The organism is Enterobacter sp. BIDMC93 (assembly GCF_001037805.1).
GTDB classification, from domain to species: Bacteria; Pseudomonadota; Gammaproteobacteria; order Enterobacterales; family Enterobacteriaceae; genus Enterobacter; species Enterobacter hormaechei_C.
The window spans coordinates 965989-1023459 of record NZ_KQ089962.1; the positions used below are offsets into that span (position 1 = coordinate 965989).

A 57471-nucleotide genomic window follows, 5' to 3' on the forward strand; every position below is an offset into this window, starting at 1 on the left:
CCAGCTGCGCCATCAGCTCGCGGGTTTCACGGGCGATGAAGTCAAAGTAGTTGGTCACTTTGAACGGCAGGCCGTGGTAGTGATTTTTACGCAGCTTTTCGTCCTGGGTAGCAACGCCCGTTGCACAGTTGTTCAGGTGGCAAATACGCAGGTATTTACAGCCGAGCGCAACCATTGGGCCGGTACCAAAGCCGAAGCTTTCCGCTCCCAGAATCGCCGCTTTGATGATGTCGAGGCCGGTTTTCAGTCCGCCGTCCACCTGCAAACGGATCTTGTGACGCAGGCCGTTAGCGACCAGCGCCTGCTGGGTTTCCACCAGGCCGAGCTCCCACGGACAACCCGCGTATTTCACGGAGGAGAGCGGGCTTGCGCCGGTGCCGCCGTCGTAACCGGCGATGGTGATCAGATCCGCATAAGCTTTCGCCACACCGGTGGCAATGGTGCCAACGCCCGGTTCGGAAACCAGCTTCACGGAGATCATCGCTTTCGGGTTGACCTGTTTCAGGTCGAAAATCAGCTGCGCCAGATCCTCGATAGAGTAGATATCGTGGTGCGGCGGCGGGGAGATCAGCGTCACGCCCGGCACTGAATAGCGAAGCTTAGCGATGTATGGGGTGACTTTATCACCCGGCAGCTGACCGCCTTCACCCGGTTTCGCACCCTGCGCGACTTTAATCTGAATCACGTCGGCGTTAACCAGGTACGCAGGCGTTACGCCAAAGCGACCAGACGCCACCTGCTTAATACGGGACACTTTATTGGTGCCGTAGCGGGCCGGATCTTCACCGCCTTCCCCGGAGTTGGAGTTGCCGCCGATGCTGTTCATGGCTTCCGCCAGCGCTTCGTGCGCTTCCGGGCTCAGCGCGCCGATAGACATCGCCGCGGTGTCGAAACGTTTGAACAGCTCAGACGCGGGTTCAACCTCGTCAATGCTGACCGCTTCCTCACCCGGATTGAGGGCAATGAGATCGCGCAGCGTCGCTGCCGGACGGTTGTTCACCAGCTCTGCATACTGCTGATAATCGCTGTACTCGCCGCTCTGCACCGCCTGTTGCAGCGTGCGCACCACGTCCGGGTTATAAGCGTGATACTCACCCCCGTGGACATATTTCAGCAGGCCGCCCTGTTCCAGCGGCTTACGTGCCAGCCAGGCGCGTTTCGACAGGTTCACCAGATCCTGCTGGAAGTCAGCAAAACCGGCGCCGCCGATACGGCTGACCACGCCCTGGAAGCAGAGGTTGGCGACGTCGTCATGCAGGCCGACCGCTTCAAACAGCTTCGAGCAGCGGTAAGAGGCGATGGTCGAGATGCCCATTTTGGACATGATTTTGTACAGACCTTTGTTGATGCCGTTACGGTAGTTCAGCATCACGGCGCGGTAGTCTTTGTCGATCGCGCGGGTATCTACCAGGCGGGCCAGCGTTTCGTAGGCCAGATACGGGTAGATTGCCGTGGCGCCAAAGCCTAACAGCACCGCAAAGTGGTGCGGGTCGCGCGCGCTCGCGGTTTCAACGATGATGTTGGCATCGCAGCGCAGGCTCTTGTCCACCAGACGCGTCTGGATAGCCCCCACCGCCATGGGTGCAGGCACCGGCAGACGGTTTTTCGCGATGTTGCGGTCAGACAGCACCAGCAGAACGGTGCCGTTACGCACCATCTGCTCGGCTTTATCGCACAGCGCGTTCACCGTCTCTTCGAGGCTCGTTTCGGTCACGTCGAAGGTGATATCGAGCGTGTCGGCGCGATAGTGCTCCTCGGTCATGGTGGTGAGCTGTTTGAAATCGGAGTACAGCAGGATCGGTGATTTAAAGGTCAGACGGTGCGCCTGGCCTTCAGCTTCACAGAAGACGTTCATCTCACGGCCGATGCTGGTGGCCAGCGACATGACGTGGGCTTCGCGCAGCGGATCGATTGGCGGGTTAGTGACCTGCGCAAACTGCTGACGGAAGTAGTCATAAATAATGCGTGGCTGGCTGGAGAGCACGGCAAACGGGGTATCGTCACCCATTGAGCCGACCGCTTCCTGGCCGTTTTCACCGAGCACGCGGATAACCGAGTCCAGCTCTTCCGCGCTGTAGTTAAACTGCTTCTGGAAGCTCGCGAGGGTGTCATCGTCCAGCTCGCGGCTGCCCACTTCTTCGTCCGACAGATCTTCAAACGGCACCAGACGACGCACGTTTTTCTCCATCCACTCTTTGTACGGATGGCGGCTCTTCAGATCGTTGTCGGTTTCGGCGGAATGCAGAATACGCCCACCGCGGGTGTCGATCACCATCAGCTCGCCCGGTCCGACGCGGCCTTTCTCGACCACTTCGTCTGGCTGGTAATCCCAGATCCCGACTTCAGAGGCACAGGTGATGAGCTTGTCTTTGGTAATAACGTAGCGCGCCGGACGCAGACCATTACGGTCCAGGTTACAGGCGGCAAAACGACCGTCGGACATAACGATGCCCGCCGGGCCGTCCCACGGCTCCATGTGCATGGAGTTAAAGTCGAAGAACGCGCGCAGCTCAGGGTCCATATCCGGGTTGTTCTGCCAGGCCGGTGGCACGAGCAGACGCATGGCGCGCACGATGTCCATCCCGCCCGCCAGCAGCAGTTCCAGCATGTTATCCATGGAGCTGGAGTCCGAGCCGGTTTCGTTCACGAACGGCGCGGCATCGTGCAGGTCCGGGATCAGCGGCGTCTGGAATTTATAGGTACGGGCGCGGGCCCACTGGCGGTTGCCGGTGATGGTGTTGATCTCGCCGTTATGCGCCAGGTAGCGGAACGGCTGCGCCAGCGGCCAGCGTGGAACGGTGTTGGTGGAGAAGCGCTGGTGGAACAGGCAAATGGCCGATTCCAGACGCAGGTCCGCCAGGTCCAGGTAGAAGCGCGGCAGGTCAGCCGGCATACACAGACCTTTATAGATGTTCACAAGGTTAGAGAGGCTACAGACGTAGAACTCTTTATCATCCAGAAGACGTTTTTCAATGCGGCGGCGGGCGATAAACAGACGGCGTTCCATATCACGCGGACGCCAGCCCGCAGGCGCATTGACAAAAATCTGTTCAATACGAGGCAGCGAGGAGAGGGCGATTTCACCGAGCACCCCTTCGTTGGTTGGCACATCGCGCCAGCCGACGATCGACAGGGTTTCACGCTGAAGTTCTTCTTCAACGATGCGGCGTGAGGCGGCAGCTTTTTCAGGATCCTGATTCAGGAACAGCATACCGACAGCGTAGTTTTTGGCTAAACGCCAGCCGCGCTCTTCCGCTACGATACGGAAGAAACGATCCGGTTTTTGCAGCAGCAGGCCGCAACCGTCGCCGGTTTTACCATCGGCAAGGATGGCGCCACGGTGCTGCATACGGGCCAGTGCGTGAATAGCAGTACGCACTACCTTGTGGCTAGGTTCGCCTTCTATGTGGGCGATCAGGCCGAAACCACAGTTATCCTTCTCAAGGGATTTATCGTACAACATATCAGTGAACCTCCCCAGGCTCGTCGGGCTTCCCACTGAACTTTACCGTGGCGCACAGGCGCAGAAAGAGCATGGCGACGGGGTTAGCGTTTCATACGCGGACCTCGCATTCGCCCTCTTTTTCATCCTTTCGCGCAGGTAAACAAGTTTGAGGACTTGCTTCAGAGGGAATCTCAATTACTGCATAAATATGATGAGCAGGCCGCTCATCCAGAAAGCTTCCAGCGGATTTCCAACTTATCGGGAATTGGTACACAGGTCAAATGGCAATCTTATTTATACAAAAATGTGCTAAAGCGTAGTTATCTTTTTGTTTTTAATATGTATTTAACTATTTTTACAACCACTTAAAGCACCGGGGAGGTGCAGGGGAGTGTGATCTGACTCACTATATGAAAGCGGTATTATCGATGCAGCGTGCTGAAATGCAGATTTATAGCAGAATATTAATCTGGTGTTGCATTCAAACCCGCATAAAATCACTGTTTTTCAGTCCTGGCGCTATAAATGAAAAAAACCATCAGAACATAAGGAAAAGTAATTACGTACAGGGTGAATGAAATCTCGGTAATCGTGATTATTTATTCAAACAGATAAAGGCCGTCCAGGGCGATTGATCCAGGTCATCGCCGACAGAGGCTAAAAATGGCAGGCTTGTCCCCTTTCTTCGGGACGGTCTATCAGATTATGCAGTTACAGAAATTAGTCAATATGTTTGGTGGGGATCTTTTGCAGCGCTATGGGCAAAAGGTTCACAAACTGACGCTGCACGGCGGCTTTAGCTGCCCGAATCGCGATGGCACCATCGGGCGTGGTGGCTGCACTTTCTGTAACGTGGCCTCGTTTGCTGACGAGGCCCAGCAGCATAAATCTATCGCTGAACAGCTCGCCCATCAGGCGAGTCTGGTGAATCGCGCGAAGCAGTATCTGGCCTATTTCCAGGCCTACACCAGCACGTGGGCTGAGGTGCAGGTGCTGCGCTCGATGTATCAGCAGGCGGTTGCTCAAGCGAACATTGTCGGGCTGTGCGTGGGGACGCGTCCGGACTGCGTGCCGGAGGCCGTGCTGGATTTACTTAGTGAGTACAAAGAGAAGGGCTACGAGATCTGGCTGGAGCTGGGCTTGCAGACCGCGCATGACAAAACCCTGCACCGTATCAATCGCGGGCATGATTTCGCCTGCTACCAGCGCACCACGCGTCTCGCCCGTGAGCGTGGATTAAAAGTCTGCTCGCATCTGATTGTCGGCTTGCCAGGAGAAGGGCAGCAGCACGGGCTGGAAACGCTGGAAAAAGTCGTCGAGACCGGCGTGGATGGCATTAAGCTGCATCCGCTGCATATCGTGAAGGGCAGCATAATGGCGAAAGCCTGGGAAGCGGGGCGGTTAAGTGGTATCGAACTCGACGACTATACGGTGACGGCGGGGGAGATGATTCGCCACACGCCTCCGGAGATTGTTTACCACCGCATCTCGGCCAGCGCCCGCCGCCCAACGCTTCTGGCACCGCTCTGGTGTGAGAACCGCTGGATGGGGATGCTGGAAATCGACCGCTATCTACAGGAGAACGGCGTACAGGGGTCGGCGCTTGGCCGCCCGTGGGTTCCCCCGCTACCGGCGACGGCCGCCTAGCAGACTTCCCAGCATGCCGCGTACTATCTGGTTGGTAATCTGACGCGTCGCGCTTTTTGCCATGGTCTGAACCACGCCATCGCGTTTGCCGCCGCGTGGCCCGGTGCTACCGAACAGAATATCTTTCAGCCCGCCGAGAATGCCGTCGTCCACGGCAACAGATTGCCCTTTTGCGGCAGGGGCATCCTGCGATTCGGCAGTCGCCTGCACCCCTTTTTGCAGCATCTCGAACGCGGATTCGCGATCCACCTCGTCTTCATACTTCCCGTACACCGGGGAGTGATTAATCAGGCCGTTGCGTTCATCGTCCGTTACCGGCCCCATGCGCGAGCAGGGCGCAATCACCATCGCACGCTCGACAACTGTCGGGCTGCCTTTTGCATCGAGGAACGAAATCAGCGCTTCACCGGTACCCAGCGCCTGAATGGCGGTTTCGGTATCAAAGGCCGGATTGGCGCGCATGGTTTGCGCCGCGGCTTTCACCGCTTTCTGATCTTTCGGGGTAAAGGCGCGCAGGGCGTGCTGCACGCGGTTACCCAACTGCCCCAGTACGTTGTCCGGAATATCCGACGGGTTTTGCGACACAAACCAGACCCCGACGCCTTTGGAGCGGATCAGGCGGATAACCTGTTCAATTTTATCCAGCAGCACCTGCGGCGCGTCGTTAAACAACAGGTGCGCTTCGTCAAAGAAGAACACCAGTTTGGGTTTTTCCAGATCGCCTGCTTCCGGCAGTTGTTCGTACAGTTCAGAGAGCATCCACAGCAGGCTGGCGGCGTAAAGCTTCGGCATCTGGTAGAGCTTCTCTGCGCTCAGAATGTTGATGATCCCTTTGCCGCTGCTGTCGGTACGCATCCAGTCTTTGATATCCAGCATTGGCTCGCCGAAGAAGTGTTCGGCACCCTGTTGCTCCAGCGTCAGGAGCCCACGCTGAATGGCGCCCACCGAGGCGCTGCTGATATTGCCGTACTGGTTCTGGAAGGATTTGGCGTTATCGCCAATGTACTGGGTGATGGCGCGCAGATCTTTGAAGTCGAGCAGCAGTAGCCCCTGATCGTCGGCGATACGGAAGATAATGTTCAGTACCCCGGACTGCACGTCGTTGAGGTTAAGCAGACGGGCCAGCAGCAGCGGGCCGAGGTCGGAGACGGTGGCGCGCACCGGATGGCCTTTTTCGCCGAAGATATCCCAGGCCACCACCGGATTACCGTGCGGCGTCCAGTCGGTGATGCCGATATTTTTCAGGCGCTCGAGGAGTTTTTCTGACGCTGCACCTTCCTGAGCCACCCCGGTTAAATCGCCCTTCACGTCAGCCATAAAAACCGGCACGCCAGTCTCTGACAACGACTCAGCCAGCTTTTGCAGGGTGACGGTTTTTCCCGTCCCGGTCGCGCCGGTGATCAGTCCATGACGGTTCGCCATCGCGGGCAGTAAAAACAGCTCTTTTTCCAGCGTCCTGGCGATTAACAATGGTGTACTCATGATGCACGTCCTCTCGTAGTCCTGGGTGGAGTATAGGCAACCTGACGGCAAAATGTCTGCGTAAATTCCTCACTTTGCGGCGCATTATCCAGTGCGGACTATGCTTTTGCATACGGTAAACAAAATTTTGGGAAACTATGTCCAGATTCTTTTTTAACGACCGCAAACAGCTTGTCAACGATGCCATTGAAGGCATACTTCTCTCGGCGCCGCACGGTAATCTCGTCAAACTGGATATCGATCCGGCCATCCGCGTGGTGGCACGCGGCGACTGGGATAAAAGCCGCGTGGCGGTGATCTCCGGTGGCGGCTCCGGCCATGAACCGGCACATGCCGGGTTCGTCGGTAAAGGCATGCTTACCGCAGCGGTGTGTGGCGATCTGTTCGCTTCCCCAAGCGTCGATGCGGTCCTCAATGCCATTGTGGCGGTGACGGGCGATCGTGGCTGCCTGCTGATTGTGAAAAACTACACCGGTGACCGGCTTAACTTTGGCCTGGCGGCGGAAAAAGCCAAACGCTACGGCCTGAAGGTCGAGATGGTTATCGTGGCGGATGATATCGCCCTACCGGATAACAAGCAGCCGCGTGGTATCGCGGGAACGGCGCTGGTGCATAAGATTGCGGGATATGCGGCAGAACAGGGGAAATCGCTAAACGACGTGCGGGATATTGCGCAACAGGCCTGCGATAACCTCTGGAGCCTGGGGGTTGCGATGCAAACCTGTAACCTGCCGGGTAGCGATGATGAAGAAGGACGCATCAGGCAAGGCCACGTGGAGCTGGGGCTGGGGATTCACGGCGAGCCGGGGGCATCGGTGGTGGATACGCAGAACAGCAGGGCGATTATCGATACGCTGGTGACGCCGCTAAAAGCCCAGGCGGGTGACGGGCGCTTTGCGGTGCTGATCAACAACCTCGGCGGCGTGTCAGCGCTGGAGATGGCTCTGCTCACCAAAGAGCTGGCGCATTCGGCGTTGAAAGAGAACATTGCGTATCTGATTGGCCCGGCGCCGCTGGTGAGTGCGCTGGATATGAAAGGCTTTTCGCTAACGCTGTTAAAGCTCAACGATTTCTTCGAGAAGGCGATTCACGCCGAGGTCGAGACGCTGGGCTGGCAGAAGCCCGTCGCGTTCGCGCCCCTGCGTACCGTCCCCCATAGCGCCCTTCATGATCGCGTGGAATATACCCCGTCGGACAATCCGCAGGTGAGCGAGGCCGTCGCCTCGGTAACGAAAACATTGATCCAGCTGGAAAATCGCCTTAACGCGCTGGATGCCAAAGTAGGCGATGGCGATACGGGCTCCACCTTTGCACAAGGGGCGCGGGATATTGCGCAGCGACTTGAGGAGAACAACCTGCCCCTTAACGACGTGCCGACATTACTCCTGCTGGTGGGGGAGCGGCTGGCAACGGTGATGGGCGGATCGAGCGGCGTATTGATGTCGATCTTCTTCACGGCGGCAGGACAAAAGCTTCACGATGGACAGTCGCTACCTGAAGCATTGCTGAGCGGACTGGCGCAGATGAAGCAGTATGGCGGTGCAGATCTCGGCGATCGTACGCTGATCGATGCCCTGCAACCGGCGCTGGAGGCGTTACAGAAAGGCAATATTCAGGCGGCAGCGCAGGCCGCGCAGCAAGGGGCTGAAGCAACGGCGAAAATGGCGAAAGCCGGCGCGGGACGCTCGTCGTACGTGAATAAAGAGAATCTGGACGGGGTGATGGATCCGGGAGCGGTCGCGGTGGCGGAAGTGTTTAAGACCATGGTAGATGCAAAACGGTAACAACCGTTACCGTTTTTAGTGTTTGCGCCCTCTCCCTGTGGGAGAGGGTTGGGGTGAGGGCATCAGGCCGCACATTCCCCGGCAATCTCACATCAGAAATCCGCTTTCAACACCACGCGGTAGCGGGCTTTGCCGTCGCGCACGTGCTGGATCGCTTCGTTGATTTTTGACATCGGGTACAGCTCGGTGGTGGGTGCCACTTTTGTGCGTCCGGCAAACTTCATCAGCTTGCGTAACTCATATGGTGTGCCGGTAGCAGAGCCGGATATGCTGCGATCGCCGCCGATCAGGGTAAACGCCGGAACCGGCAGCGGCTTCATCACCGCACCCACGGTGTGGAAGTTACCGCCGTAGGCCAGGGCTTCAAAGTACGGCTGCCAGTCGAGATCGACGTTGACGGTGTTGATGATCAGGTCAAACTGGCCTGCCAGAGCGGTGAGCGCCTGGGGATCGCGACTGTTCACCACTTTATCCGCACCCATGGCCAGCACTTCCTGCTCTTTCGCCGGGTTAGAGCTGAACGCCGTGACTTCACAGCCCATCGCGTGCAGCAGCTTGATGGCGATATGGCCCAGACCGCCAATCCCGATCACGCCCACGCGGCTGGTGGCGGTGACGTGATGCATCAGCAGCGGTTTAAAGACGGTGATACCGCCACACAGCAGCGGACCGGCGGATTCGATATCAATGCTGTCCGGCAGCGGGATAACCCATTGCCAGTCGGCGCGCAGCTTATCGGCGAAACCGCCCTTGTTCAGGATGGTCGGCGTTGCGCCCTCAAGGCAGTTTATCTGGTTGCCGCTGATACAGGCGTCGCAGTGGCCGCAGCTGCGTGCCGTCCAGCCGATACCCACGCGCTGGCCCACTTTCAGCCCTTTGTCCTGCGCGGCGCTGCCGAGCGCCACGACGCGGCCAATGACTTCGTGCCCGGCCACCAGCGGATAGCTGGAAAAGCCCCATTCGTTATCGATCATCGAGAGATCTGAGTGGCAGATCCCGCAGTAATCAACCTGTACTTCGACGTCTTCCGCTTTTAGTTCGCCCGCATCGTACTCGTACAGCTCAAGTTCTGCACCCGCCTGCGGTGCGGCGTAGCTTTTTATCTTCGACATCGCATTTCCCCTGTTTTGGTGTGAACTGTGAGTGTAGAGCATTCAGTTTACAGACGCTTAACAGAAGACGGCAGGAACAAAACTTACAGACTTTTCAGCATCCTGACTTCGCAGTCCACGTGGCCCGTGCAGCCCAGTGGCGCATCGATATGCTCAAAGCCGAGATGTTCATACAGGCCAATGGCCTCTTTAAGGAAAGCGGTGGTTTCAAGGTAGCAACGTTTAAAGCCCTGTGAGCGTGCATGTTCCAGGGCAACCAGCGCCAGCTTTTTCGCCAGGCCTTGTCCGCGTATCGTTGGCAGGAAATACATTTTCTGGAGTTCACAGATATCCGGCTCGCTGCAAAGCAGTGGGGCAATGCCGCCGCCGCCCACGACCTGGCCGTCCTGCTCGATGACCCAGTAGGCATGGCCCGGCTGGCTGTACAGCTGAAAAAGTTCGTCCAGATTTGGGTCGGCCACGGTGTAGCCTTTGTCGGCGGTCAGGCCATATTCGGCAGAAACCGTGCGGATAACGGCGGCGATAGCCGGGTTGTCCTGCTCAGTGATCCGACGCATTGTCGTCGCGACGGGGGTAATCACGCTCATAGCATTACTCATGACAAAAATTGACACACAAATGCTGTTAATAGCACCGCAGAAAGGGGAGTGCAAGCGAGGAGTTTTCAGGAAGGATACCCCTTACGCCCTGAAGCGTAAGGGGTAAAAGCATTACAGCGCCGCAATAACCGCCTGCTGCTCGATCAGTTTGGTCTTCGCATCGGCGAAGGCAACCAGACGCTCACGCTCTTTGGCGATGACCGCTTCCGGCGCGCGGGCCACAAAGCCCTCGTTCGCCAGTTTGCTTTCGATTTTGCCAATTTCCACGTCGACTTTCGCCACTTCTTTCGCCAGACGCGCCAGCTCCGCATCTTTGTCGATCAGGCCCGCCATCGGGATCAGCAGCTCCGCGCCGTCGATGATTTTGGTCACGGAAACCGGACCTTTGTCATCGGCAGGCAGCACGGTGATGCTTTCCAGACGCGCCATGGTTTTCAGGAAGGTGTTGTTCTCGGTGACGCGACGAACGGCAGCTTCGCTGCAACCGCGCAGCAGCAGCTCCAGTGGTTTACCCGGAGCGATGTTCATTTCCGCGCGGATGTTACGTACCGCAACGATCGCCTGCTTCAGCCACTCGGTATCCGCAGACGCGGCTTCATCCACTTTCGCGGCGTCGAATGCCGGGAACGGCTGGAGCATGATGGTATCGGCATTAATACCGGCAATCACCTTCACGCGCTGCCAGATGGTTTCGGTGATGAACGGAATGATCGGGTGCGCAAGGCGCAGCAGACCTTCCAGAACGGTAATCAGCGTATTACGCGTGCCGCGCAGTTCCGCTTCAGAACCGCCGTTCATGACCGGCTTCGCCAGCTCCAGGTACCAGTCGCAGAACTGGTTCCAGGTGAATTCGTACAGGATGCCTGCCGCGATGTCGAAGCGGTAGCTGTCCAGCGCGTCGCGGAATGCTTTCACCGTCTGGTTAAATTCCGCCAGGATCCAGCGGTCTGCCAGAGACAGGGTCATTTCGCCGCCGTTAAAGCCGCAATCCTGATCTTCGGTGTTCATCAGCACGAAGCGGCTGGCGTTCCACAGCTTGTTACAGAAGTTACGGTAACCTTCCAGACGCTTCATATCCCAGTTGATGTCACGACCGGTGGAGGCCAGCGCCGCCAGGGTGAAGCGCAGGGCGTCGGTACCGTGAGATTCGATCCCGTTCGGGAACTGCTTCTCGGTACGCTTGCGGATTTTCTCTGCCAGCTGCGGCTGCATCATGTTGCCGGTACGTTTTTCCAGCAGCTCTTCCAGAGAGATACCGTCCACCATATCCAGCGGGTCGATAACGTTACCCTTGGATTTGGACATCTTCTGGCCTTCGTCGTCGCGGATCAGGCCGGTCATGTAGACGGTATGGAACGGAACCTGCGGCTTGCCGTCTTCGTCTTTGATGAAGTGCATGGTCATCATGATCATGCGGGCGATCCAGAAGAAGATGATGTCGAAGCCGGAGACCATCACGCTGGTTGGGTGGAACTGACGCAGCGCGTCGGTGTTTTCCGGCCAGCCGAGGGTGGAGAAGGTCCACAGCGCGGAGGAGAACCAGGTATCCAGCACGTCTTCGTCCTGGCGCAGGGCAACGTCAGCGCCCAGGTTGTTTTCCTGACGCACTTCCTCTTCGGTGCGGCCAACGTAGACATTGCCTTCGTTGTCGTACCATGCCGGGATACGGTGACCCCACCAAAGCTGACGGGAAATACACCAGTCCTGAATATCGCGCATCCAGGAGAAGTACATGTTTTCGTACTGCTTCGGCACGAACTGAATGCTGCCGTTCTCAACCGCTTCCACAGCCGGTTTCGCCAGCACGTCGGCACGCACGTACCACTGGTCGGTCAGCATTGGCTCGATAACCACGCCGCCACGGTCGCCGTACGGCACGGTCAGATCGTGAGGTTTAATCTCTTCCAGCAGGCCGAGTGCGTCAACGGCGGCTACGATGGCTTTACGCGCGGCAAAACGCTCCAGCTTCTGGAACTCAGCCGGGATGTCGCTGGAATAAACGTCGGATTCGTTGCCTTTGGTGTCATACACTTCTGCGCTTTCGCGGATATCGCCGTCGAAGGTCAGAATGTTGATCATCGGAAGTTGATGACGACGACCGACTTCATAGTCGTTGAAGTCATGCGCCGGGGTGATTTTCACGCAGCCGGTGCCTTTTTCCATGTCGGCGTGTTCGTCGCTCACAATCGGAATACGGCGGTTCACCAGCGGCAGCACCACGAATTTGCCGATCAGATCTTTATAACGCGGATCTTCCGGGTTAACGGCCACGCCGGTATCGCCCAGCAGGGTTTCCGGACGGGTGGTCGCCACCACCAGGTAATCTTTACCGTCGGCGGTTTTTGCGCCGTCGGCCAGCGGATAGCGGATGTGCCACATGGAGCCTTTAGACTCGCGGTTTTCCACTTCCAGGTCAGAGATGGCGGTGCGCAGTTTCGGGTCCCAGTTGACCAGGCGCTTGCCACGATAAATCAGGTCTTCTTTGTACAGGCGCACAAAGACTTCTTTCACGGCGTTGGACAGGCCTTCATCCATGGTGAAGCGCTCGCGCTCCCAGTCTACGGAGTTGCCGAGACGGCGCATCTGACGGGTAATGGTGCCGCCGGATTCTGCCTTCCACTGCCAGATTTTGTCGATGAACGCGTCGCGACCGTAGTCGTGGCGGGTTTTACCCTCTTCAGCGGCAATTTTACGCTCAACCACCATCTGGGTCGCGATACCCGCGTGGTCAGTCCCCGCCTGCCACAGGGTATTTTTGCCCTGCATGCGCTGGTAGCGGATCATGGTATCCATGATGGTCTGCTGGAAAGCATGCCCCATATGCAAACTGCCGGTGACGTTCGGCGGCGGGATCATGATGCAGAAGGACTCTTTGCTTTCGTCGCCGTTAGGCTTGAAATAGCCCTGCTGTTCCCAGTGCTCGTAAAGCGGCTGTTCGATATCGCGTGGGTTATATGTCTTTTCCATTATTTCCAGGTTGCCGTATTCAGGTTAAAACCGGCCAGGCGGTACGCTTTGTAGCGTTCGCGCGCCAGTTGTTTCAAGGATTCTTCGTAAGGGACAAAGTCTACCACTTCTGTGAAAGCGGTGGCAAAATCTGCAAAGTCTGTCCGCAGGCTAATGAGAATGTCGCGCGCGCTGCTGTTGCGTTTTTGCGGCCAGGCAATCTCCACCGGTGCCCCGCCGCGTGGACCTTCGCCCGACAGGTTATGCGGAACAAAACTCTCCGGCGGGCGCGCCCATAGCGCTTCATCCAGGCGAATCGCCTGCTGCTCATCTTCACAGGCAATCAGGACGCGTTTACCTGCGCGCCAACGTTCTGCGGCAATTTCACACACCAGCTGTTCAACGGCGCTGAGGCCATCCTGATGGGTGTCATTGTCCAGAAGGTAGAACGTTGCATTCTTCATATATGGGGCTTCTTGTCGTGGATTTAAATGCAAAGCCGGGTGGCGCTTCGCTTACCCGGCCTACGGTTGAGTGGCGTGTAGGCCGGGTAAGGCGTAGCCGCCACCCGGCGTTTTACATCACTCGTCGCCGTTAAAACCCGCACGATTGAGCAGGAACTGCGACAGCAGTGCCACCGGACGTCCGGTCGCGCCTTTGGCTTTACCGGAGCGCCATGCGGTCCCCGCGATGTCCAGGTGCGCCCAGTTGTACTTGCGGGTGAAACGCGCCAGGAAGCAGCCTGCGGTGATTGCTCCGCCAGGACGACCGCCGATGTTCGCCATGTCTGCGAAATTAGACTCCAGCTGTTCCTGGAACTCGTCCCCCAGCGGCAGACGCCACGCGCGGTCGCCGGCCTGTTCGGACGCGCCGATCAGCTCATGCGCCAGCGGGTTGTGGTTCGACATCAGGCCGGTGATGTGGTGCCCCAGCGCGATCACGCAGGCGCCGGTCAGGGTAGCCACGTCGATAACCGCTTCAGGTTCGAAACGCTCAACGTAGGTCAGCACGTCGCACAGCACCAGACGGCCTTCGGCGTCGGTGTTCAGCACCTCAACGGTCTGGCCGGACATGGTGGTCAGCACATCACCCGGACGATAAGCGCGGCCGCCAGGCATGTTTTCGCAGCCCGCCAGCACGCCGATCACGTTGATGGGCAACTGAAGTTCCGCGACCATGCGCATGACGCCGTAAACCGCCGCCGCGCCGCACATGTCGTACTTCATCTCATCCATGCCTTCTGAAGGCTTGATGGAGATACCGCCGGAGTCGAAGGTCAGCCCTTTACCGACGAGCACGATGGGTCGCGCATCTTCTGACGGATTGCCCTTGTACTCAATGACCGACATCAGGGATTCGTTCTGGGAGCCGTTACCGACCGCCAGATAAGAGTGCATCCCCAGCTCTTTCATCTGCTGTTCGCCGATAACGCGGGTGATGACGTTCTTGCTGTACGCGTCAGCCAGCTGGCGCGCCTGAGATGCCAGGTACGCGGCGTTACAGATGTTTGGCGGCATATTGCCAAGATCTTTTGCCGCTTTAATACCGGCGGCAATGGCCAGACCGTGCTGAATGGCGCGCTCGCCGCTGGTCAGCTCGCGACGGGTTGGCACGTTAAAGACCATTTTACGCAGCGGGCGACGCGGCTCGCTTTTGGTGGTTTTCAGCTGATCAAAGCTGTAGAGGCTCTCTTTTGCGGTTTCGACGGCCTGGCGCACTTTCCAGTACGTGTTGCGGCCCTTAACGTGCAGCTCCGTCAGGAAGCAGACGGCTTCCATCGAACCAGTATCATTCAGTGTATTAATGGTTTTCTGAATAACCTGCTTGTACTGGCGCTCATCAAGCTCACGTTCTTTACCACAGCCAATCAGCAGAATACGCTCGGACAGGACGTTCGGAACATGGTGCAGCAACAAGGTCTGCCCTGGTTTGCCTTCCAGTTCGCCACGGCGCAGCAGGGCGCTGATATAACCGTCGCTGATTTTATCGAGTTGCTCGGCGATCGGGGAGAGTCGGCGTGGTTCAAAGACGCCCACAACGATGCAGGCACTCCGCTGTTTCTCCGGGCTACCGCTTTTTACACTGAACTCCATGCACTACGCTCCTGAATCTTAAAGACAACGGCGGCGGCTACGGATAGAATTGAAACCTTTCGTAACTCATGTCCGCCGTTGTGGTGACTTCGTGTTAATCTTACGTTACTACGGTTTCGACACGTCAATAAATGTCATGAAGCGCGAATCCGCTGGGTTTTTTAATCTTAGCGATGATTTCGACGACTCAAGAGAATAAATGACGTTTAAGCCATGAAACAAGCTAAATTCCTGCATAAGACGAGTTTTAACGGGCGTATTTAAAGTGATAATCATAAGATATCTGGTTCGGGAGACGCTGAAGAGCCAACTGGCGATCCTCTTTATCCTCCTTCTGATCTTTTTCTGTCAGAAGCTGGTCAGGATCCTCGGCGCGGCGGTTGATGGCGAAATCCCAACGAATCTGGTGCTTTCCCTGCTCGGGCTTGGCGTGCCGGAAATGGCGCAGCTTATCCTGCCGTTAAGCCTGTTCCTTGGTCTGCTGATGACCCTGGGTAAGCTCTATACCGAAAGTGAAATCACCGTGATGCATGCCTGCGGCCTCAGTAAAGCCGTACTGGTAAAAGCAGCCATGGTGCTGGCGCTGTTTACGGGCATTGTTGCCGCGGTTAACGTCATGTGGGCAGGGCCGACCTCCTCTCGTCATCAGGATGAGGTGCTGGCGGAAGCAAAAGCTAACCCGGGGCTGGCGGCGCTGGCGCAGGGGCAGTTCCAGCAGGCTACCGACGGTAACTCCGTGCTGTTTATCGAAAGCGTTGATGGCAACCGCTTCAATGACGTGTTTCTTGCTCAACTGCGCCCGAAAGGTAACGCTCGGCCTTCTGTGGTGGTGGCGGACTCCGGTCAGCTGTCGCAGCGTAAAGACGGCTCTCAGGTTGTCACGCTGAACAAAGGAACGCGTTTCGAAGGCACGGCTATGCTGCGCGACTTCCGTATTACCGATTTTCAGAACTACCAGGCCATCATTGGCCATCAGGCCGTTGCGCTCGATCCCACGGATACTGAGCAGATGGATATGCGCACCTTAATGAATACCGATACCGATCGTGCGCGTGCTGAACTGCACTGGCGTATCACGCTGGTATTCACCGTATTTATGATGGCGCTGATGGTGGTTCCGCTGAGCGTGGTAAACCCGCGCCAGGGCCGCGTGCTGTCGATGCTGCCAGCGATGCTGCTGTATCTGGTGTTCTTCCTGCTGCAAACCTCAATCAAGTCTAACGGCGGGAAAGGAAAAATTGACCCGATGATCTGGACCTGGGTCGTGAATGGTTTGTATCTGCTGCTGGCAGTCGGACTCAACTTGTGGGACACGGTGCCTGTGCGTCGTCTTCGTGCCCGGTTTACGCGTAAAGGAGCCATCTAATGCAGGCGTTTGGCGTACTTGACCGCTATATCGGTAAAACGATTTTCACCACCATCATGATGACCCTGTTCATGCTGGTGTCGCTCTCGGGCATTATCAAATTTGTCGACCAGCTGAAAAAAGCCGGGCAGGGGAGTTACGACGCGTTGGGCGCCGGGATGTATACCCTGCTCAGCGTACCAAAAGATGTGCAGATCTTCTTCCCGATGGCGGCCCTGTTGGGGGCGCTGCTGGGCCTGGGGATGCTGGCTCAGCGTAGCGAGCTGGTGGTGATGCAGGCATCGGGTTTTACCCGTATGCAGGTTGCGCTGTCGGTGATGAAAACCGCGATCCCGCTGGTGCTGTTGACCATGGCGATTGGCGAATGGGTCGCGCCACAGGGCGAACAGATGGCGCGTAACTACCGTGCTCAGGCTATGTACGGCGGTTCACTGCTCTCCACGCAGCAGGGATTATGGGCGAAAGATGGTCAGAACTTTGTCTATATCGAACGCGTGAAAGGGGACGATGAACTGGGCGGCGTGAGTATCTATGCCTTCAATAACGATCGTCGTTTACAGTCGGTGCGTTATGCCGCCTCCGCTAAATTTGATGCGAACAACAAGCTGTGGCGGTTATCCCAGGTTGATGAATCTGACCTGACGAACCCGAAACAGATCACCGGTTCGCAGACCGTTAGCGGTACCTGGAAAACCAACCTGACGCCGGACAAGCTTGGGGTGGTTGCGCTCGATCCCGATGCGCTCTCCATCAGCGGTCTGCATAATTACGTGAAGTATCTGAAATCGAGCGGACAGGATGCGGGGCGTTACCAGCTCAACATGTGGAGCAAAATCTTCCAGCCGCTGTCCGTGGCCGTGATGATGCTGATGGCGCTATCGTTCATCTTTGGACCGCTGCGTAGCGTGCCGATGGGGGTTCGCGTGGTAACCGGTATCAGCTTTGGTTTTGTGTTCTACGTCCTCGATCAGATTTTCGGTCCGCTGACGCTGGTGTATGGCATTCCGCCAATTATCGGCGCACTGTTGCCGAGCGCCAGTTTCTTCCTGATCAGCCTCTGGATGCTGCTAAAACGCTCCTGATAAACCTTCTTCCTCGCTCCCGGTTGCCCGGGGGCGAGGCTAATCTCCTGTTTCACCCCGCACTTTTTCTCACAACCTTCAACGCCTCGCCGTGAATTTGAGTATTATTGAGCGATAAAGTCGTGAAGGGATCCTCTATGAAGCAAATTCGAATGCTGGCCCAGTACTACGTCGACCTGATGATGAAGCTCGGGCTGGTGCGTTTTTCCATGCTGCTGGCGCTGGCGCTGGTCGTTCTGGCCATCGTCGTGCAAATGGCCGTGACCATGGTTCTGCATGGTCAGGTCGAGAGCATCGACGTGATCCGCTCTATTTTCTTTGGCCTGCTGATTACCCCATGGGCGGTCTATTTTCTCTCCGTGGTGGTTGAGCAACTGGAAGAGTCCCGACAGCGTTTATCGAAACTGGTGGATAAGCTGGAAGAGATGCGCGAGCGCGATCTCAAACTCAACGTCCAGCTCAAGGACAACATTGCCCAGCTGAATCAGGAAATTTCAGACCGTGAGAAGGCGGAAGCCGAGCGTCAGACCACGCTTGAGCAGCTAAAAGTTGAGATGAAAGAGCGTGAAGTGACGCAGATCCAGCTTGAACAGCAATCCTCTTTCCTGCGCTCGTTCCTCGATGCGTCGCCGGATCTGGTGTTCTACCGTAATGAAGATAAAGAGTTCTCCGGCTGTAACCGGGCCATGGAACTGTTGACCGGGAAAAGCGAAAAGCAGCTGATCCACCTGAAACCTCAGGATGTCTATTCCGAAGAGGCGGCAGCAAAAGTGATGGAGACGGATGAAAAGGTCTTCCGCCATAACGTTTCGCTGACCTATGAGCAGTGGCTGGACTACCCCGACGGGCGCAAAGCCTGCTTTGAGATCCGCAAAGTGCCTTATTACGACCGGGTGGGGAAACGTCATGGTCTGATGGGCTTTGGCCGTGATATCACCGAGCGTAAGCGCTATCAGGATGCGCTGGAGCGCGCCAGCCGGGATAAAACCACCTTCATCTCCACCATCAGCCATGAACTGCGCACCCCGCTGAATGGCATTGTGGGGCTGAGCCGCATTCTGCTGGATACCGAGCTGACCAGCGAGCAGGAAAAATACCTAAAAACGATCCACGTCTCGGCGGTCACGCTGGGCAATATCTTCAATGATATTATCGACATGGATAAGATGGAACGCCGTAAAGTTCAGCTCGACAACCAGCCGGTTGATTTTACCGGTTTCCTCGCGGACCTGGAAAACCTGTCAGGTTTACAGGCTCAGCAAAAAGGGTTGAGCTTTGTGATGGAGCCAACGCTGCCGTTGCCGCATAAAGTGGTGACGGACGGCACACGTCTGCGGCAGATCCTGTGGAACCTCATCAGCAACGCCGTGAAGTTTACCCAGCAGGGGCAGGTTGCGGTGCGCATTCGCTATGACGAAGGCGACATGCTGCACTTTGAAGTTGAGGACTCGGGTATCGGCATTCCTCAAGAGGAACAGGATAAGATCTTCGCCATGTATTATCAGGTTAAAGACAGCCACGGCGGTAAACCGGCGACCGGTACGGGCATTGGACTGGCGGTGTCGAAACGTCTGGCGAAAAGTATGGGCGGGGATATCACCGTTGCCAGCCAGCCGGGTAAAGGCTCCACCTTTACGCTTACCGTCCACGCGCCTGCCGTCGCGGAAGAGGTGGAAGATACGTTTGAGAACGACGATATGCCGCTGCCAGCCCTGCACGTCCTGCTGGTGGAAGATATTGAGCTGAACGTTATTGTCGCCCGGTCGGTACTGGAAAAACTCGGTAACAGCGTGGATGTGGCGATGACCGGCAAAGCCGCGCTGGAGATGTTCACGCCGGGCGAGTATGACCTGGTGCTGCTCGATATTCAGCTACCGGACATGACCGGGCTGGATATCTCCCGCGAGCTGACGCGCAAATATGCTCCTGACGAGCTGCCGCCGCTGGTGGCGTTGACCGCAAACGTGTTGAAAGATAAAAAAGAGTATCTCGAGGCCGGTATGGACGATGTGCTCAGCAAGCCGCTGGCGGTACCCGCCCTGACGGCGATGATCAAGAAGTTCTGGGATACCTGTGATGAAGAGGAGAGCACCATGACGTCTGTTGATAGCGCTAAAGCCCAAACGATACTGGATACCGCCATGCTGGAGCAGTATATCGATCTGGTGGGACCAAAACTGATCACCGATGGCCTCGCCGTGTTCGAAAAAATGATGCCGGGCTATCTGAACGTGCTCGAATCCAACCTGACGGCGCGTGACCAGAAGGGCATCGTCGAAGAGGGACATAAAATCAAAGGCGCGGCAGGATCTGTCGGGTTACGCCATCTCCAGCAGCTGGGCCAACAGATTCAGTCGCCTGATTTACCTGCCTGGGAAGATAACGTAGGTGATTGGGTCGAAGAGATGAAACAAGAGTGGCAAAACGATGTGGCAGTGCTGAAAGCCTGGGTGGACGCCAGAAAAAAATGACCCCGGCTATACCGGGGTGCGCGAATACTGCGCCAACACCAGGGAAATCGTGGCTGCGCCTGATTTTTATGGGTTGTTTTCGCATGGACGCCGCCTGAAAATTGAGGCCGCACGCAGATAAGATAGCAAATCTTAAATAGTTTGTTACATGAATCAGTGAAATGTGTGAAGCATAGCGTTTTAATCAGAATTTTTAATGTGCTTCAGCGAGTTGCATAGAAGGATCGTCAGAATGAAAAAGATTGGTGTCGTGCTGAGCGGATGTGGTGTTTACGATGGTTCAGAGATACATGAAACCGTATTAACGCTGCTGGCATTATCGCGCCAGGGGGCAGACGTTATCTGCTTCGCCCCGGATAAAACCCAGGCAGACGTGATTAATCATCTCACCGGCGAGCCAATGGCGGAAAGCCGTAACGTGCTGATTGAAGCGGCGCGTATTGTGCGCGGCGATATTCACCCGCTGGCACAGGCCGATGCCGCTGAGCTTGATGCGCTCATCGTGCCGGGCGGTTTTGGCGCGGCGAAAAACCTTAGCACGTTTGCAACGGAAGGCACGGCGTGTCATGTCGATCCCGATTTGAAAGCGCTATCGCTGGCGATGCATGCGGCAGGTAAGCCGCAGGGCTTTATCTGCATTGCGCCGACCATGCTGCCGAAAATTTTTGATTTCCCGCTGCGGCTCACGATCGGAACCGACATTGATACCGCTGAGATTGTCGAGGATATGGGCGGCGAACACGTGCCATGTCCGGTAGACGACATTGTGGTGGACGAGGACAACAAGATCATCACCACGCCAGCGTATATGCTGGCGCAGAACATCGCCGAGGCTGCCGCAGGCATTGAAAAGCTGGTGGACAGAGTGCTGGTCCTGACCGAATGAGTCGTAAATTCTCCCCCGGCGGGTGGTTAAAACGGATCCTGCTGCGTATTATGCTGGTCCTGGCCGTGTTCTGGGGCGGCGGTATTGCGCTGTTCAGCATCCTGCCCGTCCCGTTCTCGGCCGTGATGGCAGAGCGGCAGATTAGCGCCTGGCTCTCTGGGGATTTTGGCTATGTTGCCCATTCTGACTGGGTCAGCATGGATGCAATCTCGCCGTGGATGGGGCTGGCGGTCATTGCGGCAGAAGATCAGAAATTCCCGGAGCACTGGGGCTTTGACGTGGCGGCTATCGAGAAGGCGCTGGATCATAATGAACGTCATGAAAACCGCGTCCGCGGCGCATCGACGCTTTCTCAGCAGACGGTAAAAAACCTGTTCTTATGGGACGGTCGCAGCTGGGTGAGAAAAGGGCTGGAGGCCGGGCTGACGCTGGGCGTCGAGACGGTGTGGAGCAAAAAACGCATTTTAACCGTCTACCTGAATATCGCGGAATTTGGTGACGGCGTATTTGGTGTCGAAGCGGCATCGCAGCGCTATTTTGGCAAGCCCGCCAGCAGGCTGACTATGTCCGAAGCGGCACTGCTTGCCGCCGTGCTGCCGAACCCGCTGCGTTTTAAGGCCAGCGCCCCGTCAGGCTACGTGCGAAGCCGCCAGGCGTGGATTATGCGTCAGATGCGCCAGCTGGGTGGGGAAGGGTTTATGGAGCGAAATAATCTTAGGTAGGGCGGGTAAGCGCAGCGCTACCCGCCGACATGGCGAACGTTAGTCTTCGTCAAACCCGGCGTTGAACAGGGCAATCACTGCCGCCAGCGCTTCTTCTTCCTGCGGGCCGGTGGCTTCAACTTCAATCTGACGGCCTTTGGCAGAATCCAGCATCAGTAGCGCAATCACGCTGTTGGCTTCTGCCTCGGTTCCCTCGTCGTTGCGCAGCAGCACCTCAGCATCAAAACCCTGCATCAGTTCAAACAGCTTCATCGCCGGGCGCGCATGCATGCCCAGCTTGTTGGTGATTTCGACGGTCTGTTTTACGGTCATGTTTTGCGTTTTTCCAGCGTGCGATGACGGGACTGAACGTTCTTCCCGCGTGAGCGGAAGTAATCGGCCAGCTGTTCGGCAATGTAGACCGAACGATGTTTACCGCCGGTACAGCCAATCGCCACCGTCAGGTAGCTGCGATTGTTTGTTTCCAGCATAGGTAACCATAGCTCAAGGTAGCTTCGCGTCTGGTAGATAAAATTGTGTACTTCTGTGTGTCGATCGAGGAACGCTGCCACCGGCTTATCCAGACCGGTCATCGGACGCAGTTTCGGATCCCAGTGTGGGTTCGGCAGGAAACGCACATCAAAAACGTAATCCGCATCGATAGGTATGCCGTGCTTAAAGCCGAAGGATTCAAACACCATCGTCAGTTCGCGCTCGCGCTTGCCGAGTAAGCGCGTACGCAGCATTTCCGCCAGCTCGTGGACGGACATTTCAGAGGTGTCGACAATCAGGTCGGCCCGGGAACGCAGCGGCTCAAGCAGATCGCTCTCTTTATCGATGGCGCTTTCCAGCGAAAGATTTTTACTGGAGAGCGGATGCAAACGACGTGTATCGCTGTAGCGGCGGATCAGCGTGTTGCGGTCAGCATCCAGGAACAAGAGCTGAGGCGAGAAGCATTCCGGCAGGCTGTTCATTGCCTGCTCGAAGATTTCCGGCGATTCCGGCATGTTACGCACGTCAATACTGACGGCGGCAGAGATTTGCCTGTCCGCCAGCGTCCGCGCCAGATCGGGTAACAACACTACCGGCAGGTTATCTACACAGTAAAATCCCATGTCTTCCAGCGCGCGCAGGGCCACGGACTTCCCGGACCCCGAACGACCGCTGACGATCATCAGCACCATGTTCCGTTTCTCCTCAGGGCAGCCGTTCTGAAGGCCCTTTCCCGATTATGCCTCATCCTGATTGCCTTCTGCTTCAGTGATAATTTGATAAAGCTCTTCATCACTTTGGGCTGAGCGCAGTCGACGACAAATGGTTTTATCCGCCAGACGTTTGGCAACCAGCGACAGCGTGTGCAGGTGGGTTTTGGTCTGATCGGCAGGAACCAGCAGCGCGAAAAGCAGATCCACAGGCTGGTTATCGATGGCGTCAAAAGCGATAGGCGTTTCCAGTTGCACAAACACCCCCACGGCACGCAGCGTATCTTCTTCCAGCTTGCCATGCGGGATCGCAATGCCATTGCCGATGCCGGTACTGCCCATTTTTTCACGGGTCAGAATGGCTTCAAACACGATCTGCGGCGGCAGACCCAGCTGTTTTGCGGCCAGCTCACTGATGATTTCCAGCGCACGTTTTTTGCTCTGGCAGTGAACGCCACTGCGGGTACAATCCTGGTTAAGGACATTGCTCAGTTGAAGAGCGGAATCGTTGTTTATCATAATTTCACCTAAGCGCTAACTGTACAAATGGCCTGTTGTGTTTCACAACAGGCCGTCCTGCACCCGTTAACTGCCCGGACAATTAGTGTTGTTTCAGTTTATCTTTATGTTTATTGAGCTGTCTCGCAAGCTTATCAATCAAGCCGTCGATAGCCGCGTACATGTCTTGCCCTTCCGCACTGGCATGGAGTTCCCCTCCGTTGACGTGCAGGGTCGCATCCGAGATATGCGTCACTTTCTCCACTTTCAACACAACATAGACCTGGTTGATCCTCTCGAAATACTGCTCGAGTTTCGCAAACTTAGTGTTTACAAAATCGCGTAAAGCCTCAGTAATCTCGACGTTATGTCCGGTGATATTGAGCTGCATAGTGTCTTCCTTATCGGTTGTGTCAAACCAGTTGTTTACGCTGGTTAGACGGCGGAATGGATAAAGACTCTCGATACTTCGCGACAGTACGACGTGCCACCATAATACCCTGATCGGACAGCATGGTGGTTAACTTACTGTCACTGAGTGGCTTCGCGGGGTTCTCCGCGGCGATCAACTTCTTCACCAGGGCGCGAATAGCCGTTGACGAGGCTTCGCCGCCGCCTTCGGTGTTCACGTGGCTGGAGAAGAAATACTTAAGCTCAAAAATACCGCGTGGGCTGTGCAGATACTTCTGCGTGGTCACGCGGGAAATGGTTGATTCATGCATCTCGACGGCCTGGGCGATGTCCGCCAGCACCATCGGTTTCATAAACTCTTCGCCCTGCTCAAAGAACGCCTGCTGCTGTTCGACAATACAGCGGCTGACGCGCAGCAGCGTGTCATTACGGCTCTCCAGGCTCTTGATCAACCAGCGTGCTTCCTGAAGGTTGCTGCGAATGTATTGATTATCAGCGTCGTTACGTGCGCTGGTGCACATGGAGGCGTATTGCTGGTTGATTTGCAGGCGAGGAATGCTGTCGGCGTTCAGTTCAACGACCCACCGGCCATTGTGTTTTCTCACCAGCACATCAGGAATGACATATTCCGGTTCGCTGGTCTGGATCGACTGCCCCGGACGCGGATCCAGCGACTGGATCAGATTCACCGCTTCCTTCAGCACCTCTTCTTTCAGGCGCGTGACGCGCATCAGGGTGCGGAAGTCGTGATTCGCCAGCAGATCCAGATGATCGCTGATGATGAGCCGGGCTTCGTCAATCCACGGTGTCTCTTTGGCAAACTGCGAAAGCTGGATCAGAAGGCAGTCGCGCAGATCTTTCGCGGCGACGCCAATCGGGTCGAAACGCTGAACGCGTTTCAGGACGGCTTCGATCTCTTCCAGTTCAATCTCGTCATCGCCGATGCTTTCCAGAATCTCGTCCAGCGTCACGGTCAAATAGCCCGTGTCGTCAACGGCATCGACAATCGAGGTGGCAATGGCGCGATCGGTATCGGAGAAAGGGGTCAGCTCTACCTGCCACATCAGGTAGTCCTGAAGCGACTGAGTGGTTTCGCCCTGGTAGACCGGGAGTTCATCATCCTGGTAGTCTGCACGCGTCCCGGAAGGGGTACCCGCGGTGTAGATTTCATCCCAGCTGGCATCCAGCGGCAGTTCGTCCGGCATCTCTTTTTGTTCGAGCGCATCTACGGAGTCTAGCGTTTCTGTGTCCTGCGTCTGCTGGGCGTCTACCTCGTCATGAAGATCGGTTTGCTCCAGGAGCGGATTGCTGTCCAGCGCCTGCTGGAGCTCCTGCTGGAGTTCTAACGTGGACAGCTGCAACAGACGGATTGCCTGCTGTAGCTGCGGCGTCATGGCCAGTTGCTGGCTGAGCCGTAATTGCAAACCTTGCTTCATGTTCAGAGCGTTTTTCTCCGGTTCGGCGTGACTTAACCTCTACCCTATCAGAGTCTGAAGTCTTCCCCAAGGTACACGCGCTTAACATGCTCATCTTCGAGGATTTGCTGCGGCGTACCGTGGGCAATCAGATGGCCCTGGCTCACTATGTAGGCGCGCTCACACACGGCCAGCGTTTCACGAACGTTGTGGTCCGTGATCAGTACGCCAAGCCCGCTATCGCGCAGGTGCTCAATAATACGTTTGATATCGATAACGGAGATGGGGTCAACGCCCGCAAACGGTTCATCCAGCAGGATGAATTTTGGGTTTGCTGCCAGCGCGCGCGCAATCTCAACGCGGCGGCGTTCACCACCGGACAGCGCCTGACCGAGGCTGTCACGCAGATGTTCGATATGAAACTCTTCCATCAGCTCGTTCGCACGGTCAGTGCGCTGCTCGCTGGTCAGATCGTCACGGATCTGGAGCACGGCCATCAGGTTGTCGAACACGCTTAGGCGGCGGAAGATAGACGCTTCCTGCGGCAGATAGCCGATACCACGACGCGCGCGGGCATGCAGCGGCAGCAGGCTGATATCTTCATCATCGATGATAATGTTGCCGGCGTCACGCGGGACAATGCCCACCACCATGTAGAAGGTCGTGGTTTTACCCGCCCCGTTAGGGCCAAGCAAACCCACGATTTCGCCGGAGTTGACGGTCAGACTGACATCTTCGACGACGCGGCGGCCCTTATACGCTTTCGCGAGGTTTTTTGCAGTTAAAGTTGCCATAACGAATTAGTTACTCTTTTTCTTTGCCGGAGCCTGACCGTTGTTCTTGTCCTGCAACTGCGAAGGCACAAGCACGGTCGTGACGCGTTTGCCTTTTTCGCTGGAGGCCTGCATTTTCTGCTCTTTCACCAGATAGGTGATCTTGTCGCCTTTGATATTGCTGTCCAGCTGTTCCAGGTAAGCATTACCGGTCAGGATGACCAGATCCTTCGCCAGTTCATAGTGCATATGCGAGGCATGGCCTTTCACCGGCTTGCCGTTGTCCTGCATCTGGTAGAAGGTGGCCGGATTGCCATAACCATCGATAATCTCTTTGCCCTGCTCGCCGCCCGGACGGGTAACGACCACTTTGTCGGCGTTGATTTTAATGGTGCCCTGGGTCATGACGACGTTGCCGGTAAAGGTGACGACGTTACCCTGCATATCCAGAGACTGGGTATCGGATTCAATATGAATCGGCTGTTCGGTGTCGCCAGTCACAGCAAGCGCGGGAAGACTGGCCGCCAGCAGCGCGCTGGCGATAATAACTTTAAGGCTGAGTTTGTTTGTTTTGAATTTCATAGGAGGTTCTAACCTTTTCAATCAGCTCGGCGTTTTTGCTGCGTAAGTTCCCGCGCATTCTTAAACCGCTGGAATTAAATGTTGTGCCATACAGGGTGACGAGATCCTGCGACGTGACATCCTGGGTGACCAGGTTGATCTGGGCGTTATCCGTCGTAATTTTTCGCAGTTGCGCGTCAGCGGTCAGGGCGTTGACTTCAACGTGACCATACAGGTAAAGCATACGGTCATTTGTCAGTTTTGCCCGGTCAGACTTGATAGACCACGTCGGCACTTTATCCGTATCAAAGGTGGTCATGACCGGTTGGGTAAACCACGAGGTACCGTCATCTGAAAAATATTCTACATGCTGAGCAACGAGGCGATAGTTCAGCGCGCCTTCCGGGCTATAGACCACGGTGTCGCTGTGATCGCTTTTATAGGTCGGGTCGCTCGTGTTAACCACTTCCGCTTGCGTATCATCGCGGTCAGCGAGGTTGACGCCAATCAGTACCAGGGCGACAAGCGCAAGCAGAATGATAACCCAACGTCTGGTTTTACTCATATCGATTGCCCTTTCGCCTCATCAAGCTTGCCCTGCGACAGCAGAAGCAGATCGCAGACTTCACGGACGGCGCCGCGGCCACCGTGAATATGGGTAACGTAATCAGCACGCGGGATCAGCAGCGGGTGCGCGTCAGCCACGGCGATGCTCAGACCCACCTCCGCCATCACTGGCCAGTCGATCAAATCATCCCCGACGTATGCCACATTCTCTGGTGCAATGGCCAGTTTTCCCAGCAGATCCCGGAAAGCTACCATCTTATCAGACTGCCCCTGATAGAGATGGGTAATGCCCAGCGTTTCACACCGATCTTCTACCAGTTTAGCTTTCCGCCCGGTGATGATAGCAACTTCAATACCGGACGTGAGCGCACAGCGGATACCGTAACCGTCGCGAACGTTAAAGGCTTTCAGCTCTTCGCCGTTATTGCCCATATAAATCAGACCGTCGGAGAGCACACCATCCACATCGAGGATCAGCAGGCGGATATTTTCCGCCTTTGCCATCATGTGGGCGCTCACCGGGCCATAACAGGTTGCAAGGGATGCACCCGCATTACTCATTGTCTTATCCTTCATTACACTACGCCAGCGCGCAGCAGATCATGCATATGTACCACACCCAGCAGTTGGTCGCCATCGGCAACCATCACTGAGGTAATATGACGGGACTGCATCAGGTTCAGCACATCTACCGCCAGCGTGCCCGGACGGACGCGGATCCCGCCTGGCGTCATCACATCAGCAATGCCCAGCGTTCGGACATCCACACCCATATCGAATACCCGGCGCAGGTCGCCGTCGGTGAAAATGCCCTGAATCTTCATCAGATCGTCGCAGATAACCGTCATGCCCAGGTTTTTACGGGTGATCTCCAGTAACGCGTCGCGCAAAGAGGCCTCTTTGCTGACGTGCGGGATCTCATCCCCGGTGTGCATAATATCGTTAACCCGCAGCAGCAGTTTGCGCCCGAGCGCGCCGCCGGGGTGAGACAGGGCGAAATCCTCAGGCGTAAAACCGCGGGCTTCCAGCAGCGCAACGGCAAGGGCATCGCCCATCACTAGCGCGGCGGTTGTGCTGGAGGTCGGCGCCAGCCCCAGCGGGCAGGCTTCTTTAGGCACCTTCACGCACAGGTGAATATCCGCCGCACGCGCCATGCTGCTTTCCGGGCGGCTGGTCATGCAAATCAGCGGTACGTGCAGACGCTTTAGCACCGGGATCAACGCCAGGATTTCATTCGATTCCCCGGAGTTGGACAGCGCAATAACCACGTCCTGCGGCGTAACCATGCCGAGGTCACCGTGCGCGGCTTCACCGGGATGAACGAAGAATGACGACGTGCCGGTACTGGCAAAGGTCGCCGCCATTTTGCGTCCGATATGGCCGGATTTGCCCATCCCCATCACCACGACTTTGCCGGCACAGTAGAACATCTTCTCACAGGCCAGACTAAAATCCTGATTAATGTACTGATCTAACTGCGCCAGACCTTCACGTTCAATCTCCAGAACGTCTTTGCCTGCTTTCTGAAAGTCAAAACCCGGCTGCAATTCTATTTGCGACATAATGCGTTTCCGTTTACCCAGAGAGAAGAGGCGAAAGCCAGTACAGCATCGCCAGCCATACGATAAATCCACCCGTCAGCAGCGCGCCTGCGCCTTTGCCGATCTGCTCTTTTCGCCGCCAGCAGAGCAGGGCGAAAATCACGCTGACCAGCAGCATTACACCGTAATCGCGCGTGAAAACCATAGGATTAAACGGCCCCGGCGAGATTAACGCTGGCAGCCCCGTCACGATCGCGATATTGAAAATATTCGAGCCGATGATATTGCCGATGGCGATATCATCTTCCCCTTTACGCGCCCCGGCGATGGCGGTAGCCAGCTCTGGCAGGCTGGTGCCGATGGCGATTACCGTCAGACCGATTGTCAGTTCGCTCATCGCAAACGCGTTCGCCAGCACCGTCGCGTTATCGACCACCATCCGTGTGGCCATTGGCATGATGATCAGCGCGACGCCCAGCCACAGCAGGGCGACGGGTAAGGTCCCTTCCCGGGGCAGCTCGGCGAGATGCTCACGCGTGAGGCTATCGTTGCCCTGTTTTTCCGCCAGACGTGCGATCTTCACGCTGTAAAGCAACCAGATCACGGCCAGGGCGAGCAGGAATATACCGTCACCGACGCTCAGCACCCCGTCATAAAGTACGTAGCCTGCCAGCAGACTGACGACTAACATTAACGGCAATTCCCGGCGCAAAACATCAGAATGCACGCGAAATGGATGCAGTAATGCGGCTAAGCCTAAAATCAGTAAGATATTGACGATGTTAGAGCCAATCGCGGTGCCGATAGCGAGGTCGACCTGCCCATGCAGCGAGGCTGAAACAGAAACGATGATTTCAGGAAGCGATGTGCCTACACTGACCACCGTCATGCCGATAATGATGGGCGGCATGCCAATGAGTCGACAGAGAATGGATGCGGCAAAGACCAAACGGTCAGCACTGTAGACCACCAACAGTAAACCAATTATTAACAGTGCTGTTGCTAAAAGCATCAAAAGTCCTTTCTTCAGGTATACTCGCTGGTCCACTGCGCACGAATGTTGGCGCCAGATGAAGTCTGAGACGTAACGAATTCCTAATTTTGACTTTATGCGCCGGAAAAGTAAAACAAATGCCAGCTTTCGCTAACCCCAATAGTGAATATTCTGTAAAAATGCGGGGTTTAGGGCTGATTTACGCTTCATGCCAGCCGTGAAGCAAGGTAAGTAAGGAACCATAAATGAGCCAAACGATGGCGAATATAGTCGATGTCCGGGGCGTCAGTTTTTCTCGCGGCAACCGGTTAATATTTGATGATATTTCGCTGACCGTGCCGCGCGGTAAAATCACCGCCATCATGGGGCCGTCAGGGATCGGTAAAACCACGTTGCTGCGTCTTATCGGCGGGCAAATCCCCCCTGACAGCGGCGAAATTCTCTTCGACGGCGAAAATGTCCCGGCGATGTCTCGCTCGCGCCTCTACACGGTTCGCAAACGGATGAGCATGCTCTTTCAGTCGGGCGCGCTGTTCACGGATATGAACGTTTTTGACAACGTGGCCTATCCGTTGCGTGAGCACACCCATCTTCCTCCTGAGCTGTTGCACAGTACGGTGATGATGAAGCTTGAAGCCGTGGGGCTGCGGGGGGCTGCGAAACTCATGCCGTCCGAACTCTCGGGTGGGATGGCGCGCCGCGCCGCGCTGGCGCGTGCTATTGCCCTGGAACCCGATTTAATCATGTTCGATGAACCGTTCGTCGGGCAGGACCCCATCACCATGGGCGTGCTGGTGAAGTTAATTTCGGAGCTGAACAGCGCCCTTGGCGTCACCTGCGTGGTGGTTTCCCACGACGTGCCGGAAGTGCTGAGTATCGCTGATTACGCCTATATTGTGGCTGACAAAAAGATCGTCGCCCACGGCAGCGCGCAGGCGTTGCAGGAGAATGGCGATCCACGCGTGCGGCAGTTCCTGGACGGTATCGCAGATGGGCCGGTGCCTTTCCGCTATCCGGCGGGCGACTATCATGACGATTTACTCGGAATAGGGAGTTAAGCCACTCATGCTGTTAAATGCGTTGGCGGGTCTTGGACACCGTTGCCTAAAAACCATCAGTACGTTCGGGCGTGCCGGATTAATGTTGTTCAACGCGCTGGTCGGCAAACCGGAGTTCCGCAAGCATGCGCCGTTACTGGTACGGCAGCTTTATAACGTCGGCGTGCTGTCGATGCTTATCATCATCGTGTCGGGTCTGTTTATTGGCATGGTGCTGGGGTTGCAGGGGTATCTGGTGCTGACAACCTACAGCGCGGAAACCAGCCTTGGCATGCTGGTGGCGCTCTCGCTGCTGCGTGAACTCGGGCCGGTGGTTGCCGCGCTGCTGTTCGCCGGGCGTGCCGGGTCAGCGTTGACGGCGGAAATTGGCCTGATGCGCGCCACCGAGCAGCTCTCCAGTATGGAGATGATGGCAGTCGATCCGCTGCGCCGGGTAATCTCGCCGCGCTTCTGGGCCGGGGTTATCTCCTTGCCGTTACTGACTATCCTCTTTGTGGCGGTAGGTATCTGGGGAGGCGCGCTGGTTGGCGTTAACTGGAAAGGCATTGATGCCGGATTCTTCTGGTCTGCCATGCAGGACGCCATCGATCTGCGGATGGATCTGGTGAACTGTCTGATCAAGAGCGTGGTTTTCGCTGTGACGGTTACCTGGATTGCGTTGTTTAATGGTTACGATGCCATTCCGACGTCGGCGGGCATTAGCCGTGCAACGACGCGTACTGTCGTACATTCGTCGCTGGCCGTTTTAGGTCTGGATTTTGTGCTCACCGCACTGATGTTTGGGAATTGAGTTCATGCAAACGAGAAAAAATGAAATTTGGGTTGGCGTGTTTCTGCTTCTGGCGCTGCTGGCCGCGCTGTTCATCTGCCTGCGAGCGGCGGACATCACCTCTGTTCGCGCCGAGCCGACGTATCGTGTCTACGCGACTTTCGATAACATCGGCGGCCTGAAAGCGCGCTCACCGGTGCGTATTGGTGGCGTCGTTATCGGACGTGTCGCTGACATTACGCTTGATGAGAAAACCTATCTGCCGCGCGTCGCGATGGATATCGAAGAGCGCTATAACCACATTCCGGACACCAGCTCGCTTTCTATCCGCACCTCTGGCCTGCTGGGGGAGCAATATCTGGCCCTTAACGTTGGTTTTGAAGATCCTGAGCTGGGAACGACTATCCTTAAAGACGGTAGCGTAATCCAGGATACCAAGTCAGCGATGGTGCTGGAAGATATGATTGGTCAGTTCCTTTACAACAGTAAAGGGGATGATAAAAAGTCTGACGATGCCCCTGCGCAGAGTGAAGACCACACCAACGTCGAACCGACGCCAGGCGCGACGAATTAATTTCAGGAGAAGTCATTCATGTTTAAACGACTGTTAATGGTTGCCATGCTGGTCATTGCCCCTCTTACCGCGGCGCACGCTGCGGATCAGAGTAACCCGTACAAACTGATGGATGAGGCCGCGAAGAAAACCTTCGACCGTCTTAAAAACGAACAGCCAAAAATCCGTTCTAACCCTGATTATCTGCGTGATGTGGTGGATCAGGAACTGCTGCCGTATGTGCAGATCAAGTATGCGGGCGCACTGGTGCTGGGCCGTTACTACAAAGATGCGACCCCTGCACAGCGCGAGGCTTACTTTGCGGCGTTCCGTGAATACCTGAAACAGGCTTACGGCCAGGCGCTGGCGATGTACCACGGGCAGACCTATCAGATTGCCCCTGAACAGCCGCTGGGCGATGCCACTATCATTCCTATTCGCGTGACGATTATCGATCCAAACGGTCGTCCACCGGTTCGTCTGGACTTCCAGTGGCGTAAAAACAGCCAGACCGGAAACTGGCAGGCGTACGACATGATCGCTGAAGGCGTCAGCATGATCACCACTAAACAGAACGAGTGGAGCGATCTGCTGCGCACTAAAGGCATCGATGGCCTGACGGCTCAGCTTCAGTCCATCTCTCGTCAGAAAATTACCCTGGACGAGAAGAAGTAATGTCACAGCAGCTTAGCTGGGCGCGTGACGGCGAGACGTTGACGCTGACGGGAGAGCTGGATCAGGATCTGCTTAACCCGCTGTGGGACGCTCGCCATAACGCGATGCAGGGCGTGACGCTGATTGATCTCCATGGCGTTACGCGGGTAGATACCGCCGGTATCGCCCTGCTGGCGCACCTGGTGGCCACGGGCAAAAAGCAGGGGAGCAGCGTTACCCTGACGGGGGTAAGCGATAACGTGATTACCCTTGCACAGCTTTACAATTTGCCCGAAGACGTATTACCTCGCTAATTTTTTCAGTACGTTACTTCTGAAAGCCCCGACAGTTTACGCGTCGGGGCTTTTTGCTTGTTTAAGACCGCGCCACTTTGCTCTAAGATGTTGAGCTTGTTTTCACTATCAGATGATGTAGACCCCATGGAAAATAATGAAATCCAGACTGTGCTGATGAATGCACTCTCCCTTCAGGAAGCCCACGTCTCTGGCGATGGCAGTCACTTCCAGGTTATTGCTGTGGGTGAGATGTTCGACGGAATGAGTCGCGTGAAGAAACAGCAGGCTGTGTACGCGCCGCTGATGGAATACATTGCGGATAACCGCATCCACGCCCTGTCGATTAAAGCGTTCACCCCACAGGAGTGGGCACGCGATCGCAAACTAAACGGTTTTTGAGCTGAGGGCGAAACGCCCGCAGCACGGTTGAATTTATAAGAGAGCAAACGATGGATAAATTTCGTGTACAGGGACCTACGCGTCTCCAGGGCGAAGTCACAATTTCTGGCGCTAAAAACGCCGCGCTGCCCATTCTTTTCGCTGCGCTGCTCGCAGAAGAGCCGGTAGAGATCCAGAACGTACCGAAGCTGAAAGATATCGACACGACCATGAAGTTGCTCGGCCAGTTGGGCACCAAAGTGGAGCGTAACGGTTCCGTCTGGATCGATGCCAGCAACGTGAACAACTTCTCAGCGCCGTATGAGCTGGTGAAAACCATGCGTGCTTCCATCTGGGCGCTTGGTCCGCTGGTGGCGCGTTTCGGTCAGGGACAGGTTTCACTGCCGGGCGGATGCGCTATCGGCGCGCGTCCCGTTGACCTGCATATCTTCGGCCTGGAAAAACTCGGCGCGGAGATCAAGCTGGAAGAGGGTTACGTTAAAGCGTCCGTCAATGGTCGTCTGAAAGGCGCGCACATTGTCATGGACAAAGTGAGCGTGGGCGCAACGGTCACCATCATGTCGGCTGCTACGCTGGCAGAAGGCACTACCATCATCGAAAACGCCGCCCGTGAGCCGGAGATCGTGGATACCGCGAACTTCCTGGTCGCGCTGGGGGCGAAGATCAGCGGGCAGGGCACAGACCGTATCACCATCGAAGGCGTTGAACGTCTGGGTGGTGGTGTGTATCGCGTACTGCCAGATCGTATCGAAACCGGTACTTTCCTGGTGGCCGCGGCCATTTCTGGCGGTAAGATTGTCTGCCGTAACGCCCAGCCAGATACCCTGGATGCGGTGCTGGCGAAACTGCGCGATGCGGGTGCGGACATTGAAATCGGTGAAGACTGGATCAGCCTCGATATGCACGGGCAGCGTCCTAAAGCCGTTAACGTGCGTACTGCGCCACATCCGGCATTCCCGACGGATATGCAGGCACAGTTCACGCTGTTGAACCTGGTGGCCGAAGGCACGGGCTTCATCACGGAAACCATCTTCGAAAACCGTTTCATGCACGTACCGGAACTGATCCGTATGGGTGCGCATGCTGAGATTGAAAGCAACACGGTAATTTGCCACGGCGTTGAAAAACTGTCCGGTGCGCAGGTGATGGCGACCGATCTGCGCGCGTCTGCGAGCCTCGTATTGGCAGGTTGTATTGCGGAAGGGACTACCGTTGTCGATCGTATCTACCACATCGATCGTGGATACGAGCGTATTGAGGACAAACTGCGCGCGCTGGGTGCAAATATCGAGCGTGTGAAGGGCGAGTAATCGTTCCGGCACCCCCCTGCCATAACAGGCCGGGGGATTGCTGTTCCTGTCAATCCTGGTGCATCAGTCCTGATGTGCTTTCTTCGTTTTGCCCTGGCGCATCATGCGCGTTCTGTCGATAAATTCATGGGTAATAGGATCGTGGTAGCGTGACGGCCATATCACCCACGGATGCGTATCCAGCGCCGTCGCGATAATCAGTTCCCCCTTCGGCCATGGGCGGGTCAGGGCGTTTGCCAGCGTCGACGAGCTTAGCCCATGACGACGTGATTCGGCAGCCAGCGATGTGCCTTTTTTACGCAGTGCCGCAATAATGTCAGCAGAATGCCAGTCGATGAATTTTGTATCCATAATGCTGTCCTTGTGTTCGTTATCGTCCACGTCGTTTCGTGTGAAAAGACAGCATTACTATACTCACTTCGAACATGTGTTCTAAAAAGTTCATGTTACGAGAAGCAATATTCAGAATAAGGCACGGCTTTATACATGCGGCCTGTAACCCGATGGGCTTACGCGGAAATGTAATTTATTGGTGCGTACTGGAATCTCCCTGCGTGGGCGCAGGGAGATGAGGAGGGGATTAACGGTCGCGCTGGACGGCGATGTGCGCGAGGCCGATTAGCGCATCACGCCATGGGCTGTCGGGAATGACCTGAATGGCGGCGATGGCTTTGTCTGCTTCTTCTTCAGCGCGCTGACGCGTCCATTCCAGGGAGCCGCAGATAGCCATTGTTTCCAGTACCGGTTCCAGAAGATGGCGTCCATTTCCCTGCTCGATAGCCTCCCGGATCATTTTCGCCTGCTCTGGTGTGCCATTGCGCATCGCGTGGAGCAGCGGCAGCGTTGGCTTGCCTTCGTTCAGGTCATCGCCGACGTTTTTACCGAGCGTTTCGCCATCCGCGCTGTAGTCCAGCAAATCATCAATCAGCTGGAACGCGGTGCCGAGGTAACGGCCATAGTCCTGAAGGCCCTTTTCCTGAGCTTCGCTACAGCCTGCCAGAATGCCGGAGCATTGCGCGGCGGCTTCGAACAGACGTGCGGTCTTGCTGTAAATCACCCGCATATAGTTTTCTTCGGTGATGTCCGGGTCGTTGACGTTCATCAGCTGTAGGACTTCACCTTCAGCGATAACGTTCACGGCTTCTGACATCACTTCCAGCACCTTCAGCGAGCCAAGGCTGGTCATCATCTGGAAGGCGCGGGTATAGATAAAATCGCCTACCAGAACGCTTGCCGCATTACCAAACGCGGCGTTGGCGGTGGCTTTTCCACGACGCATGTCTGATTCATCCACAACATCGTCGTGAAGCAGGGTGGCGGTGTGGATAAATTCGATCAGCGCCGCGATCGTGACGTGGGCATTTCCCTGATAGCCAACCGCGCGTGCGGCCAGAATGGCAATCATCGGACGAATACGTTTACCGCCGCCGCTGACGATGTAATAGCCCAACTGATTGATCAGCTGAACGTCAGAGTTGAGTTGCTCCAGGATTGCTGCATTCACACCCGCCATATCTTGCGCGGTTAACTCATTGATTTTTTCTAAATTCATCGCAAAAGCCGGGCTTTTTATCCTGTTTATCCCACACGAGATGGGTACACAAAGGGTTTCGGTTTATAAATAGTATTGCTGATTGTACTGAAAAAACGGCTCAGATAAACGTTACCGTACGTGTTGTGTTTTTTTTCTTCATGTATTGATGGTAGCACTTGTCAAAGGCTCGCGTTTTGCGTAATATTCGCGCCCTATTGTGAATATTTATAGCGCACTCTGAATCATACGAGGATGTGCGCGGAAGCGGAGTTTATATGTACGCGGTTTTCCAAAGTGGTGGTAAACAACACCGAGTAAGCGAAGGTCAGACCGTTCGCCTGGAAAAGCTGGACATCGCAACTGGCGAATCTGTTGAGTTCGCTGAAGTTCTGATGATCGCAAACGGTGAAGAAGTCAAAATCGGCGTTCCTTTCGTTGATGGCGGCGTTATCAAAGCTGAAGTTGTTGCTCACGGTCGTGGCGAGAAAGTTAAAATCGTTAAGTTTCGTCGTCGTAAACACTATCGTAAGCAGCAGGGCCACCGTCAGTGGTTCACTGATGTGAAAATTACTGGCATCAGCGCCTAAGACCTGAGGAGAGATTTAAATGGCACATAAAAAGGCTGGCGGCTCCACACGTAACGGTCGCGATTCAGAAGCTAAACGCCTGGGCGTTAAGCGTTTCGGTGGCGAATCCGTTCTGGCGGGTAGCATCATCGTTCGTCAGCGTGGCACCAAGTTCCACGCGGGTACCAACGTAGGTTGCGGTCGTGACCACACTCTGTTTGCTAAAGCAGACGGTAAAGTGAAATTTGAAGTTAAAGGCCCGAACAACCGTAAATACATCAGCATCGTTGCTGAGTAAGGTTTTCTCGGTCCGGTAACGGATTAAAGCCCCGCAACGTGTTGCGGGGCTTTTTACATTGGAAACCCGGAAAATTTTCTGTAGGGAAAACGGGCATGAAGCAGCAGGCCGGCATGGGTATTCTTTTGGCGCTCACTACCGCAATGTGCTGGGGTGCGCTGCCAATTGCAATGAAGCAGGTACTGGAAGTCATGGAGCCACCGACGGTGGTGTTTTATCGCTTCCTGATGGCAAGCATAGGCCTGGGCGCCATTCTGGCCGTCAAAGGTAAGCTGCCACCGCTGCGCATCTTCCGAAAACCGCGTTGGCTGGTGTTACTGGCTATCGCGACGGGCGGTCTGTTCGGTAACTTCATTCTGTTCAGCTCTTCCCTGCAATATCTTAGCCCTACAGCGTCGCAGGTGATTGGTCAACTTTCACCGGTCGGCATGATGGTCGCCAGCGTATTCATCCTCAAGGAGAAGATGCGCGGCACGCAGATCATCGGGGCAAGCATGCTGCTTTGCGGGCTGGTGATGTTCTTTAACACCAGCCTGATTGAGATTTTTACCCGCCTGACGGATTACACCTGGGGTGTCATTTTTGGGGTGGGCGCAGCAACGGTCTGGGTGAGTTATGGCGTCGCGCAAAAGGTGTTATTGCGCCGTCTTGCCTCACAGCAGATCCTCTTTTTGCTGTACACTTTGTGTACACTGGCATTATTGCCTTTAGCGAAGCCGGGTGTAATTACCCAGCTCAGCGACTGGCAACTGGCGTGCCTCATTTTTTGTGGGCTGAATACGCTGGTCGGTTATGGCGCTCTGGCTGAAGCCATGGCGCGCTGGCAGGCAGCACAGGTGAGCGCCTTAATCACGCTTACCCCGCTGTTTACGCTGTTATTTTCAGATTTGTTATCAATGGCCTGGCCCGATGTCTTCGTCAAGCCGATGCTCAACCTGTTGGGTTATCTCGGTGCGTTTGTCGTGGTTGCGGGCGCGATGTATTCCGCCATTGGTCATCGTCTCTGGGGGCGTTGGCGCAAAAATGAAGCGGTTGTAATAGTCCCCCGCTCAGGCGAATGAGTTACGGAGAGTAAAATGAAGTTTGTTGATGAAGCGACGATTTTGGTCGTGGCAGGTGATGGCGGTAACGGTTGTGTAAGCTTCCGCCGTGAAAAATATATTCCTCGTGGCGGTCCTGACGGCGGTGACGGTGGGGACGGTGGCGACGTGTGGCTGGAGGCGGATGAAAACCTCAACACGCTGATCGACTACCGTTTCGAAAAATCTTTCCGCGCCGAGCGTGGCCAGAACGGCCAGAGCCGCGACTGTACCGGTAAACGCGGTAAAGACGTGACGATCAAAGTGCCGGTGGGTACGCGTGTCATCGATCAGGGCACGGGCGAAACCATGGGTGATATGACCAAACACGGTCAGCGCCTGATGGTGGCGAAAGGCGGCTGGCATGGTCTGGGTAACAGCCGTTTCAAATCTTCCGTTAACCGTACCCCGCGTCAGAAAACCATGGGTACCCCGGGTGATAAGCGCGACCTGCAACTGGAACTGATGCTGCTGGCGGATGTGGGGATGCTGGGTATGCCAAACGCCGGTAAATCGACGTTTATCCGTGCGGTCTCTGCGGCGAAACCCAAAGTAGCGGATTATCCGTTTACGACGCTGGTGCCGAGCCTGGGCGTTGTCCGTATGGATAACGAGAAGAGCTTTGTGGTCGCTGACATCCCGGGTCTGATTGAAGGGGCAGCAGAAGGCGCCGGTCTGGGTATTCGCTTCCTGAAGCACCTTGAGCGTTGTCGCGTACTGTTGCACCTCATCGACATCGATCCAATCGACGGTTCCGATCCGGTTGAAAACGCCCGTATCATTATTGGCGAGCTGGAGAAATACAGTGAAAAACTGGCGCAAAAACCGCGCTGGCTGGTATTCAACAAGATCGACCTGATGGACAAAGCGGAAGCTGAAGCGAAAGCTAAAGCGATTGCCGAAGCGATGGGTTGGGAAGATAAGTACTATCTGATCTCTGCCGCCAGCCAGGTTGGCGTGAAAGATCTCTGCTGGGATGTGATGACCTTTATCATCGAGAATCCGGTTGTTCAGGCAGAAGAGGCGAAACAGCCTGAAAAAGTCGAATTCATGTGGGATGACTACCACCGCCAGCAGCTCGAAGAGCTGGAAGCGGAAGAAGATGATGAAGACTGGGACGATGACTGGGATGAAGACGACGAAGAAGGCGTCGAGTTCATCTACAAGCACTAACCCCTGTATAAAGCCCCTTAACGGGGCTTTTTTTTATCCTATTTTCGCCGGTAACCAACAGCTGGCGATGAGGCCGCCCTCAGCGCCGTTCTCCAGCGTTAAATGGCCATGATGGAGTTGTACGATACGCTGTACGATGCTCAGCCCAAGGCCGCTGCCGCCGTAGCGCTGGTCGAGACGTCGGAAAGGTTCGGTGATCGACTGGCGGTGCGCCTCATCAATACCCGGCCCCTGATCGGTAACGCTCACCCGGGTACCGCCCTCCGTCGCTGTTAATGCCACTTCAATGGTTGTGCCTGCCGGGCTGTAGCGGGCGGCATTCTCCAGAAGGTTCCTTAGCATCAGACGTAACAGGACGGCGTCCCCCTGAACCGTCAGCACGCTGTGGGCCGGCCATATTACCGTATGCTCTTTGGCTTCATGCTCCAGGCTGAGCGGAGCAATGATCGTCTCTGTCCAGTTCACGGTATCGTAATGGCCGCTGGCCATCGCCTGCCCGGCACGCGCCAGCATCAGCAGCTGTTCCACCGTGTGCATCAACTGATCGATACGGCTTATCAGTGGCGTGGCCTGCGGGGAACCGGACTGAGCCATCAGTTCCAGATGGAGCCTGATCCCCGCAAGCGGCGTACGTAACTCGTGTGCCGCATCGGCGGTAAACAGGCGTTCCTGTTGAATAGTGTGGTCCAGCCGGGCGAGGAGTTGATTGAGCGACGTGGTCACAGCGCCTATCTCTTCCATATCGGAATACATCGGCAGGGGAGTCAGATTATCCGCCGAACGGTTCGCAAGGCTGGCGCGAAGTTTGTTGAGTGGTCGGGTGATCCAGGTGACTGCCCAGAATGAGAAGAGCAAGGTAAAACCGACCATCACCAGAGAAGGGACCAGCAGGGAGGCAATGGCTTCGCGGATCTCTTTTTCGACATGGTTGTTGCGCGCTTTGGCGGACAATGTTTCGTTCACCAGAAAACCGATTTGCTCGCGGCTCTCATGCCACAGCCAGACTACGCTAATGAGTTGAAAAAATAGCAGAATAACCGCCAGCAACACCATTAATCGCCGGCGCATACTGTTCATTTCTGGCTCTCCAGACGGTAACCCACGCCGCGTACGGTTTTGATGCGATCTTTACCGAGCTTGCGCCGCAGATTATGAATGTGAACTTCAAGCGTGTTTGATCCTGGATCGTCCTGCCAGGAGTAGATGTCCTGTTGCAGCGTTTCACGGTGCACGGTCTGCCCGCTGCGCATGATCAGGCGCGTCAGCAGAGCGAACTCTTTTGGCGTCACTTCCACAGGCTGAGACTGGCGCAGCACCTGCTGAGTTTGCAGATTGAGGGTGATATCTCCGTCCGTCAGCAGGTTGTCGCTGTGGCCCTGATAGCGGCGGATCAACGCCCGTACGCGAGCCTGTAGCTCGGCAAGGGCGAAGGGTTTTACCAGATAATCGTCAGCGCCAGAATCTAGCCCGTTAATTCTGTCTTCAATGGCATCGCGGGCGGTGAGAATCAAGACGGGATTCTCAACCCCGCGACGACGCCACTGGCAGAGCAGCGTCGCGCCGTCTTTATCCGGCAGCCCTAAATCCAGGATCACGAGGCTGTATTCACCGCTCTGGATCAGGGCATCTGCTTCAGCGGCCGTGGTGGCACAATCCAGGGCGTAGCCTTCATTCCCCAGCGCCAGCGCTAACCCTTCCTGCAATAACAGATCGTCTTCAACTATCAGTAGTTTCATCGCTAGTTATTCTGGTAGATGTCCTTATAGAGCCTGCTTTCGAAACGCACCAGTGGAATACGGCGATTGCGCTGGTCAGCCGGTTCGACGGCATAGCCGGAAAGATACTGCACAAATGCCATGCGTTGTCCGCTGGCGGTAGTGATAAAACCAGCAAGGTTGTAAACGCCTTGCAGGGAACCCGTTTTGGCTGACACTTTGCCATCCACGCCCGCAGCGTGAAGGCCCGCGCGGTACTGAAGAGAGCCGTCGTGTCCGGCAAGCGGCAGCATCGTAATAAAGTTTAGCTCAGCGTCATGCTGAGCAATGTACTGCAACACCTGCATCATGGTGGCCGGCGAGATCAGGTTATGACGCGATAAACCGGAACCATCAACGGCGATGGTGTTGCCCAGATCGATACCCGCCTGCTGGCGCAGGATCTGACGTACGGCATCAGAACCGGCCCGCCAGGTGCCCGGCACACCAAATCGCGCGTGCCCAATCATGCGGAACACCGTGTCGGCAATCATGTTATCCGACTTTTTCAGCATAATCTTAAGCAAACCATGCAGTGGCGCGGACTGTTTGCTGGCGATCACCGTGCCTGGCTCATTCACCTGCGTCTGGCGCAGCAGCGTTCCGGTGTAGGTTATGCCCGCCTGCTTCAGTTCATCTTTAAAAATAGCACCGGCATAGCCCGCGCCATCCTGAATGGCGAAGGCCAGCGGGAGGGGATCGGACCGCTGGGTCAGGCAACCGGTGAGCGTATAGCGATTGAGATCGCCCGGTACCACGTCCAGCTCGCAATACTGCGCCTCCGGGGAGCCTTTCGCCAGCGTCCGCACCTGGCTGAACATCGTGACCGGGTAGTATGAGGCCACGCGGATAAAAGCTAAGTCATTTGGTTTTGGCGCGCTGTAAAGCGATACGGAGAAGCAGTTACGGTCAACGATGGCGGCGGCTGGCGGGGCGCTAAAGCACTGCGTCATGTCGTTCCACGGCCAGCCAGGCGCTTTATCGTGGCTGGCGAAAATGGAGGTGTCGATCAGCACGTTGCCATCAATTTTTGTTACGCCGGATTTTTTCAGTACCGCCACCATATTGCGGACATCCTGGCGCTTAAAGGTGGGATCGCCACCAAAACGGGCGATAAGATCGCCTTTCAGTTCGCCACCCTCAACGTTACCTCTGGTTTCAAGGGTGGTAGTAAAACGGAAGTCAGGCCCGAGCTGGAGCAGGGCGGCGAGGGCAGTGATCACCTTCTGGGTACTGGCAGGCAGCGCCATCTGTTGACTGTGATAGTCAATCTCGGGAGCCTGCGCGCCAACCTTCTGCACCATCAGGGCAAGGTTCGCGCCGGCGGGCAGTTGATTAATGTACTCATCAACATTCGCGGCCTGAACGGTGAACGTTATACTGGTAGTCAATCCGATGATAAAACTGGAAAATCGCATAATCTCGCGCTAACAACCCGAAAACAAACCGTCATACTACGGTGCATGGCACTGTAAAGTAAACGATGACCCATAGTGAACTTCGCGGTAAAATGCGTATCAAATTGAAAAATTGCTGCTGACCTGGGGCGTTGCTCCCGGGTCGGTTTTCTTTTTGCTTCTGGCCTGTTCAGGTGGGCTGGAGCAGGGAACACTGCTCCCAACAGGAATGTTTAAGAGGTATAACAAATGCAAGCTATTCCGATGACCTTACGTGGTGCCGAAAAACTGCGCGAAGAGCTGGATTTTCTCAAATCCGTGCGTCGCCCTGAAATCATCGCCGCTATCGCGGAAGCGCGTGAGCATGGCGACCTGAAAGAGAATGCTGAATACCATGCGGCGCGTGAGCAGCAGGGTTTCTGTGAGGGGCGCATTAAAGATATCGAGGCGAAACTGTCTAACGCGCAGGTTATCGATATCACCAAAATGCCAAATAATGGCCGTGTGATCTTCGGCTCTACCGTCAGCGTCCTGAATCTGGACAACGACGAAGAGCAGACCTATCGCATCGTGGGCGATGATGAAGCGGATTTCAAACAGAACCTGATTTCGGTGAACTCGCCGATTGCTCGTGGCCTGATTGGCAAAGAGCAGGACGATGTGGTCACCATCCGCACCCCTGGTGGTGAAGTAGAATACGAAATTATTAAGGTTGAATACCTGTAATTCGCTTCTCTACTAAGATGTTGATACATTGTAAAGAAAAGAAAAAGGCCGCATAGCGGCCTTTTATCAACTCAAGGAGCATGGCATTTTGCTCGCCTGCTGAAAGAAATCCCTCGTTTCACACAGAAAATGTGTTCGATTCAGGATATCCTTAACGTGGCAGCGAGATTTTGCGCTCTTTAGATGGGCGATAGAGCACCAGCGTTTTACCGATGACCTGTACATTACAGGCGCCGGTTTCGCGCACGATGGCTTCCACGATCAGGTTTTTAGTGTCTCTGTCTTCAGAGGCGATTTTCACCTTGATCAGCTCGTGGTGTTCCAGCGCTTGTTCAATCTCGGCAAGCACCCCTTCGGTCAAACCATTGTTGCCAAGCATCACTACAGGCTTGAGCGGATGTGCCAGACCTTTAAGGTGCTGTTTTTGTTTAGTACTCAGATTCATCGTATATTTTTGCTTACGTTGGGATTGAAAACGGTTCATTCTACCGCCATCTCCCTAATATCGCCAAATAGCTGCGTAGAAATTTACGTCACAGGCAAACAACGATGAACCAGGACGGAAATGTTAAATGACAGGTAAAAAGCGTTCTGCCAGCTCCAGCCGCTGGCTTCAGGAACACTTTAGCGATAAATATGTTCAACAGGCGCAGAAAAAGGGGTTGCGTTCCCGCGCCTGGTTTAAACTTGATGAAATACAGCAAAGTGACAAACTTTTTAAACCGGGAATGACGGTGGTCGACCTCGGTGCGGCACCTGGCGGATGGTCCCAGTATGCGGTTACGCAGATCGGCGGAACGGGCCGAATCATCGCATGCGATCTTTTACCAATGGATCCCATCGTCGGTGTCGACTTCCTTCAGGGCGACTTTCGTGATGAATTAGTGCTTAAAGCATTACTTGATCGTGTAGGTGACAGTAAGGTCCAGGTTGTCATGTCGGATATGGCGCCAAATATGTGTGGAACACCGGCGGTGGATATCCCCCGCGCCATGTATCTGGTGGAACTAGCGTTAGAAATGTGTCGTGATGTACTAGCGCCTGGTGGTAGTTTTGTTGTGAAGGTGTTTCAGGGCGAAGGTTTCGAGGAGTATCTTAAGGAAATTCGCTCCCTGTTTGCGAAGGTCAAAGTTCGTAAGCCGGACTCTTCCCGGGCCCGTTCCCGTGAAGTGTATATTGTAGCGACCGGGCGAAAATGATAACCGGTAGATTTCAGGCGAAAGTTTGAATGAAACTGGATATAGAGTATCCTGACGCTGTTTTTAACACAGTTGTAATATGAGGTTAATCCCTTGAGTGACATGGCGAAAAACCTAATACTCTGGCTGGTCATTGCCGTTGTGCTGATGTCAGTATTCCAGAGCTTTGGGCCCAGCGAGTCGAATGGCCGCAAGGTGGATTATTCTACCTTCCTGCAAGAGGTCAATCAGGACCAGGTTCGCGAAGCGCGTATCAACGGACGTGAGATCAACGTTACCAAGAAAGATAGTAACCGTTACACGACTTACATCCCGGTGAACGATCCTAAGCTGCTTGATAACCTTCTGACCAAAAACGTCAAAGTGGTAGGCGAGCCGCCGGAAGAACCAAGCCTACTGGCTTCTATCTTCATTTCCTGGTTCCCGATGCTGCTTCTTATCGGCGTCTGGATCTTCTTTATGCGCCAGATGCAGGGCGGTGGTGGCAAAGGTGCCATGTCGTTCGGTAAGAGCAAGGCGCGTATGCTGACGGAAGACCAGATCAAGACCACGTTTGCTGACGTAGCAGGTTGTGACGAAGCAAAAGAAGAGGTGGGTGAACTGGTTGAATACCTGCGCGAGCCGAGCCGTTTCCAGAAACTGGGCGGTAAGATCCCGAAAGGTGTCCTGATGGTCGGCCCTCCGGGTACCGGTAAAACCCTGCTGGCAAAAGCCATCGCGGGTGAAGCGAAGGTGCCGTTCTTTACTATTTCAGGTTCTGACTTCGTTGAAATGTTCGTGGGTGTCGGTGCATCTCGTGTGCGTGACATGTTCGAGCAGGCTAAGAAGGCAGCACCGTGCATCATCTTTATCGATGAAATCGACGCCGTAGGCCGCCAGCGTGGCGCAGGCCTGGGCGGTGGTCACGATGAACGTGAGCAGACCCTGAACCAGATGCTGGTTGAGATGGACGGCTTCGAAGGTAACGAAGGTATCATCGTTATCGCGGCAACTAACCGTCCGGACGTACTCGACCCTGCGCTGCTGCGTCCTGGCCGTTTCGACCGTCAGGTTGTGGTCGGTCTGCCGGATGTTCGCGGTCGTGAACAGATTCTGAAAGTGCATATGCGTCGCGTACCGCTGGCGCCAGATATCGACGCGGCAATCATCGCGCGTGGTACTCCAGGCTTCTCCGGTGCGGATCTGGCTAACCTGGTCAACGAGGCAGCACTGTTTGCCGCTCGCGGTAACAAGCGCGTCGTGTCCATGGTGGAATTCGAGAAAGCGAAAGACAAAATCATGATGGGTGCGGAACGTCGCTCCATGGTGATGACGGAAGCGCAGAAAGAGTCCACGGCATATCACGAAGCGGGCCACGCGATTATCGGTCGTCTGGTGCCGGAACACGATCCAGTACACAAGGTGACGATTATTCCACGCGGTCGTGCGCTGGGTGTGACCTTCTTCCTGCCTGAAGGCGACGCGATCAGCGCCAGCCGTCAGAAGCTGGAAAGCCAGATTTCAACCCTTTACGGCGGTCGTCTGGCCGAAGAGATTATCTACGGTCCGGAACATGTTTCGACCGGTGCGTCCAACGACATTAAAGTGGCGACAAACCTGGCGCGTAACATGGTGACTCAGTGGGGCTTCTCCGACAAACTCGGTCCGCTGCTGTATGCAGAGGAAGAGGGCGAAGTATTCCTGGGCCGCTCCGTGGCAAAAGCGAAACATATGTCCGATGAAACGGCTCGTATCATCGACCAGGAAGTGAAAGCGCTGATCGAACGTAACTACGGTCGCGCCCGTCAGATCCTGAACGACAATATGGACATCCTGCATTCGATGAAAGATGCGCTCATGAAATATGAGACCATCGATGCACCGCAGATTGACGACCTGATGGCGCGCCGCGAAGTGCGTCCGCCGGCAGGCTGGGAAGACCCAGGCGCGTCTAACAATTCTGACAACAATGGCACCCCGCGTGCGCCGCGTCCGGTCGATGAACCGCGTACGCCAAACCCGGGCAACACCATGTCAGAGCAGTTGGGCGACAAGTAAGTCACTGCTGTTGAAGCGTTTGTCTGTATCTCAAACCCTGGAGCTTGCTCCGGGGTTTTTCTTATCTGTTTAACCACATTAATCCCAGGGATTTAACCATGAAACTATTCGCCCAGGACTCGCATCTCGACCTTTCACATCCCCATGTGATGGGGATCCTGAATGTCACGCCTGATTCCTTCTCTGACGGCGGCACGCATAATTCGCTTATCGACGCGGTTAAACACGCGAATTTAATGATCAACGCGGGTGCCACCATCATTGACGTTGGAGGAGAGTCAACGCGGCCTGGCGCGGCGGAGGTTTCGGTGGAAGAAGAGCTGGCGCGCGTGGTGCCGGTGGTGGAGGCTATCGCCCGGCGCTTTGAAGTGTGGATCTCCGTTGATACCTCCAAACCCGAAGTGATCCGTGAAGTGGCGAGAGTGGGCGCTCACATTATCAATGATATCCGCTCGCTGACCGAGCCGGGCGCGATTGAAGCCGCCGCAGAAACCGGGCTACCGGTGTGTCTGATGCATATGCAGGGCCAGCCTAAGACAATGCAGGAGGCGCCAAAATATGACGATGTGTTTGCCGATGTCACCCGCTTCTTTATTGAGCATATCGAACGCTGTGAACGTGCGGGTATCGCAAAAGAGAAATTGCTGCTCGACCCGGGCTTCGGTTTCGGTAAAAATCTCTCACACAATTACGCGTTGCTTGCGCGCTTATCAGAGTTTCATCAGTTCGGCCTGCCACTGCTGGTGGGAATGTCGAGAAAATCGATGATTGGTCAGTTGTTGAATGTCGGGCCGAGCGAACGTCTGAGCGGCAGTCTGGCCTGCGCGGTGATTGCCGCGATGCAAGGTGCACATATCATTCGCGTCCATGACGTAAAAGAAACAGTAGAAGCCATGCGTGTGGTGGAAGCCACACTGGCAGCGAAGGAAAACAAACGCTATGAGTAATCGTAAATATTTTGGTACCGATGGCATCCGTGGGCGCGTAGGCGATGCGCCAATTACCCCTGACTTTGTCCTGAAACTGGGCTGGGCAGCGGGAAAGGTGCTGGCGCGTCATGGCTCCCGTAAGATCATTATTGGTAAAGATACCCGTATTTCGGGTTATATGCTGGAATCCGCGCTGGAAGCCGGGCTGGCGGCGGCGGGGCTTTCTGCTTCCTTTACGGGACCAATGCCGACCCCTGCTGTTGCCTACCTGACCCGCACCTTCCGTGCGGAAGCGGGCATCGTCATTTCCGCTTCCCATAACCCGTTCTATGACAACGGTATCAAATTCTTCTCCATCGACGGCACCAAACTGCCGGATAACGTAGAAGAGGCGATTGAAGCGGAAATGGAAAAAGAGATCACCTGTGTTGACTCCGCTGAGCTGGGTAAAGCAAACCGTATTGTCGATGCCGCAGGCCGCTACATTGAATTCTGCAAGGGCACTTTCCCGAATGAGCTGAGCCTGGCACACCTCAAAATTGTGGTGGACTGTGCCAACGGTGCGACTTACCACATTGCGCCGAATGTGTTCCGCGAGCTGGGTGCGAAAGTGATCACTATCGGCTGCGAGCCGGACGGTCTGAACATCAACGAAGAAGTTGGCGCGACAGACGTGCGTGCCTTGCAGGCGCGTGTCCTGGCTGAAAAGGCCGATCTGGGTATTGCCCTGGATGGCGATGGTGACCGTGTGATCATGGTTGACCACGAAGGTAACAAGGTCGATGGCGATCAGATCCTCTACATCATTGCGCGTGAAGGCCTGCGTCAGGGGCAACTGCGCGGTGGCGCGGTGGGCACGCTGATGAGCAATATGGGCCTGGAGCTGGCGCTGAAACAGCTGGGCATCCCGTTTGTTCGTGCGAAAGTAGGTGACCGCTACGTGCTGGAAAAACTCCAGGAGAAAGGCTGGCGTATCGGCGCGGAAAACTCCGGCCATGTGATCCTGCTCGATAAAACCACTACCGGTGACGGCATTGTGGCGGCGCTTCAGGTTGTTGCCGCGATGGCGCGTAACCATATGAGCCTGCACGATCTGTGCAGCGGCATGAAAATGTTCCCGCAGATTCTGGTCAATGTGCGTTTCACCGCGGGTAAAGGCGACCCGCTGGAAAATGATAACGTGAAAGCGGTGATGGCAGACGTGGAAGCGACTCTTGGCAGCCGTGGGCGCGTCCTGCTGCGTAAGTCGGGTACCGAGCCGCTGATCCGCGTGATGGTGGAAGGCGAAGACGAAGCGCAGGTAACCGAATTTGCGCACCGCATTGCGGATGCAGTCAAAGCTGCATAATCTTTCAGAATAAGTGTTTAAAAAGGCGGCGTTTGCCGCCTTTGTTTTAAGCAATGAATGGCTTTTTGCTGTTTTTTTCCGCAGTTGATACAATGCCTCGAAAATGCCCTTGCGAAGGTGATTCGCTTTGGTTAGTATTCACACCCGCTTCAGTGGGAAACAAAATCCTGCTAATTGGTCGAAGCATTGGTATGCGGCAAATCCGCAAGGAACAGGTTGATTATGTACGAAGCTCTTTTAGTTATTTTCCTTATTGTAGCCATCGCTCTCGTAGCGCTGATTATGCTACAGCAAGGTAAAGGCGCTGATATGGGAGCCTCCTTCGGAGCAGGCGCTTCCGGTACGCTGTTCGGTTCAAGTGGTTCTGCGAACTTCATGACCCGTACGACGGCGATTCTGGCTACGCTGTTCTTCATCATCAGTCTGGTGCTGGGCAATATCAACAGCAACAAGACCAGTAAAGGAAGCGAGTGGGAAAATCTGAGCGCGCCAGCAAAAACTGAGCAAACTCAGCCAGCTGCACCGGCTAAGCCAACCAGCGATATCCCGCAGTAAGTATTCCGTACCGAGGTGGTGGAATTGGTAGACACGCTACCTTGAGGTGGTAGTGCCCTAACGGGCTTGTGGGTTCGAGTCCCATCCTCGGTACCAATATTCCAGAAGAAAGACGTCGCAAGACGTCTTTTTTTTCGTCTGTACATTCTGTGTATCCGATCTTTTGTAGGGCGGGTAAGCGCAGCGCCACCCGCCGTTTTGCCCGGTGGCGCTGCGCTTACCGGGCCTACGAAGACCACAAAAAAGGCGCCCAATGGGCGCCTTTTGCATGACTTGCTGTCGATTATTTCTTATCGCTGTGTTCCAGGTTCTCAACCTGAGGGAGGCCATTACCGGAACTGGCGGAGAGCAGGCCATTCTCAACATAGTTGAACAGCTTCTCACGGGTATCGGTGATGTCCAGGTTACGCATGGTCAGCTGGCCAATACGATCGTCCGGAGAGAACACTGACTCACCTTTCTCCATGGTCAGACGCTCTGCTTTATAGGTCAGGTTGTCAGACACGGTATTGAGGATGGAGTAATCATTGCCGCGACGCAGTTCCAGGGTCACTTCGCCGGTGATTGCGCTTGCCACCCAACGTTGCAGGGCGTCACGCAGCATCAGCGCCTGTGGATCAAACCAGCGACCCTGATACAGCAGTTTGCCCAGCTGACGGCCATGAGAGTGATACTGCTCAATGGTGTCTTCGTTGTGAATACCGGTCAGCAGACGCTCATAAGCGATGTGCAGCAGCGCCATCCCTGGAGCTTCGTAAATGCCGCGGCTTTTTGCTTCGATGATACGGTTTTCGATCTGATCGCTCATACCCAGACCGTGACGACCGCCGATGCGGTTTGCTTCCAGCATCAGTTCAACATCGTCGGAGAAGGTTTTACCGTTCAGGGCAACCGGATGACCACGTTCGAAACGCACGGTCACTTCTTCCGCCGGGATCTTCACGTTCTCATCCCAGAACTTCACGCCCATGATCGGGTTAACAATTTTTACGCTGGAGTTCAGGAATTCCAGGTCTTTCGCTTCGTGCGTCGCACCCAGCATGTTGGAGTCGGTTGAGTAGGCTTTCTCAACCGACATCTTGTAGTCAAAGCCGCAGGCAATCATAAACTCAGACATTTCATGACGACCACCCAGCTCGTCGATGAAGTCGGTATCCAGCCACGGCTTGTAGATCTGCAACTCGGCGTTGGTCAGCAGGCCATAACGATAGAAACGTTCAATATCGTTGCCTTTATAGGTGCTACCGTCCCCCCAGATGTTCACGCCATCTTCTTTCATGGCGGCGACCAGCATAGTGCCGGTGACGGCACGACCCAGCGGGGTGGTATTGAAATAGGTCAGGCCGCCGGTCGTATTATGGAAAGCACCGCACTGGATCGCGGCAATCCCTTCGGCAACCAGCTGCTTACGGCAGTCGATCAGACGTGCGTTCTCTGCGCCATATTCCATGGCACGACGAGGGATCGCGTCATAATCTTCCTCGTCCGGCTGACCCAGGTTCGCAGTATATGCATAAGGAACCGCTCCCTTCTGGCGCATCCACAGCAGTGCAGCGCTGGTATCCAGGCCGCCAGAAAAAGCGATGCCAATACGTTGTCCTACCGGGAGATGCTTGAGAATCGTCGTCATATAATAAAACCCTGCTTGATTGACTGATTAGAGACCGCTTTCGCTCTCGATGCATGTTTATGCAAAATAAGTGAGTATTCATTTAATCATCTTTTATCGACGACCGAAAGAGACGTGTGCGTTTTTTGTAAAAATTTCCCTTTTATTGCCCTGGCTGAAGTTGGGTTGACAGGTGGGGTCAACTATCAATATACTGAACGCCGATTTTACGTCCCGTCTTCGGTACCAAATCCCAGCATTATTTGCAAATTCTGTCCAAAACGCGTAGAATTTGCCACGTTTCAGGCGCGGGGTGGAGCAGCCTGGTAGCTCGTCGGGCTCATAACCCGAAGGTCGTCGGTTCAAATCCGGCCCCCGCAACCACTTTCCCATAAAGTTCTTTTTCAAATATACTGTGAAGACTTAGAGCCTTCGTAGCTGGATTTGAAAAAATGCTTTCGGAGAGTGCTCCAGGCCACAGTTGTGGCTATAGGGTTCAGTTATCTAAAGCCCCGATTTATCGGGGTTTTTTGTTATCTGACTACAGAATAACTGGGCTTTACGCCCTTTTTTTATGTCTTGGGGGTGGGCTTGTCCACATTAGAGCAAAAATTAACAGAGATGATTACTGCGCCGGTCGAAGCACTGGGCTACGAACTGGTCGGCATCGAATTCGTTCGCGGCCGTACATCCACACTGCGCATCTATATTGATAGTGAAGATGGCATCAATGTTGATGATTGTGCTGATGTCAGCCACCAGGTGAGTGCGGTTCTTGATGTTGAAGATCCGATTACCGTTGCGTACAACCTGGAAGTTTCCTCACCTGGCCTCGATCGTCCGATGTTCACGGCCGAGCACTACGTGCGCTTTACCGGTGAAGAAGTGGCTCTCGTTCTGCGTATGGCCGTACAGAACCGCCGTAAATGGCAGGGAATTATCAAAGCCGTTGATGGTGAAATGATCACGGTGACAGTCGAAGGCAAAGATGAAGTGTTCGCGCTGAGTAATATCCAGAAGGCGAACCTGGTTCCCCACTTTTAACAGTCTGGATTGAGGTGAAAAGCCCGCGATGAACAAAGAAATTTTGGCTGTTGTTGAAGCCGTCTCCAACGAGAAATCACTGCCGCGTGAGAAGATTTTCGAAGCGCTGGAAAGTGCACTGGCTACAGCAACCAAGAAAAAATACGAACAAGAGATCGATGTTCGCGTAGAAATCGATCGTAAAAGCGGTGACTTCGATACATTCCGTCGTTGGGTAATCGTTGAAGAAGTGACCCAACCGACCAAAGAGATCACCCTGGAAGCGGCACGTTTTGAAGACGAAAGTCTGAACGTGGGTGACTACGTTGAAGATCAGATTGAATCTGTCACCTTCGACCGTATCACCACCCAGACCGCGAAGCAGGTTATCGTGCAGAAAGTTCGCGAAGCCGAGCGCGCGCTGGTTGTCGATCAGTTCCGCGATCAGGAAGGCGAAATCATCACTGGCGTGGTGAAGAAAGTGAACCGCGACAACATCTCTCTGGAGATCAAATCCGAAGGGCTACCGGGTAACGCTGAAGCCGTGATCCTGCGTGAAGACATGCTGCCGCGTGAAAACTTCCGCCCAGGCGACCGTATTCGTGGTGTGCTGTATGCCGTACGTCCTGAAGCGCGTGGTGCACAGCTGTTCGTGACGCGTTCTAAACCAGAAATGCTGGTTGAACTGTTCCGTATCGAAGTGCCGGAAATCGGCGAAGAAGTTATCGAAATCAAAGCGGCGGCCCGCGATCCGGGTTCCCGTGCGAAAATTGCGGTGAAAACCAACGACAAGCGTATCGACCCGGTCGGTGCTTGCGTCGGTATGCGTGGCGCACGTGTTCAGGCGGTTTCTACCGAACTGGGCGGCGAGCGCATTGATATCGTTCTGTGGGACGATAACCCGGCGCAGTTCGTGATCAACGCAATGGCACCGGCTGATGTGGCGTCTATCGTTGTTGACGAAGACAAACACACCATGGATATCGCTGTAGAAGCGGGCAACCTGGCGCAGGCGATTGGCCGTAACGGTCAGAACGTACGTCTGGCGTCACAGCTGAGCGGCTGGGAACTCAACGTGATGACCGTTGATGACCTTCAGGCCAAGCATCAGGCTGAAGCCCACGCGGCGATCGATACCTTCACCAAATACCTGGACATTGACGAAGACTTCGCCACTGTGCTGGTTGAAGAAGGTTTCTCTACGCTGGAAGAACTGGCCTACGTGCCAATGAAAGAGCTGCTGGAAATTGACGGTCTGGATGAACCAACCGTTGAAGCCCTGCGTGAACGCGCTAAAAACGCACTGACCACCCTGGCGCTGGCTCAGGAAGAAAGCCTTGGCGATAAGAAGCCGGCTGATGACCTGCTGAATCTGGAAGGTCTTGATCGTGCGATTGCGTTCAAGCTGGCTGCCCGTGGTGTTTGTACGCTGGAAGATCTCGCTGAGCAAGGCGTTGATGACCTGGCCGATATCGAAGGTTTAACCGACGAGAAAGCCGGCGAACTCATCATGGCCGCACGTAATATTTGCTGGTTCGGCGACGAAGCGTAATAAACTGTAGCAGGAAGGAACAGCATGACTGATGTAACTGTAAAATCGCTGGCTGCTGAGATTCAGACCTCCGTGGACCGCCTGGTACAGCAATTTGCTGATGCAGGGATCCCGAAGTCCGCTGATGACTCGGTGACCGCGCAAGAAAAACAAACCTTGTTAGCGCACCTGAACCGTGAACACGGCTCTACGCCTGACAAGTTAACGCTACAGCGTAAAACGCGTAGCACGTTGAACATCCCTGGTACCGGTGGCAAAAGCAAGTCGGTACAAATTGAAGTCCGCAAGACGCGCACCTTTGTAAAACGTGATCCGCAAGAGGCAGAACGCCTTGCCGCGGAAGAGCAGGCACAGCGTGAAGCGGAAGAACAAGCTCAGCGTGAGGCAGAAGCCACTGCCAAACGTGAAGCAGAATTAAAAGCTGAACGTGAGGCCGCAGAAAAAGCGAAACGCGACGCCGGTGAAAAAGCGAAGCGTGACGCTGCGGAAAAAGACAAAGTGAGCAATCAACAGACCGACGAAATGACCAAAACTGCCCAGGCTGAAAAAGCCCGCCGTGAAAATGAAGCTGCCGAGCTGAAGCGTAAAGCGGAAGAAGAAGCCCGCCGCAAGCTTGAAGAAGAAGCTCGCCGCGTCGCCGAAGAAGCGCGTCGCATGGCAGAAGAAAACGAGAAGAACGGTGTGAATACCGCTGAACCAACTGAAGATACCAGCGATTATCACGTCACCACGTCTCAGCATGCGCGTCAGGCAGAAGACGACAACGACCGCGAAGTTGAAGGTGGTCGTGGCCGTACTCGCAGTGCAAAAGCTGCGCGTCCTGCGAAAAAAGGTAACAAACACGCCGAATCAAAAGCTGACCGTGAAGAAGCGCGTGCAGCGGTTCGCGGCGGTAAAGGCGGCAAGCGTAAAGGTTCCGCTCTCCAGCAGGGCTTCCAGAAGCCTGCTCAGGCCGTTAACCGTGACGTTGTGATCGGCGAAACCATCACCGTTGGCGAACTGGCTAACAAGATGGCGGTGAAAGGCTCTCAGGTCATCAAAGCGATGATGAAACTGGGCGCAATGGCCACCATTAACCAGGTCATCGACCAGGAAACCGCACAGCTGGTTGCCGAAGAGATGGGCCACAAAGTTATCCTGCGTCGTGAAAACGAGCTGGAAGAAGCAGTAATGAGCGACCGTGATACGGGCGCAGCGGCTGAACCGCGCGCACCGGTCGTGACCATCATGGGTCACGTTGACCACGGTAAAACCTCTCTGCTTGACTACATTCGTTCTACTAAGGTTGCCTCCGGCGAAGCGGGTGGTATTACCCAGCACATCGGTGCTTACCACGTAGAAACCGAAAACGGCATGATCACCTTCCTGGATACCCCAGGCCACGCAGCGTTTACTTCAATGCGTGCTCGTGGTGCTCAGGCAACGGATATCGTTGTACTGGTTGTTGCTGCCGACGATGGCGTGATGCCACAGACCATTGAAGCTATCCAGCACGCGAAAGCGGCGCAGGTGCCTCTGGTTGTCGCAGTTAACAAAATCGATAAGCCAGAAGCCGATATGGATCGCGTGAAGAACGAACTGTCCCAGTACGGCGTTATGCCGGAAGAGTGGGGCGGTGAAGCGCAGTTCATCCCTGTATCTGCAAAAGCAGGTACCGGTATCGACGACCTGCTGAACGCTATCCTGCTTCAGGCTGAAGTTCTGGAGCTGAAAGCGGTTCGTAAAGGTATGGCGAGCGGCGCGGTAATCGAATCCTTCCTGGATAAAGGTCGTGGTCCGGTTGCAACCGTTCTGGTTCGCGAAGGTACTCTGCACAAGGGCGACATCGTTCTGTGTGGTTTCGAATACGGTCGCGTTCGTGCGATGCGTAACGAACTGGGTCAGGAAGTGCTGGAAGCGGGTCCGTCCATTCCAGTGGAAATTCTCGGCCTGTCCGGTGTTCCGGCTGCCGGTGACGAAGTCACCGTGGTACGTGACGAGAAGAAAGCGCGTGAAGTCGCTCTGTATCGTCAGGGTAAATTCCGTGAAGTGAAGCTGGCTCGTCAGCAGAAATCTAAACTCGAGAACATGTTTGCCAACATGACCGAAGGCGAAGTTCACGAAGTGAACATCGTTCTGAAAGCGGACGTTCAGGGTTCTGTGGAAGCGATCTCCGACTCCTTGCTGAAACTGTCTACCGACGAAGTGAAAGTGAAGATCATCGGTTCTGGCGTAGGTGGTATCACCGAAACCGACGCAACCCTGGCAGCAGCGTCTAACGCGATCCTGGTTGGCTTCAACGTTCGTGCTGACGCATCTGCGCGTAAAGTGATTGATGCTGAAAGCCTGGATCTGCGTTACTACTCCGTTATCTATAACCTGATTGACGAAGTGAAAGCAGCGATGAGCGGCATGCTGTCTCCTGAGCTGAAACAGCAGATCATCGGTCTGGCTGAAGTACGTGACGTGTTCAAATCACCGAAATTCGGTGCGATCGCGGGCTGTATGGTTACCGAAGGGACCATCAAGCGTCACAACCCAATCCGCGTACTGCGTGACAACGTGGTTATCTACGAAGGTGAGCTGGAATCCCTGCGCCGCTTCAAAGATGACGTTAACGAAGTCCGTAACGGCATGGAATGTGGTATCGGCGTGAAGAACTACAACGACGTTCGCGTTGGCGATATGATCGAAGTGTTCGAGATCATCGAAATTCAGCGTACCATCGCGTAATCTTCGTCAACTGAAGATTAATTAGCGTAGGCCGGGTAAGCGAAGCGCCACCCGGCAGTAATTTTAAAAAGGGGCTTAAGCCCCTTTTTTGTCTGGAGAATTTATTATGGCGAAAGAATTTGGTCGCCCACAGCGCGTCGCGCAGGAGATGCAGAAAGAGATCGCTCTCATTCTGCAACGTGAAATCAAAGATCCACGCGTGGGTATGATGACCACCGTGTCTGGCGTGGAAATGTCCCGCGACCTGGCGTACGCCAAAGTGTTTGTTACTTTCCTGAATGACCAGGATGAAGACGCCGTGAAGAACGGCATTAAAGCGTTGCAGGAAGCCTCTGGTTTCATCCGCTCTCTGCTTGGCAAAGCAATGCGCCTGCGTATCGTGCCAGAGCTGACCTTCTTCTACGACAACTCGCTGGTTGAAGGTATGCGTATGTCCAACCTGGTGACCAGCGTGGTGAAACATGACGATGAGCGTCGTGTTAACCCGGCGGACGACAGCAAGGAGGACTGATGAGTCGTCCTCGTCGTCGCGGTCGTGACGTGCATGGCGTGCTGTTGCTGGATAAACCACAGGGCGCATCCAGCAACGACGTGCTGCAAAAAGTGAAGCGTATTTATAACGCCAACCGTGCAGGGCACACTGGCGCGCTGGATCCGCTGGCAACCGGCATGCTGCCGATCTGCCTGGGGGAAGCGACAAAGTTTTCCCAGTACCTGCTGGATTCGGATAAGCGCTACCGCGTGATTGCCAAACTGGGCCAGCGCACGGATACCTCTGATGCAGATGGCCTGGTGGTGGAAGAGCGCCCGGTGACCTTCAGCGCGGAGCAACTTGATGCGGCGCTGGACAGCTTCCGTGGTGATACGCTACAGGTGCCGTCGATGTATTCGGCGCTGAAATATCAGGGCAAAAAGCTCTACGAATATGCGCGTCAGGGCATTGAGGTTCCGCGTGAAGCTCGTCCGATTACCGTGTATGAGTTGCTGTTCATTCGCCACGAAGGTGATGAACTCGAGCTGGAAGTACACTGTTCGAAAGGGACCTATATCCGCACCATCATTGATGACCTCGGTGAAAAGCTGGGCTGCGGCGCGCATGTGATTTATCTGCGTCGTCTGGCGGTCAGCAAATATCCGGTCGAACGCATGGTGACGCTTGAGCATCTGCACGCCCTGGTTGAGCAGGCGCAAGCGCAGGGCGTTGCGCCAGCCGATCTGCTGGACCCGCTGCTGATGCCAATGGACAGTCCGGCAGTGGACTTCCCGGTTGTTAATCTTCCTTTAACATCGTCCGTTTACTTTAAGAACGGAAACCCGGTTCGCACATCGGGGGCGCCGCTTGAGGGCCTGGTACGCGTGACGGAA

Annotated in this window: 54 protein-coding genes and 2 tRNA genes (2 of these 56 cut by a window edge); 31 read left to right on the forward strand and 25 right to left on the reverse strand. The window is 55.2% G+C overall.

Features of this window, described 5'->3' with window-relative positions; genetic code table 11:
• Positions 1-3463 carry the 5' portion of a glutamate synthase large subunit gene (gene gltB / locus SK58_RS04570; protein ID WP_048219434.1) on the reverse strand. The gene continues 998 nt to the left of window position 1, outside the view, so the window shows 3463 of its 4461 coding nt (coding positions 1-3463); its start codon is at positions 3461-3463; its stop codon lies beyond the left edge, outside the window.
• A 687-nt stretch (positions 3464-4150) separates the two neighbouring features.
• On the opposite strand from gltB, the gene SK58_RS04575 reads away from it, so the two are divergent.
• Complete coding sequence (locus SK58_RS04575; RefSeq protein ID WP_123249619.1) at positions 4151-5092, forward strand: tRNA modification radical SAM protein MnmL/YtqA; 942 nt, start codon at positions 4151-4153, stop codon at positions 5090-5092.
• On the opposite strand, the gene SK58_RS04580 is transcribed toward SK58_RS04575, so the two are convergent.
• Positions 5072-6574: a helicase HerA-like C-terminal domain-containing protein gene (locus SK58_RS04580; RefSeq protein WP_040118157.1), complete on the reverse strand. Its 1503-nt coding sequence runs from the start codon at positions 6572-6574 to the stop codon at positions 5072-5074. The two genes, SK58_RS04575 and SK58_RS04580, sit on opposite strands and share 21 nt — an antisense overlap.
• A 137-nt stretch (positions 6575-6711) precedes the next feature.
• On the opposite strand from SK58_RS04580, the gene SK58_RS04585 reads away from it, so the two are divergent.
• Positions 6712-8358, forward strand: coding sequence for a dihydroxyacetone kinase subunit DhaK (locus SK58_RS04585; protein WP_032649667.1), 1647 nt, complete (start codon positions 6712-6714; stop codon positions 8356-8358).
• Between the two features lie 92 nt (positions 8359-8450).
• On the opposite strand, the gene SK58_RS04590 is transcribed toward SK58_RS04585, so the two are convergent.
• From SK58_RS04590 to pepA, 5 genes are all read right to left on the reverse strand, one after another.
• The gene (locus tag SK58_RS04590; RefSeq protein ID WP_015571992.1) at positions 8451-9470 is read right to left on the reverse strand and encodes an NADPH-dependent aldehyde reductase Ahr; all 1020 of its coding nucleotides are present in this window, start codon (positions 9468-9470) and stop codon (positions 8451-8453) included.
• Between the two features lie 83 nt (positions 9471-9553).
• Positions 9554-10057: a GNAT family N-acetyltransferase gene (locus SK58_RS04595; protein ID WP_003861887.1), complete on the reverse strand. Its 504-nt coding sequence runs from the start codon at positions 10055-10057 to the stop codon at positions 9554-9556.
• 123 nt (positions 10058-10180) lie between these two features.
• The gene (locus SK58_RS04600) at positions 10181-13036 is read right to left on the reverse strand and encodes a valine--tRNA ligase (protein ID WP_047729351.1); all 2856 of its coding nucleotides are present in this window, start codon (positions 13034-13036) and stop codon (positions 10181-10183) included.
• Positions 13036-13479, reverse strand: coding sequence for a DNA polymerase III subunit chi (gene holC, locus SK58_RS04605; protein ID WP_003861884.1), 444 nt, complete (start codon positions 13477-13479; stop codon positions 13036-13038). Before holC ends, SK58_RS04600 begins: the two co-directional genes overlap by 1 nt.
• Positions 13480-13596: 117 nt before the next feature.
• A complete protein-coding gene (pepA, locus tag SK58_RS04610) occupies positions 13597-15108 on the reverse strand; it encodes a leucyl aminopeptidase (protein WP_003861882.1) in 1512 nt (503 codons plus the stop codon).
• 265 nt (positions 15109-15373) lie between these two features.
• Here pepA and lptF point away from each other — a divergent pair, with 265 nt between their 5' ends.
• The 5 genes from lptF to mtgA all read left to right on the forward strand — a co-directional run bounded on the left by lptF (position 15374) and on the right by mtgA (position 21635).
• The gene (gene lptF / locus SK58_RS04615; protein ID WP_003861881.1) at positions 15374-16474 is read left to right on the forward strand and encodes an LPS export ABC transporter permease LptF; all 1101 of its coding nucleotides are present in this window, start codon (positions 15374-15376) and stop codon (positions 16472-16474) included.
• Entirely contained in the window at positions 16474-17556 is a 1083-nt protein-coding gene (gene lptG, locus SK58_RS04620) for an LPS export ABC transporter permease LptG (RefSeq protein ID WP_001147540.1), read from the forward strand. The genes lptF and lptG overlap by 1 nt, the downstream gene beginning before the upstream one ends.
• Before the next feature lie 137 nt (positions 17557-17693).
• Positions 17694-20027 (forward strand): aerobic respiration two-component sensor histidine kinase ArcB, encoded by a 2334-nt coding sequence (gene arcB / locus SK58_RS04625; RefSeq protein WP_048219436.1) that lies wholly within the window; start codon positions 17694-17696, stop codon positions 20025-20027.
• A gap of 232 nt (positions 20028-20259) precedes the next feature.
• Entirely contained in the window at positions 20260-20913 is a 654-nt protein-coding gene (gene elbB, locus SK58_RS04630) for an isoprenoid biosynthesis glyoxalase ElbB (RefSeq protein WP_048219438.1), read from the forward strand.
• Positions 20910-21635: a monofunctional biosynthetic peptidoglycan transglycosylase gene (gene mtgA / locus SK58_RS04635; protein WP_045348099.1), complete on the forward strand. Its 726-nt coding sequence runs from the start codon at positions 20910-20912 to the stop codon at positions 21633-21635. Before elbB ends, mtgA begins: the two co-directional genes overlap by 4 nt.
• Before the next feature lie 39 nt (positions 21636-21674).
• Here the strand turns inward: mtgA and npr are convergent, their stop codons facing one another.
• From npr to SK58_RS04690, 11 genes are all read right to left on the reverse strand, one after another.
• On the reverse strand, positions 21675-21947 hold the full coding sequence (gene npr / locus SK58_RS04640; RefSeq protein ID WP_003861872.1) for a PTS phosphocarrier protein NPr: 273 nt from the start codon (positions 21945-21947) through the stop codon (positions 21675-21677).
• Complete coding sequence (gene rapZ / locus SK58_RS04645; RefSeq protein WP_003861870.1) at positions 21944-22798, reverse strand: RNase adapter RapZ; 855 nt, start codon at positions 22796-22798, stop codon at positions 21944-21946. Before rapZ ends, npr begins: the two co-directional genes overlap by 4 nt.
• Before the next feature lie 45 nt (positions 22799-22843).
• On the reverse strand, positions 22844-23335 hold the full coding sequence (ptsN, locus tag SK58_RS04650; protein WP_003861869.1) for a PTS IIA-like nitrogen regulatory protein PtsN: 492 nt from the start codon (positions 23333-23335) through the stop codon (positions 22844-22846).
• Positions 23336-23417: 82 nt separating this feature from the next.
• A complete protein-coding gene (gene hpf, locus SK58_RS04655; RefSeq protein ID WP_003861866.1) occupies positions 23418-23705 on the reverse strand; it encodes a ribosome hibernation promoting factor in 288 nt (95 codons plus the stop codon).
• A 22-nt stretch (positions 23706-23727) separates the two neighbouring features.
• Positions 23728-25161, reverse strand: a complete 1434-nt coding sequence (rpoN, locus tag SK58_RS04660; RefSeq protein WP_003861864.1) for an RNA polymerase factor sigma-54 — start codon at positions 25159-25161, stop codon at positions 23728-23730.
• Positions 25162-25208: 47 nt separating this feature from the next.
• On the reverse strand, positions 25209-25934 hold the full coding sequence (lptB, locus tag SK58_RS04665; RefSeq protein ID WP_003861862.1) for an LPS export ABC transporter ATP-binding protein: 726 nt from the start codon (positions 25932-25934) through the stop codon (positions 25209-25211).
• Between the two features lie 6 nt (positions 25935-25940).
• Positions 25941-26495: a lipopolysaccharide ABC transporter substrate-binding protein LptA gene (gene lptA / locus SK58_RS04670; protein ID WP_017693908.1), complete on the reverse strand. Its 555-nt coding sequence runs from the start codon at positions 26493-26495 to the stop codon at positions 25941-25943.
• The gene (gene lptC / locus SK58_RS04675; RefSeq protein ID WP_015571983.1) at positions 26464-27039 is read right to left on the reverse strand and encodes an LPS export ABC transporter periplasmic protein LptC; all 576 of its coding nucleotides are present in this window, start codon (positions 27037-27039) and stop codon (positions 26464-26466) included. Before lptC ends, lptA begins: the two co-directional genes overlap by 32 nt.
• The gene (gene kdsC / locus SK58_RS04680) at positions 27036-27602 is read right to left on the reverse strand and encodes a 3-deoxy-manno-octulosonate-8-phosphatase KdsC (RefSeq protein WP_017693909.1); all 567 of its coding nucleotides are present in this window, start codon (positions 27600-27602) and stop codon (positions 27036-27038) included. The genes lptC and kdsC overlap by 4 nt, the downstream gene beginning before the upstream one ends.
• A gap of 14 nt (positions 27603-27616) precedes the next feature.
• Positions 27617-28603 (reverse strand): arabinose-5-phosphate isomerase KdsD, encoded by a 987-nt coding sequence (gene kdsD, locus SK58_RS04685; RefSeq protein WP_003861853.1) that lies wholly within the window; start codon positions 28601-28603, stop codon positions 27617-27619.
• Between the two features lie 13 nt (positions 28604-28616).
• Positions 28617-29594, reverse strand: a complete 978-nt coding sequence (locus tag SK58_RS04690; RefSeq protein ID WP_003861852.1) for a calcium/sodium antiporter — start codon at positions 29592-29594, stop codon at positions 28617-28619.
• Positions 29595-29821: 227 nt separating this feature from the next.
• Here SK58_RS04690 and mlaF point away from each other — a divergent pair, with 227 nt between their 5' ends.
• From mlaF to murA, 7 genes are all read left to right on the forward strand, one after another.
• Entirely contained in the window at positions 29822-30634 is an 813-nt protein-coding gene (gene mlaF, locus SK58_RS04695; RefSeq protein WP_017382730.1) for a phospholipid ABC transporter ATP-binding protein MlaF, read from the forward strand.
• 7 nt (positions 30635-30641) lie between these two features.
• A complete protein-coding gene (gene mlaE / locus SK58_RS04700) occupies positions 30642-31424 on the forward strand; it encodes a lipid asymmetry maintenance ABC transporter permease subunit MlaE (protein WP_048219440.1) in 783 nt (260 codons plus the stop codon).
• Positions 31425-31428: 4 nt separating this feature from the next.
• Positions 31429-31977 (forward strand): outer membrane lipid asymmetry maintenance protein MlaD, encoded by a 549-nt coding sequence (gene mlaD / locus SK58_RS04705; protein WP_006812131.1) that lies wholly within the window; start codon positions 31429-31431, stop codon positions 31975-31977.
• Between the two features lie 18 nt (positions 31978-31995).
• Positions 31996-32631 carry a phospholipid-binding protein MlaC gene (mlaC, locus tag SK58_RS04710; RefSeq protein WP_006812130.1) on the forward strand — a complete coding sequence of 212 codons (636 nt, stop codon included), beginning with the start codon at positions 31996-31998 and terminating at the stop codon, positions 32629-32631.
• Complete coding sequence (mlaB, locus tag SK58_RS04715; RefSeq protein WP_003861843.1) at positions 32631-32924, forward strand: lipid asymmetry maintenance protein MlaB; 294 nt, start codon at positions 32631-32633, stop codon at positions 32922-32924. The genes mlaC and mlaB overlap by 1 nt, the downstream gene beginning before the upstream one ends.
• Positions 32925-33050: 126 nt before the next feature.
• Positions 33051-33305 (forward strand): BolA family iron metabolism protein IbaG, encoded by a 255-nt coding sequence (ibaG, locus tag SK58_RS04720; RefSeq protein ID WP_003861840.1) that lies wholly within the window; start codon positions 33051-33053, stop codon positions 33303-33305.
• A gap of 50 nt (positions 33306-33355) precedes the next feature.
• Entirely contained in the window at positions 33356-34615 is a 1260-nt protein-coding gene (gene murA / locus SK58_RS04725; protein ID WP_006812128.1) for a UDP-N-acetylglucosamine 1-carboxyvinyltransferase, read from the forward strand.
• Positions 34616-34678: 63 nt separating this feature from the next.
• On the opposite strand, the gene sfsB is transcribed toward murA, so the two are convergent.
• Both sfsB and ispB read right to left on the reverse strand, forming a co-directional pair.
• Positions 34679-34966: a DNA-binding transcriptional regulator SfsB gene (gene sfsB / locus SK58_RS04730; RefSeq protein WP_020480545.1), complete on the reverse strand. Its 288-nt coding sequence runs from the start codon at positions 34964-34966 to the stop codon at positions 34679-34681.
• A 229-nt stretch (positions 34967-35195) separates the two neighbouring features.
• Positions 35196-36167 carry an octaprenyl diphosphate synthase gene (ispB, locus tag SK58_RS04735; RefSeq protein WP_006812126.1) on the reverse strand — a complete coding sequence of 324 codons (972 nt, stop codon included), beginning with the start codon at positions 36165-36167 and terminating at the stop codon, positions 35196-35198.
• Between the two features lie 257 nt (positions 36168-36424).
• On the opposite strand from ispB, the gene rplU reads away from it, so the two are divergent.
• The 4 genes from rplU (at position 36425) to cgtA (ending at position 39265) form a co-directional block, all read left to right on the forward strand.
• Positions 36425-36736, forward strand: a complete 312-nt coding sequence (gene rplU, locus SK58_RS04740; RefSeq protein WP_003025032.1) for a 50S ribosomal protein L21 — start codon at positions 36425-36427, stop codon at positions 36734-36736.
• A 19-nt stretch (positions 36737-36755) separates the two neighbouring features.
• Positions 36756-37013 carry a 50S ribosomal protein L27 gene (gene rpmA, locus SK58_RS04745; protein WP_003861831.1) on the forward strand — a complete coding sequence of 86 codons (258 nt, stop codon included), beginning with the start codon at positions 36756-36758 and terminating at the stop codon, positions 37011-37013.
• A 95-nt stretch (positions 37014-37108) separates the two neighbouring features.
• The gene (locus SK58_RS04750; protein WP_015571979.1) at positions 37109-38074 is read left to right on the forward strand and encodes a DMT family transporter; all 966 of its coding nucleotides are present in this window, start codon (positions 37109-37111) and stop codon (positions 38072-38074) included.
• 15 nt (positions 38075-38089) lie between these two features.
• On the forward strand, positions 38090-39265 hold the full coding sequence (gene cgtA / locus SK58_RS04755; RefSeq protein WP_003861823.1) for an Obg family GTPase CgtA: 1176 nt from the start codon (positions 38090-38092) through the stop codon (positions 39263-39265).
• A 33-nt stretch (positions 39266-39298) separates the two neighbouring features.
• Here cgtA and pmrB read toward each other — a convergent pair whose 3' ends face one another.
• Genes pmrB through dacB form a run of 3 tightly spaced genes read right to left on the reverse strand, consistent with a single transcriptional unit; the run spans position 39299 to position 42437 of the window.
• Positions 39299-40342: a two-component system sensor histidine kinase PmrB gene (gene pmrB, locus SK58_RS04760; protein WP_017693913.1), complete on the reverse strand. Its 1044-nt coding sequence runs from the start codon at positions 40340-40342 to the stop codon at positions 39299-39301.
• On the reverse strand, positions 40339-41001 hold the full coding sequence (pmrA, locus tag SK58_RS04765) for a two-component system response regulator PmrA (RefSeq protein WP_015571977.1): 663 nt from the start codon (positions 40999-41001) through the stop codon (positions 40339-40341). The genes pmrB and pmrA overlap by 4 nt, the downstream gene beginning before the upstream one ends.
• A gap of 2 nt (positions 41002-41003) precedes the next feature.
• The gene (dacB, locus tag SK58_RS04770) at positions 41004-42437 is read right to left on the reverse strand and encodes a serine-type D-Ala-D-Ala carboxypeptidase (RefSeq protein ID WP_048219442.1); all 1434 of its coding nucleotides are present in this window, start codon (positions 42435-42437) and stop codon (positions 41004-41006) included.
• Positions 42438-42665: 228 nt separating this feature from the next.
• On the opposite strand from dacB, the gene greA reads away from it, so the two are divergent.
• A complete protein-coding gene (gene greA, locus SK58_RS04775; protein ID WP_006812122.1) occupies positions 42666-43142 on the forward strand; it encodes a transcription elongation factor GreA in 477 nt (158 codons plus the stop codon).
• 151 nt (positions 43143-43293) lie between these two features.
• Here greA and yhbY read toward each other — a convergent pair whose 3' ends face one another.
• Complete coding sequence (yhbY, locus tag SK58_RS04780; RefSeq protein WP_003861814.1) at positions 43294-43587, reverse strand: ribosome assembly RNA-binding protein YhbY; 294 nt, start codon at positions 43585-43587, stop codon at positions 43294-43296.
• A 127-nt stretch (positions 43588-43714) separates the two neighbouring features.
• Here yhbY and rlmE point away from each other — a divergent pair, with 127 nt between their 5' ends.
• From rlmE to SK58_RS04810, 6 genes are all read left to right on the forward strand, one after another.
• On the forward strand, positions 43715-44341 hold the full coding sequence (gene rlmE / locus SK58_RS04785; protein ID WP_003861812.1) for a 23S rRNA (uridine(2552)-2'-O)-methyltransferase RlmE: 627 nt from the start codon (positions 43715-43717) through the stop codon (positions 44339-44341).
• A gap of 102 nt (positions 44342-44443) precedes the next feature.
• Positions 44444-46378, forward strand: coding sequence for an ATP-dependent zinc metalloprotease FtsH (gene ftsH / locus SK58_RS04790; protein WP_013098921.1), 1935 nt, complete (start codon positions 44444-44446; stop codon positions 46376-46378).
• 98 nt (positions 46379-46476) lie between these two features.
• Complete coding sequence (gene folP, locus SK58_RS04795; RefSeq protein WP_032655232.1) at positions 46477-47325, forward strand: dihydropteroate synthase; 849 nt, start codon at positions 46477-46479, stop codon at positions 47323-47325.
• Positions 47318-48655, forward strand: coding sequence for a phosphoglucosamine mutase (glmM, locus tag SK58_RS04800; protein WP_045327344.1), 1338 nt, complete (start codon positions 47318-47320; stop codon positions 48653-48655). The genes folP and glmM overlap by 8 nt, the downstream gene beginning before the upstream one ends.
• 222 nt (positions 48656-48877) lie before the next feature.
• Entirely contained in the window at positions 48878-49210 is a 333-nt protein-coding gene (gene secG / locus SK58_RS04805; RefSeq protein ID WP_003861803.1) for a preprotein translocase subunit SecG, read from the forward strand.
• A gap of 9 nt (positions 49211-49219) precedes the next feature.
• A tRNA-Leu gene (locus SK58_RS04810) sits at positions 49220-49306 on the forward strand.
• 187 nt (positions 49307-49493) lie between these two features.
• Here SK58_RS04810 and argG read toward each other — a convergent pair.
• A complete protein-coding gene (argG, locus tag SK58_RS04815; RefSeq protein WP_015571974.1) occupies positions 49494-50840 on the reverse strand; it encodes an argininosuccinate synthase in 1347 nt (448 codons plus the stop codon).
• Positions 50841-51126: 286 nt separating this feature from the next.
• Here argG and SK58_RS04820 point away from each other — a divergent pair.
• The 6 genes from SK58_RS04820 to truB form a co-directional block, all read left to right on the forward strand.
• Positions 51127-51203, forward strand: a tRNA-Met gene (locus tag SK58_RS04820).
• A 207-nt stretch (positions 51204-51410) separates the two neighbouring features.
• On the forward strand, positions 51411-51863 hold the full coding sequence (gene rimP / locus SK58_RS04825; RefSeq protein ID WP_014833432.1) for a ribosome maturation factor RimP: 453 nt from the start codon (positions 51411-51413) through the stop codon (positions 51861-51863).
• Between the two features lie 28 nt (positions 51864-51891).
• A complete protein-coding gene (nusA, locus tag SK58_RS04830) occupies positions 51892-53394 on the forward strand; it encodes a transcription termination factor NusA (protein ID WP_003861798.1) in 1503 nt (500 codons plus the stop codon).
• Positions 53395-53418: 24 nt separating this feature from the next.
• Positions 53419-56106: a translation initiation factor IF-2 gene (infB, locus tag SK58_RS04835; RefSeq protein WP_006812117.1), complete on the forward strand. Its 2688-nt coding sequence runs from the start codon at positions 53419-53421 to the stop codon at positions 56104-56106.
• A 106-nt stretch (positions 56107-56212) separates the two neighbouring features.
• Positions 56213-56617 (forward strand): 30S ribosome-binding factor RbfA, encoded by a 405-nt coding sequence (gene rbfA, locus SK58_RS04840; protein WP_003861793.1) that lies wholly within the window; start codon positions 56213-56215, stop codon positions 56615-56617.
• Positions 56617-57471 carry the 5' portion of a tRNA pseudouridine(55) synthase TruB gene (gene truB, locus SK58_RS04845; RefSeq protein ID WP_017693918.1) on the forward strand. Its footprint extends 96 nt past the window's final position, so only the first 855 of its 951 coding nucleotides appear in the window; its start codon is at positions 56617-56619; its stop codon lies beyond the right edge, outside the window. The genes rbfA and truB overlap by 1 nt, the downstream gene beginning before the upstream one ends.

Excerpts from the sequence above, each read along its gene's own strand:
- pmrB (WP_017693913.1), bottom strand. The coding sequence starts at position 40,342 with ATGAACAGTATGCGCCGGCGATTAATGGTGTTGCTGGCGGTTATTCTG.
- cgtA (WP_003861823.1), top strand. The coding sequence starts at position 38,090 with ATGAAGTTTGTTGATGAAGCGACGATTTTGGTCGTGGCAGGTGATGGC.
- rlmE (WP_003861812.1), top strand. The coding sequence starts at position 43,715 with ATGACAGGTAAAAAGCGTTCTGCCAGCTCCAGCCGCTGGCTTCAGGAA.
- dacB (WP_048219442.1), bottom strand. The coding sequence starts at position 42,437 with ATGCGATTTTCCAGTTTTATCATCGGATTGACTACCAGTATAACGTTC.
- greA (WP_006812122.1), top strand. The coding sequence starts at position 42,666 with ATGCAAGCTATTCCGATGACCTTACGTGGTGCCGAAAAACTGCGCGAA.
- folP (WP_032655232.1), top strand. The coding sequence starts at position 46,477 with ATGAAACTATTCGCCCAGGACTCGCATCTCGACCTTTCACATCCCCAT.
- SK58_RS04590 (WP_015571992.1), bottom strand. The coding sequence starts at position 9,470 with ATGTCGAAGATAAAAAGCTACGCCGCACCGCAGGCGGGTGCAGAACTT.
- glmM (WP_045327344.1), top strand. The coding sequence starts at position 47,318 with ATGAGTAATCGTAAATATTTTGGTACCGATGGCATCCGTGGGCGCGTA.
- murA (WP_006812128.1), top strand. The coding sequence starts at position 33,356 with ATGGATAAATTTCGTGTACAGGGACCTACGCGTCTCCAGGGCGAAGTC.
- infB (WP_006812117.1), top strand. The coding sequence starts at position 53,419 with ATGACTGATGTAACTGTAAAATCGCTGGCTGCTGAGATTCAGACCTCC.
- kdsD (WP_003861853.1), bottom strand. The coding sequence starts at position 28,603 with ATGTCGCAAATAGAATTGCAGCCGGGTTTTGACTTTCAGAAAGCAGGC.
- yhbY (WP_003861814.1), bottom strand. The coding sequence starts at position 43,587 with ATGAATCTGAGTACTAAACAAAAACAGCACCTTAAAGGTCTGGCACAT.
- SK58_RS04600 (WP_047729351.1), bottom strand. The coding sequence starts at position 13,036 with ATGGAAAAGACATATAACCCACGCGATATCGAACAGCCGCTTTACGAG.
- mlaD (WP_006812131.1), top strand. The coding sequence starts at position 31,429 with ATGCAAACGAGAAAAAATGAAATTTGGGTTGGCGTGTTTCTGCTTCTG.
- rbfA (WP_003861793.1), top strand. The coding sequence starts at position 56,213 with ATGGCGAAAGAATTTGGTCGCCCACAGCGCGTCGCGCAGGAGATGCAG.
- rapZ (WP_003861870.1), bottom strand. The coding sequence starts at position 22,798 with ATGGTGCTGATGATCGTCAGCGGTCGTTCGGGGTCCGGGAAGTCCGTG.
- mlaC (WP_006812130.1), top strand. The coding sequence starts at position 31,996 with ATGTTTAAACGACTGTTAATGGTTGCCATGCTGGTCATTGCCCCTCTT.
- npr (WP_003861872.1), bottom strand. The coding sequence starts at position 21,947 with ATGACCGTAAAACAGACCGTCGAAATCACCAACAAGCTGGGCATGCAT.
- lptA (WP_017693908.1), bottom strand. The coding sequence starts at position 26,495 with ATGAAATTCAAAACAAACAAACTCAGCCTTAAAGTTATTATCGCCAGC.
- mlaE (WP_048219440.1), top strand. The coding sequence starts at position 30,642 with ATGCTGTTAAATGCGTTGGCGGGTCTTGGACACCGTTGCCTAAAAACC.
- mlaF (WP_017382730.1), top strand. The coding sequence starts at position 29,822 with ATGAGCCAAACGATGGCGAATATAGTCGATGTCCGGGGCGTCAGTTTT.
- lptC (WP_015571983.1), bottom strand. The coding sequence starts at position 27,039 with ATGAGTAAAACCAGACGTTGGGTTATCATTCTGCTTGCGCTTGTCGCC.
- SK58_RS04750 (WP_015571979.1), top strand. The coding sequence starts at position 37,109 with ATGAAGCAGCAGGCCGGCATGGGTATTCTTTTGGCGCTCACTACCGCA.
- holC (WP_003861884.1), bottom strand. The coding sequence starts at position 13,479 with ATGAAGAATGCAACGTTCTACCTTCTGGACAATGACACCCATCAGGAT.
- mtgA (WP_045348099.1), top strand. The coding sequence starts at position 20,910 with ATGAGTCGTAAATTCTCCCCCGGCGGGTGGTTAAAACGGATCCTGCTG.
- pepA (WP_003861882.1), bottom strand. The coding sequence starts at position 15,108 with ATGGAGTTCAGTGTAAAAAGCGGTAGCCCGGAGAAACAGCGGAGTGCC.
- SK58_RS04575 (WP_123249619.1), top strand. The coding sequence starts at position 4,151 with ATGCAGTTACAGAAATTAGTCAATATGTTTGGTGGGGATCTTTTGCAG.
- ispB (WP_006812126.1), bottom strand. The coding sequence starts at position 36,167 with ATGAATTTAGAAAAAATCAATGAGTTAACCGCGCAAGATATGGCGGGT.
- arcB (WP_048219436.1), top strand. The coding sequence starts at position 17,694 with ATGAAGCAAATTCGAATGCTGGCCCAGTACTACGTCGACCTGATGATG.
- argG (WP_015571974.1), bottom strand. The coding sequence starts at position 50,840 with ATGACGACGATTCTCAAGCATCTCCCGGTAGGACAACGTATTGGCATC.
- rplU (WP_003025032.1), top strand. The coding sequence starts at position 36,425 with ATGTACGCGGTTTTCCAAAGTGGTGGTAAACAACACCGAGTAAGCGAA.
- elbB (WP_048219438.1), top strand. The coding sequence starts at position 20,260 with ATGAAAAAGATTGGTGTCGTGCTGAGCGGATGTGGTGTTTACGATGGT.
- sfsB (WP_020480545.1), bottom strand. The coding sequence starts at position 34,966 with ATGGATACAAAATTCATCGACTGGCATTCTGCTGACATTATTGCGGCA.
- ftsH (WP_013098921.1), top strand. The coding sequence starts at position 44,444 with ATGGCGAAAAACCTAATACTCTGGCTGGTCATTGCCGTTGTGCTGATG.
- SK58_RS04580 (WP_040118157.1), bottom strand. The coding sequence starts at position 6,574 with ATGAGTACACCATTGTTAATCGCCAGGACGCTGGAAAAAGAGCTGTTT.
- SK58_RS04585 (WP_032649667.1), top strand. The coding sequence starts at position 6,712 with ATGTCCAGATTCTTTTTTAACGACCGCAAACAGCTTGTCAACGATGCC.
- mlaB (WP_003861843.1), top strand. The coding sequence starts at position 32,631 with ATGTCACAGCAGCTTAGCTGGGCGCGTGACGGCGAGACGTTGACGCTG.
- ibaG (WP_003861840.1), top strand. The coding sequence starts at position 33,051 with ATGGAAAATAATGAAATCCAGACTGTGCTGATGAATGCACTCTCCCTT.
- rpoN (WP_003861864.1), bottom strand. The coding sequence starts at position 25,161 with ATGAAGCAAGGTTTGCAATTACGGCTCAGCCAGCAACTGGCCATGACG.
- rpmA (WP_003861831.1), top strand. The coding sequence starts at position 36,756 with ATGGCACATAAAAAGGCTGGCGGCTCCACACGTAACGGTCGCGATTCA.
- nusA (WP_003861798.1), top strand. The coding sequence starts at position 51,892 with ATGAACAAAGAAATTTTGGCTGTTGTTGAAGCCGTCTCCAACGAGAAA.
- SK58_RS04690 (WP_003861852.1), bottom strand. The coding sequence starts at position 29,594 with ATGCTTTTAGCAACAGCACTGTTAATAATTGGTTTACTGTTGGTGGTC.
- lptG (WP_001147540.1), top strand. The coding sequence starts at position 16,474 with ATGCAGGCGTTTGGCGTACTTGACCGCTATATCGGTAAAACGATTTTC.
- hpf (WP_003861866.1), bottom strand. The coding sequence starts at position 23,705 with ATGCAGCTCAATATCACCGGACATAACGTCGAGATTACTGAGGCTTTA.
- pmrA (WP_015571977.1), bottom strand. The coding sequence starts at position 41,001 with ATGAAACTACTGATAGTTGAAGACGATCTGTTATTGCAGGAAGGGTTA.
- kdsC (WP_017693909.1), bottom strand. The coding sequence starts at position 27,602 with ATGAGTAATGCGGGTGCATCCCTTGCAACCTGTTATGGCCCGGTGAGC.
- SK58_RS04595 (WP_003861887.1), bottom strand. The coding sequence starts at position 10,057 with ATGAGCGTGATTACCCCCGTCGCGACGACAATGCGTCGGATCACTGAG.
- lptB (WP_003861862.1), bottom strand. The coding sequence starts at position 25,934 with ATGGCAACTTTAACTGCAAAAAACCTCGCGAAAGCGTATAAGGGCCGC.
- ptsN (WP_003861869.1), bottom strand. The coding sequence starts at position 23,335 with ATGATAAACAACGATTCCGCTCTTCAACTGAGCAATGTCCTTAACCAG.
- secG (WP_003861803.1), top strand. The coding sequence starts at position 48,878 with ATGTACGAAGCTCTTTTAGTTATTTTCCTTATTGTAGCCATCGCTCTC.